We start from the raw sequence: 57,671 nt of genomic DNA on the forward strand, positions 1-57,671 counted from the left end.
ACCACCGCGGCCAGCAGGTGGTGGTGAGAGCCCTGGTAGCCCAGTGCCTTGGCCGCCAGCAACAGCAGGGCCGGGCGCATGCGCTTGCCGCCGGCGCCCACGATATAGTCGCCGATGGTGCGGATCATGACCACATCGGAATTCAAGCGCGCGCGGATGACCGCGTCGACGGCTTTCATATCGTTTGCAATGGGAGCAATCAGCTCGGCGAGATTCAAATTCTTGTCCGGATGTATAAGTCTGCAAAGCAAGACAAGGATTATACGTGTTCGCTGCTGCGGCGCGTGGGTGCGGCCTGCGGGACATGGCCTCCCACAGGGCCCTGCCCAAGGGAGGCTGCCGCGCGACGGCCGGGGAATACGCAGGCGGATCGCGTAGGCCGGGCCGCGCAGGCCAGCCTACGTGGCCCGGCCTACGCGGCCCGGCCTACGCGGCTCGACGGATTTGTTAAGCTAGCTGTTTTCGACGCTGCAAGCCCCACCCGCAGGCCCGGTATCCGGGGCCGGGCGCACGGACGCACGGCCCGACGGCAAGACCGGCGGCGCCCGCATGCCGCCGGCGCTGCAGCCGCCCCTCTCTGGAGAATTTTTCGTGAGTGCCACGGATCTGAGCACCTTGATTGAACGCGCCGAACGAGTGCTGGCGCAGCTGGAGGCATGGCTGCCTCCGGCCCCGCCGGCAACCGACTGGACGGCGCACGCCTACCGCTGGCGCAAGCGCGGCAACCGCGGCTGGCTCGACGCGGTACGCAACATCATGCCGATCCACAAGGACGACCTGCAGCACATCGAGCGCCAGAAAGGCATCATCGACCGCAACACGCGCCATTTCCTGCAGAAGAAGCCGGCCAACAACGTATTGATGACGGGCGCACGCGGCACCGGCAAAAGCTCGCTGGTCAAGGCCATGCTGGATGCCTACGGCGACCAGGGCCTGCGGCTCATCGAGGTCGACAAGAGCGACATGGGCGACCTGGGCGATATCGTGGACATGGTGGCGCAGCGCCCGGAACGCTACATCATTTTCTGCGACGACCTGTCCTTCGAAGAGGGCGAGGCCGGCTACAAGGCGCTGAAGTCGCTGCTGGACGGCTCGATCAGCGCCTCGGGCGAGAACGTGCTGATCTACGCCACGTCGAACCGGCGCCACCTGATGCCCGAATACATGAGCGAGAACCTGGACGCCAAGCACCAGGCCGACGGCGAGATCCATCCGGGCGAAACGGTGGAGGAAAAGATTTCGCTGTCCGAGCGTTTCGGCCTGTGGCTGTCGTTCTATCCGTTCAAGCAGGACGATTATCTGGACATTGTGAACTACTGGCTCAAGGAACTGGGCTGCACGCAGCCCGACATCGAGGCCTCGCGCACCGAGGCGCTGCAGTGGGCGCTGGAGCGCGGCTCGCGCTCGGGCCGGGTGGCGCGCCAGTTCGCCCGCGACTGGTCGGCACGGCATGTCTGAAGAAAATTCGGGCAAGCCGCCCCAGCCCGATACGCCCGCCAAGCCCTTGATCCACGTAGCGGCGGGCATGATCCTGCGCGCCGACGGGGCGCTGCTGCTGGCCGAGCGCCCCGCCGACAAGCCCTGGCCGGGCTGGTGGGAGCTGCCCGGCGGCAAGATCGAGCCGGGCGAGACCGTGCTGCAGGCGCTGGCGCGCGAGCTGGACGAAGAGCTGGGCATCCAGGTCACCCAGGCCACACCATGGGTCACCCACGTGCACGAGTACCCCAAGAACATCGTCAGCCTGGCCTTCTGCCGCGTCACGGGCTGGAACGGCACGCCCACCGGGCGCGAAGGCCAGACGCTGGCCTGGGTCGATCCGCATGCGCCCATCACTGTCGGCAAGCTGCTGCCGGCCACCGAGCCGCCGCTGCGCTGGCTGCGCCTGCCCGATCGCTACCTGATCACCGCCATAGGCGGGCCGGCACAACTCGCCGGCTATCTCGCGCGGCTGGACACGGCACTGCGGCGCGGCATCAGGCTAGTGCAGTTCCGCGAACCGGCGTGGCAGCAACAAGGCGATGAGCAAGGCCTGGCGGCGGCCTTCCAGGAAGTGCTGCGGCACTGCCACGAACATGGCGCCCGCTGCCTGGTGAACAGCGTGCACCCGCAAGACTGGTGGGATCAGGCCGACGGCGTGCATCTGCGCGCCGCCGACGCGACGAAGCTCGCCGCGCGGCCCGGCGGGCTATTGGGCATGTCAGCCCACGACGCGGCCGACCTGGCGCTGGCGCGCGAGCTGGGGGCCGATTTCGCGGTGCTCGGCCACGTGCTGGACACGCCCTCGCACCCCGGCGAGCCGGGCATGGGCTGGGAACGCTATGCCGGGCTGGCCGGCGGCGCCGGCCTGCCGGTGCTGGCCATAGGCGGCCAGTCGGAAGCCACGCTGGACGAGGCGCGCCGCCATGGCGCGCACGGCATAGCCGGCATCCGTCATTTGCTGGCGGGTTGAAGCACGGCGGGAACCGGCTGGCCTGCGGCAGGGGCGGCTTGGCCCGCAACCGAAGCGGGCTGACCCGCAGTGGAGGCCGGCTGGCCCTCGGCCGGCGGGGCCTGCCAGCCGCCGCCCAGGGCCGCGGTCAGCTGCACGCTGGCCACCAGGCGCTGGGCCTGCAGCGACAGCGCGGCCCTTTCGGTGCTAAGCGCGGTGGTTTCCACCTGCGCCACGCTCAGGTAGTCGATCAGGCCCGCGGCATACTGGTTCTCGGTCAGCCGCAGCGAATTACGCGAGGCGGCCAGCGCGCGATCCTGGGTCTGCTGTTCGCGCGCCATGACGCGCAGCTGCACCAGATAGTTCTCGACTTCCTGTAGTGCGCCCAGGACGGTGGATCGATAGGCGGCCGCCTGCGCATCGTAGGCGGCGCGCGCCTGCTCGATATTGGCCTGGCGCGCACCACCGTCGAACAGGGTCATGGCCAGCGCCGGCCCCAGCGACCAGAAGCGCGTCGGCGCGGCCAGCCAGAAGGCCCAGCGGCCGGAGCTCAGGCCGCCCTCGGCGCTCAGGGTCAGGTCGGGGAACCAGGCGGCCTCGGCCACCCCGATCTGGGCATTGGCTTCGGCGGTGCGCCGCTCGGCGGCGGCCACATCGGGGCGGCGCTCGAGCAATTGGGAGGGCAGGCCCACGGGGATTTCCGGCAGCTTGCCTATGCCGGAGCTTGCCGCCAGCGCGAAGGCCGACGGCGGCTGGCCGGTAAGCACCGCCAGGGCATGCTCGTACTGCGCCCGCTGCCATTCCAGGGCCAGCGCGTCGGTGTGGGCGTTCTCGAGCTGGGCGCGGGCCGATTCCACGTCGGCCTGGCCCGCAACCCCGGACTGATAGCGATTCTGGGTAATGTCGAGCGAACGCTGATAGGCTTGCAGCGTCTTCGCATACAGCCGCTGCTCGGCGTCCAGCGCGCGCAGGTTGAAATAGGTCTGCGCCAGCGTCGACTCGAGACTGAGGCGGGTCGAGGCCATGTCGGCGGCGCTGGCCTGGGCACCGGCGCGGCTGGACTCGACCGAGCGCCGCACCTTGCCCCACAGATCGGGTTCCCAGCTGACGCTGCCAGTCAGCGAGGACTGGGTGCCATGGCTGGAGGCGGAGTCCGAGCCGCCGCTGCTGCCCGAGTGGCTGGCCGACACATTGGCGCCGACGGTGGGGAAGAAGCCCGCGCGCGCCGCCTTGAGCAGCGCCTGGGCCTGGCGATACTGCGCCTCGGCCTGGGCCAGGTCGGCGTTGTGCACCAGCAGCGCCTGCATCAGCCCGTCGAGCACGGGGTCTTGATAGTCGCGCCACCAGTCGGCGCGCAGCGCCGTGTCGGCCGGCTGCGCCGGCTTCCAGCCCTGTGCTTCTTTATAGGCATTGCCCAGGGGCACATCGGGACGATGGTAGTCAGGCCCCACCGCGCAGGCGCTTAGCGCCAGCGCCAGCGCGGCCGGCAGTGCACATCGTAAGAATTGTCTTGGCAACATCAGCATGTTCATGGGTTTGCAGCTCCGCGCTTGCGCCTCGCCCACAGGCGGAAGCGATCGAGGTACAGATAGACCACAGGAGTCGTGTACAGAGTAAGAATCTGGCTCAGAAACAGCCCGCCCACGATGGTCAGCCCCAGCGGGCGGCGCAGCTCGACCCCGGCGCCGGAAGCCAGCACCAGCGGCAGCGCGCCGAACAGCGCAGAAACCGTAGTCATCATGATCGGGCGAAACCGCACCAGGCAAGCCTGGTAGATGGCGTCGCGCGAGGACAGATTGTCTTCGCGCTCAGCCTGCAGCGCGAAGTCGACCATCATAATAGCGTTCTTCTTGACGATGCCAATCAGCAGGAACACGCCGATCAGGGCGATCAGCGTGAATTGCTCGCCCAGCAGCATCAGGGCCAGCAAGGCGCCTATGCCCGCGGACGGCAGCGTGGAAAGAATGGTCAGGGGGTGCACATAGCTTTCATACAGTATGCCGAGCACTATGTACATGGTGACCAGCGCAGCCAGGATCAGCCAGGGCTGCTGCGCCAAGGACTGCTGCAGGGCCTGGGCATTGCCCTGGAAGCCCGCCTGGATCTCGCGCGTGGGCAGGCCGGTGCGCGCCACGGCGCGCTCGATAGCCTGCAAGGCCTGTTCCAGCGACACGCCGGGCGCCAAGCTGAAGGACACCGTGTCGGCGGCGAACAGGCCCTGGTGCTGCACCGACAGCGGCGCGTTGCCGACCTCGAAGTGGGCGAAGGCGGACAGCGGCACGCGCTGGCCGCTGGACGTTACCACCTGCACCAGGCGCAGCGATTCGGGATCCTTCGCATAGCGCTGATCCACGCCCATGACCACATGGTACTGGTTCAGCCGCCCGTAGATCACCGAGATCTGCCGCTGGCTGAAGGAGTCGTTCAGCGTCGAGGCGATCAGGCCCATGTCCACGCCGAGCCGGGTCGCGGCGGTGCGATCGATCACCAGATTGACCTGCGTGCCCTTGTCCTGCACGTCGGTGTCGACGTCGACCAGTTCGGGCAGCCCGACCATGGCCTGCTGCACCTTGGGCAGCCAGGTCTTGAGCAGCGCCAGGTCGCTGGCCATCAGCGTGTAGTCGTACGAGGCGGTGCTGCTCTCGCGCCCGCCCATGCGTATGTCCTGTTGCGGCACCAGCGTCAGGCGCGCCCCGGGCTCGTTCTGGAATTTGCTGCGCAGCCGGTTGGCCACGTCCAGCGCGCTGACCTTGCGTTCGGACACCGGCTTGAGCTGGATCAGCAGGAAACTGGAATTGCTGCCGCCACGCCCGCCGGCAAAGCCGGTGACACTCTCGATGGCCGGATCCTGCAGCAGGATTTTGCGAAAACCTTCCAGCTTGGGCATCATGGCAGTGAACGAGGTGCCCTGGTCGGCCCGGAAAAAACCCATCAGCTGGCCGGTGTCCTGCTGCGGGAAGAAACCCTTGGGCACGACCTTGTACAGATAGACGTTCAGGCCCACGGTAATGGCCAGCAGCAGCAGCATGAAGCGCCCGTGCGCCAGCGACCACGACAGCGAGCGCTTGTACCCTTCCCACAGCGCCGCCCCCAGGCTCTGGAAACGGCGCGCCAGCCAGCCCGGCGGGCGTGGCTCGCGTTCCTGGCGGCGCAGGATGCGCGCGCACATCATGGGCGTCAGGGTCAGCGACACGAACAGCGACACCATGATGGAAGCCGACAGCGTCACCGCAAATTCGCGGAACAGCCGCCCGACCATGCCGCTCATCAGCAGTATGGGTATGAACACCGCCACCAGCGAAACGCTCATGGCCAGCACGGTGAAACCGACTTCGCGCAGGCCGCGGATCGCCGCGCGCAGCGGCGGCACACCGCGCTCCATGTGGCGGATGATGTTCTCCAGTACCACAATGGCGTCGTCGACCACGAAGCCCGCCGCCACGATCAGCGCCATCAGCGAGATCGTATTGAGCGTGAAATTGAACAGCAGCATCAGGCTGAAGGTGGTGATCAGCGACACCGGCACCACCACGCTGGGTATCAGCGCCGCCCGCGCATTGCGCAGGAACAGCAGCACTACCAGCACCACCAGCACCACGGCGATCACCAGGGTCAGCTCGGCCTCGTGCAGCGAGGCGCGGATGCTGGGGGTGCGGTCTTGCGCCACGGTCAGCGTGACGGCGGCCGGCAGCATCGCCTGGAAGCGCGGCAGTTCGGCGCGTATCGCATCCACGGTGGCGATGATGTTGGCGTCGGCCTGGCGCCGCACGATCAGCAGAATGGCCTTGCGATCGTTGAAGAAGCCCGCGTTGAAGATGTCTTCGACCGAATCGCTGACCGTGGCTACGTCCTTCAGGCGTATGGGCGCGCCGTTGCGCCAGCCCACGATCAGCGGCCGGTATTGCGCCGACGTGTTCATCTGGTCGCCGGGGCTGATCTGCCAGTGATAGCGGCCGTTCTCGACCATGCCCGTGGGACGCACCACGTTGGCGTTGACCAGCGCCGTGCGCACCGTGTCCAGCGCCAGGCCGGCGGCATTCAGGGCCTGCGGATCCAGGTCTATGCGTATCGCCGGCAGCGAGCTGCCGCCGACGTCGACCTCGCCCACGCCCTGCACCTGGGCGAGCTTCTGCGCCAGTACGGTGGAGGCCAGGTCGTAGAGCTTGCCCTGCTCGACCGTGGGCGAAGTCAGCGCCAGCACCATGATGGGCGCCGAAGCCGGATTGACCTTGTGATAAGTGGGATTGCTGCGCAGGCTCGAGGGCAGCAGGGTGCGCGCCGCGTTGATGGCGGCCTGCACGTCGCGCGCCGCGCTGTTGATGTCGCGGCTCAGGTCGAACTGCAGCGAGATGCGCGTCGAGCCCTCGCTGCTGCGGGAATTCATGTCGGTGACGCCGGCGATCGAACCCAGGGCCTGCTCCAGCGGCGTGGCGACGCTGGAGGCCATGGTTTCGGGGCTGGCCCCGGGCATGCTGGCCGACACCGAGATCATCGGGTAGTCGACCTGCGGCAGCGGCGACACCGGCAGCAGGCCGAAGGCCAGCGCCCCCGTCAGCACCAGCGCCATGCTCAGCAGCGTGGTCGCCACCGGCCGCATGATGAACAGTGCCAGGAACCTCATGGCCGCGCCTCGCGCCGGATCATCGCAGTGCCTCGCGCCGAATCATGGCAGCGCCTCGCCCTGGGCTTCCTCGGTGGCGGGTTCAGAGCGCAGGCGGCGGCCCAGGCGGTCGAACCACAGGTAGATCACCGGTACGGTGAACAGCGTCAGCAGCTGGCTGCACAGCAGGCCGCCCACCATCACCAGCCCCAGCGGCTGGCGCAATTCAGAGCCGGCGCCGGTGGCCAGCATCAGGGGGATGGCACTGAACAGCGCCGCCAGCGTGGTCATGAGTATGGGCCGGAAGCGCAGCCGGGCGGCCTCTTGTATGGCCTGGCGCGGCGGCAGCCCGCGGTGATGCTCGGCATCCAGCGCGAAGTCGACCATCATGATGGCGTTCTTCTTGACGATGCCGATCAGCAAAATAATGCCGATAATGCCTATCATGTCGAGCTCGGTATGGCTGATCAGCAGCGCCAGCAGCGCGCCGATCGCCGCCGAGGGCAACGTCGACAGAATCGTGACCGGGTGCACGTAGCTTTCGTACAGAATGCCCAGCACGATGTACATGGCCACCACCGCGGCCAGCAGCAACCACAGCGTACTGGACAGCGAAGCCTGGAACGCCGCCGCCGCCCCCTGGAAACGGGTCTCGATGGAATTCGGCATGGCCAGCCCGGCCTCGGCCTGCTGGATGGCATCGACCGCATCGGACAGCGCCACGCCGCGCGGCAGGTTGAAGGACACCGTGACGGCCGGGAACTGATCCAGGCGCTCGACCGACAAATGGGTGTTGGACTGCACCAGCCGCGCCAGGCTGGTCAGCGGCACGGGCGGATTGCCCGAGGTCGTGGGCACATAGATGCGCGACAGAGAAGTCGGGTCTTGGCGGAATTGCGGGGCCACTTCCAGCACCACGCGGTATTGCGCCGACTGCGTGAAAATGGTGGAAACCAGGCGCTGCCCGAAGGCGTCGTACAGGGCCTCGTCGATCGCCGACACGGTAACGCCCAGGCGCGCCGCCGCATCGCGGTCTATGACCAGCGTGGTCTGCAGGCCGCCGTTCTGCAGGTCGTCGGCCACGTCTTCCAGCTGCGGCAGGCCCTGCAGCTTGCTGACCACCTTGGGCACCCACTCGCTGAGCACCGCGCCGTCGGGGTCGGACAGCGTCATCTGATATTGCGTGCGGCTGACGCGGTCGTCGATGGTCAGATCCTGCACGGGCTGCATGTAGACCCTGATGCCGGGCACGCGCGCCAGCGTCTGGTTCAGGCGCCGTATGACTTCGGCGGCATTGTCGCTGCGCTCGCTGGTGGGCTTGAGCGCGATCTGCATGCGGCCGGTGTTGAGCGTGGAATTAGTGCCGTCTATGCCTATGAAGGACGTGACCGCGGCCACCGCAGGATCCTGCATGATCAGATCGACCGCCTGCTGCTGGCGCGCGCCCATGGCTTTGAAAGATATGGTCTGCGCCGACTGGCTGATCGCCTGGATCATGCCGGTGTCCTGCTGCGGGAAGAAGCCCTTGGGCACCACCAGGTACAGCAGCCCGGTGACCGCCAGCGTGGCCACCGCCACCAGCAGTGTAATGCGCTGGTGCGACAGCACGAAGGACAGGCCGCGGTCATAGGCTTCGATCAGCCTGTCGATATATGCGCCGGCCTTCTGCTGGAAGCGGCTGAATTTCATCTCGGATTCGGGCTTGAGCAGGCGCGCGCACATCATGGGCGTGAGCGTCAGCGAGATCAGCAGCGAGATCATGATGGCCACCGCGAGCGTGATGGCGAACTCGCGGAACAGCCGGCCGATGACGTCGGCCATGAACAACAGCGGGATCAGCACCGCGATCAGCGACAGCGTCAGCGACACCAGCGTGAAGCCGATCTGCTGCGCGCCCTTCAATGCCGCCTTCAGGGCGGTTTCGCCGGCCTCGATGTGGCGCGCGATGTTCTCGATCATGACGATCGCGTCGTCGACCACGAAGCCGGTGGCGATCGTCAGCGCCATCAGCGTCAGGTTGTTGATGCTGAAGCCGGCCAGGTACATGATGCCGAAGGTGCCCACCAGCGACAAGGGCACGACCACGCTGGGCACGAAAGTGGCCGTCCAGCTGCGCAGGAACACATAGGTCACCAGCACCACCAGCACGATGGCCAATATCATTTCGAACAGCACGTGGTTGACCGAATCGCGTATGGTCTGGGTGCGGTCGGTGGCCACCGACACATTCACGCCGGCGGGCAGCGCCTGCTTGAGCGTGGGCAGCAGGGCCTTGACGTGATCCACTACCTGGATCACGTTGGCGCCGGGCTGGCGCTGGATGTTCAGCAGCACCGCCGGCGTCTTGCCTATCCAGGCGGCCTGGCGGATGTCCTCGGCGTCTTGCTTCGCGGTGGCCACGTCGCGCAGACGCAGCGGCGCGCCGTTCTGATAGGACACGATCAGGTTGTCGTAGTCCTGCACCGACTGCAGCTGGTCATTGGCATTGATGGTGGTGGAACGCTGCGGCCCGTCGAGATTGCCCTTGGGCTGGTTGGTGGAGGCATTGGTAATGGCGGTGCGTATGTCGGTGAGCGTCAGGTTGTGCGCCGCCAGCGCCTGCGGATTGACCTGCACTCGCACCGCCGGCCGCTGCCCGCCCGCGACGCTGACCAGGCCCACGCCCGATATCTGCGACAGTTTCTGCGCCATGCGGATGTCGATCAGGTCGCGCACCTGGTACAGCGGCATGGTGGGCGAGGTGATGGCCAGGCTCATGACCGGCGTGTCGGCCGGATTCACCTTGTTGTAGGTGGGCGGCGTGGGCAGGTCGTTGGGCAGCAGGTTCGAAGCCGCGTTGATGGCGGCCTGGACTTCCTGTTCCGCCACGTCCAGCGGCAGCCCCAGATCGAACTGCAGGGTGATCATGGACGAGCCGCCGGAACTGGTGGAAGTCATTTGCGACAGCCCGGGCATCTGGCCGAACTGGCGCTCCAGCGGCGAAGTGACCAGGGCCGTCATTACGTCCGGGCTGGCCCCCGGGTACAGGGTCACCACCTGGATGGTCGGGTAATCGACCTCGGGCAGCGCCGACACCGGCAGCAGCCTGTAGGCCAGCAGGCCGGCGATGAGTACGGCGCACATGGTCAGCGTGGTGGCGACCGGCCGCAGGATGAAAAGGCGCGATAGGTTCACTGCGACAACCCGCCCGCGCTAGTGGCGCCGCCCACGCTTGGCGGACGGATTCGGCTTCTGGTGCATGTCGGCCATGGTGGGAGCAGACTGGGTGCCGGTCATGACCTCGACCTTGGAGCCCTCGCCGAGGCGATCCAGGCCTTCGGTGACGACCTGCTGGCCGACGGTCAGGCCCGACTTGACGGCGACATTGGCGCCGTCCTGGGTACCGGTGGCGACCTGCTGCACATGCACCGTGTTGTCGGGCTTGAGCACGTACACGAAGGTGCCGATCGAGCCCTGCTGGACGGCCAGCGTAGGGATGACCACGGCCTGGTCGTCGCTGCTGACCAGCAGCCGCACATTGACGAACTGATTGGGGAACAGGGTGTCGTCCGCATTATCGAAGCGGGCCTTGAACTTGACCGTGCCGGTGGCGACGTCGATCTGGTTGTCCACCGACATCAGTTCGCCGGCGGCGAGCTTGGTGGTGTCGTCGCGGTCGTAGAGGGTGACCGACAGCTTGCGGCCCTGACGCATCTGGGCCAGCACCTCGGGCAGCTGTGTCTGGGGCAGCGTGAAGACCACGGCAATGGGCTGCGTCTGGGTGATGACCACCAGCCCCGGCGCCGAAGACGCCGTGATCAGGTTGCCCTGATCGACCTGGCGCAGGCCCAGGCGCCCGGGGATGGGCGCGGTGATGCGGGTGAAGTCGAGCTGCAGCTTGGCATTGTCGACGGCGGCCTGGTCACTGGCCTGCGTACCCAGATACTGTTGAACCAGCGCGGCCTGGGTATCGACTTGCTGTTTGGCGATGGAATTCTGCTTGTATAGCTGCTGATAGCGCTGCAGGTCGCGGCGCGCGTTCTGCAACTGCGCCTGATCCTGTTTTTGCTGGCCGATGGCCTGGTCGAGCTGGGCCTGGAAGGTACGCGGGTCGATCTGCGCCAGAAGCTCGCCCTGCTTCACCTTCTGTCCATCGGTGAAATAGATTTTCTGCAGTTCCCCCGACACGCGGCTCATGACCGTGACGGTGTTGAAAGCCGTGACCGTGCCGATGGCGTTGAGCACGAAATTGATGCGCCCGGTATGCACCTGGGCAACCCGCACGGGAATGGCGGCGGACATGCCGGGGCCGAAGCGGCCCGCGGGATTCTTGCCCTGGCGGCCCAAAGCCCAGTAGGCGCCGGCCAGCACGATCAGAACAAGGACGGCAAGCCAGACCCAGGCTCGGGTACGTGACGATCGGGCGGCCTCGGGGCGAGGTTCCGGCATGCGTAGGCTCCATCAGGAAATACGAAAACGCGTGTATTTTCGCTGATTTCCCGCACCGCCGACTGTAAAGATTGGAAATCTGTAATTGACCGCAACACTTACCGGCGGGCGGTTCGCCCCGTCGCCGCGGACGGATTCGCGCTCGAAATGACAATTGCGCCGCCCGTATTTCCGTATCGTCCGCCCTGCATACGGCTGCGCGCCGTGTGCGCCGGATGCGCTCGCCCGCGGCGGCGAGACCGTATCGACGGATCCGTATCAGACGTTGCAGCGGGCCAGCTTGAACGGGATGTCGCGCGTGACGGCCTGGGGCTTGAGGTCGTAGTCGGGGCTGGCAAAGCGCACCCAGATCACATATTTGTTGGCGCTCATTTCGGGGAACACGCCCAAGGCCGGGTCGACCCAGGCACGCAGCAGCTGGAAGGTCTTGCCGCCGAGCATTTCCTGGTAGGCGCCCTGGCGCGCCTCGACGTCGACCACGTCTCCGGCATCGCGCAGCAGGCGCAAGCTTAGGGACAGGCTGCGAAACAGCGGCATGAAGGGGTTGATCCATTGCTGCAGGTCGCGCATGCGGTCGTCGTACGGCTTGAGCTGCCAGGCGAAGTACGAAGGCATGTCGACCTGCGAAGAGCCGCCCGGCACCGCCACCCTGCCGCGCAGGCTGGCCAGCCACTCGTTGTCGCGCAGCACCTGCCCGATGCGGCCCTGCGCACCCAGATCGCCGCTGACCGCCTGGATTTCGCCGAGCATGTTTTCCAGGGCTTCCGGGTTGACTCCGGGATGCTGACGCAAGGCGGCCAGCGTGACGCGCTGGCGCTCGAGGTCTTGCAGGATGGAGCCGCGCAAATCGGTGCGGTCGCAGATATCGAGCACGTCGAACAGCGTGGCGACGGCCACCTGCTGATAGCGCGGGTCTTCGCCCTCGGCAAAGAAAAACAGCCGGTTGAACAGGTGCTCGACCCGCAGGAGAGCCCTGACTCGTTCATTGCAAGGATATTCGTATAAGACCACGCGAATCTGTACCTTACTCAAACAGCCGGCATCACGGGAAGCATGGGGCGGAAGAATCGTCGGCGGCATGCGCCGCTGCGACCGGTTTCATCGCCGGGGCCGGGCCTTGCAGAACAGCGGCCGCACAAGCGCAATGACGATGAAAACAACACTCGCAAGCGTTCAAACCGCAATTCGACAGCTTCTGCCGCACGGGCCCCCAGGCCGGCTAACCCCGTTGTTGCGCCCAAAGACACCAGCGCTCGTGCACCACGCGGGCACGCCGAGCCAAGTCTTCGAGCGTTGTCTGCGCATCGTTCAGCACCACATCATCTGCGAGTGCCAGTCTCTCCTCACGCGAAGCTTGCACTGACATGATACGCGCAATAGTGTCCGCCGTCAGCCCGCTGCGGGCCTGCACGCGAGCCACTTGCGTGGCCGGATCGCAGTCGACCACGCAGATGCGGTCGACGCGCCCGCGCCAGCGGCCCGACTCGACCAACAGCGGTACAACCAGCACAAGATAACATCCCCGGGCCTGCTGCGCGCGCTCTTGTGTAACGGCTCCTATCAAGGGATGAACAATCGCTTCGAGACGACCGCGCGCGCCCGGGTCGGAAAACGCCAGCTCGCGCATCCGGGCGCGATCGAGCGAACCATCGGCGGCGACCATGTCCGCGCCGAAAGCCGCGCGTATGGGCGCCATGGCGCGCCCGCCCGGAGCGGTGAGCTGGTGGGCGATCTCATCGGTATCGACGATGGCCGCCCCCCACTCGCGAAAAAACTCGGCGACGCGGCTCTTGCCAGAGCCGATGCCGCCGGTCAGTCCAATTTTGTACATGCTGTACCGGGCCGATTCATGCAAAGCCCCAATGTACCTCAGGACCGAGCAGCAAGGCGACGGCGCCGGCGCCCGCCAGGAAGGGGCCGAAGGGATAGCTGGCCTGCCCGCGAAAATCGCGCCGCCACAGGCATGCCCAGGCCAGGCCAGCCACGCAGGCCGCCAGCAGCAGGCCCGGCAGCGGGCCCGGCCCGAGCCAGGCGCCCAGTGCGGCGAGCAGCTTCAGGTCGCCGCGCCCCATGCCTACGCGCCCGCAGCACCGGGCATAGACCCACGCCAGCAGCCACGGCAGGCCATAGCCGCAGACCGCCCCGGCCACGGCATCGTGCAGCGGCACCGGGCCCACGTCGCCGCCCGCCCAGGCTCGCAACAAGCCCAGCCAAAGCAAAGGCCCGGTCAAGGCGTCGGGCAGCAGGCCCAGAGCCGCATCGACCAGTGACAGGGCCAGCAGCAAGGCCAGGGCGCACAGTACAGCGGCCGCATAAGGGCCAGGCCCGTGGCGGCAGGCGAGCATCGCGGCAAGCGCCCCGAGCCCCAGCGCCGCTGCCGCGAGGTGCCGCCCCGATGCCTTGGGCGGCGGCGCGCCGGCTTCAGCGCAGAACCAAACGATGCTGCGCCGTGCGAGCGCCACGGCGGCGCAAGCGGCCGCCGCTCCGCAGACACAGCCCAGGAGCAGGGCCGGCACGGCGCAGGCGGCTACCGCGCCGTGCAAGGTGCGCCCCCAAGCCTATGATTAATGCGTAGAATGCTCATAGCTTCGTCTCGACCGATTCCACGGAACCCTTTTCATGTCCGCACAAGCAATCTACACAAGGCGCGCCGGCCGTAATGCCTGCGGCGCCGTGCTGCTGGCCGTGCTGCTGGCCGGCTGTGCCTCGCAGCGGCCCCCCGGCTACTATGACAACGCCCGCGACAACACGCAGCACGATGCCATGGCGCAAGCCCAAGGCCCGGGCCTTACGCAATCGCAATCACCCTCGCAGCTGCACCTGGGCTTCGGCCCGAACCAGAAAAAGCCCGACACACAAGCGGAAGCCGCCGCCACGGCCCAGCAGCCCGATTTCGTGCGCCCGCTGGCCGAGCCCAAGACCTTCCTGGGCACCATACCTTGCCTGGTCAATGGCAATGCCTGCTCGGCCAATCGGGTGACCCTGACCCTGGCCCCCAGCGGCCAATGGCGCTTGCGCACCCTGGTGCTGGACGGCCCCGACGCACGACGCAGCACTGCGCAGCAAGGCTGCTGGCAAGTGATAGGTAGTACGCCGCTGCGCATATTGCTGCAACTGGACAAGGGCGGCACCAAGGCCAGCCTGACGTTCATCAACGACAACCTGCTGCGCGTCGACAGCCTCGACAACATCAAGCCCAACCTTGAATACCGCCTGACGCGGCAAGCCGACATAGACGGCATCGACGAGCTGAACAAGGCGCCGCACCCGAGCTGCAGCCGCTGAACGCACGCGCAACGCCGCCGCAAGGCGCCGGGCCGGGGATACCCCGCGCCGCCCGGACAACAGGGACAGCACCTCGGGGCGCTTGCGGCGGCCCGTCAGAACCCAAGAATCTTTGTGGATCTTGGGTTTGCAGAGCCATGGCCGCCCACGCAGTTACGCCGCCGACAGCACGCAGCGCGCCAGTTCGACCGCGTTGCGCACCTGCATTTTCTGGAAGATGCGGGCGCGATGCGCCTCGATGGTGCGCTGGGAGACCCCCAGTTCCGCAGCGATGATCTTGTTGGGTTTGCCCAGCGCCACGTATTCCATGACATCGCGTTCGCGCGGCGTCAGTACGGCAAACCGGGGATCTTGGCTTGGGTCTGGGTCGGGGTCGGGGCTCATGCGGGTCTCCTGTCTGTGGGGGTACAGGAATTCTGTCACGACGCCCCGCCAAAGTCGCCTGTCAATTCTTACAGAAAACTGAAGAAATATCCGGCCGCCCGCGCCACTGCGCCGTCATCCGCGGCGCCTGCGGCGCGCAACGGGCAGATGCGGCGCGCCGCGCCGCGAAGGAACACGGCGGCGACAGCCCGCATAGCGAGGTCAGATCTCTAGGTTGTCGATCAGGCGCGTGTTGCCCAGCTTGGCGGCGGCCAGCACCACCAGGGGTTCGCCGGCCTGCATCTCTTCGCGGGTGGGCGGATAGAGATCGCGGCGGCGCCGCAGCGCGACGTAGTCCACCTTCCAGCCGTGCCCGGCCAGTGCCGCAACGGCCCGGTCTTCGAGAGCCTGCCGGTCGAAGTGGCCGGCCAAGACCTGGTCGCGCAGCTCGTGCAGCACCGCATACAGGAACGGCGCCTCGTTGCGCTCCGCGGGCTGCAGGTAGACGTTGCGCGAAGACAAGGCCAGCCCGTCGGTGTCGCGCACGGTCTCGTGCGCCAGAACCTCGACTGGCAGCTGGAACTGCCGGCACATATTGCGCACTATCATGAGCTGCTGATAGTCTTTCTTGCCGAACACTGCCACCCGCGGCTGCACACAGGAAAACAGCTTCATGACCACGGTGCTGACGCCGGTGAAGAAACCCGGCCGGAAATGGCCTTCGAGTATGTCGCCCAGGTCGTTGGGAGGCTGCACCGTGTAGCTTTGCGGCTCGGGGTACATCTCGCGCTCGTCGGGCGCGAACAGCACATAGACGTCGCGCTCGCGTTCGAGCTTCTCGATGTCGGCGGCCAGGGTGCGCGGATAGCGGTCGAAATCTTCGTTGGGGCCGAACTGCAGGCGATTGACGAAAATACTGGCGACCACCGGGTCGCCGTGCTGGCGCGCCAGCTTCATCAAGGACAAGTGCGCCTTGTGCAGATTGCCCATGGTAGGCACGAACGCCACGCGCAACTGGCCGCGCAGCTGATCCCGCAGTTCTTCAATCGTATGCACTACCTTCAAGGGGTTCTCCGTCCTGGGTGGGGGTGAGCGGCTTTACGCCTGGGCGCTGGTATAGGAAAGGCGCACGTAGATGGGGGCGTAGGGCTCGGCCTGGGTGATGTCCAGCAGCGATTCGCGCGCCAGTTCCAGCAGCGCCAGGAAGTGTACGACAATGACGGCCGCCGCATCGCCCTGCGAGGCCCGCTCCATGAACAATTCGGTGAATTCCATGAAGCGCACGTCGCTCAGGCGGCGCAGTATCTGGCTCATGTGGTCGCGCACCGACAGCTGTTCGCGGGTGACCTGGTGGCGTGCATTCAGGCGCGCGCGGCGCATGATGTCGGCCCAGGCGCGGCGCAGGTCTTCGGCATCGACTTCGGGCAGCATGCGCTCGACGCGCAAATCCATCAGCGCGTGGCTGCGCTGGAAATCGCGTCCGGCGCGCGGCAGCGCGTCCAGCTTCTGCGCGGCCAGCTTCATCTGCTCGTATTCGAGCAGCCGGCGCACCAGCTCGGCGCGCGGGTCGTCGGGCTCTTCGCCGGTGTCGGTCTTTTTCAGCGGCAGCAGCATGCGCGACTTGATCTCGATGAGCAGCGCGGCCATCAGCAGGTATTCGGCGGCCAGTTCCAGGTTCTGGCTGCGGATCTGCTCGACGTACGAGAGATATTGCCGCGTGACCTCGGCCATGGGAATGTCGAGGACATTGAAGTTCTGCTTGCGGATCAGGTACAGCAGCAAATCCAGCGGGCCCTCGAAGGCTTCGAGGAAGATCTCGAGCGCATCGGGCGGAATGTACAGGTCTTGCGGCATGGCGAACAGCGGCTCGCCATACAGGCGGGCCAGCGCCACGCTGTCCACGACGTCGGGTGTACTATCCACCGCTGGTTCTACCAAGGCGTCGATCTCGCCGGCCGCAATCGGGGCCTGGGGGCTCGGCGGCATGGATCAATCGGTCTGGTACACGTACGGTTGCTGCGGCACGCGCGCCGCCCGGAAGCCGTCCTGGAGTTCCGGGTCGAGCTGCTTGTCCCACAGCTTCGCCCGGCCCTCGCGCTGGCGCAGCTCGGTATCGGGATGACGCTTCTTGTAGTCGGTCAGAAATTGCGTGATTTCCGAGGTGTAATTCTTGGCCATGATGCTCACGAGGTGTAACGGTCGAGTTTCAAGTTTACTTCAGACAAACAAAGTTAGAATGCGGTAATGGATTCCAGCACAAGCCCTGAACCCGCCCCAACCTATTCAGAACGCGAACGTAGAGCCATCCGCATGATCCCCTTCATAGTGGGATGTGCGCTGTTCATGCAAATGCTGGACTCCACCGTGGTGGCCACCGCGCTGCCGGTGATGGCGGACTCGCTGAAATCCACCCCGGTGAAAATGAACGTGGCGATCACCAGCTATCTGCTGGCCACCGCCGTGTTCGTGCCCATTAGCGGCTGGGCGGCCGACCGCTTTGGCGGCAAGCGCGTGTTCATCGCGGCTATTTTACTGTTTACGCTCAGTTCGGTGGGCTGTGCCATGTCGCACAATCTGACCGAGCTGGTCATGGCCCGGGTGGTGCAGGGCATGGCAGGCGCCATGATGGTGCCGGTCGGGCGCATCATCCTGCTGCGCAAGGTGCCCAAGACGGAATTGCTCAAGGCCATGTCGTTCCTGTCGCTGCCGGCGCTGCTGGGCCCGGTGATAGGGCCGCCGCTGGGCGGATTCCTGGTGACCTACGCCTCGTGGCACTGGATATTCCTGATCAACGTGCCCGTGGGTGCCCTGGGCATCGCGCTGGTGCTGCGCTACGTGCGCGAAGACTACCCGGTGGCCAAGCCGCGCCTGGACTGGCTGGGCTTCATACTCAGCGGCATCTGCCTGGCGGCCCTGGTATCGGGCTTCGAGGCCATAGGCCACAGCTCGCTGCCTGTGGAACACCTGCTTCTGCTGGTGGGCGCCGGCCTGGCCTGCGGCATCTTGTACGTCTGGCACGCCCGCCATGCCGAATACCCCATCATCGACCTCAGCCTGCTGCGCACGCCCACCTTCGCCATCGCCACGCTGGGCGGCAACCTGTGCCGCTTCGCGGTGGGCGCCACGCCCTTCCTGCTGGCGCTGCTGCTGCAGGTGGGCTTCGGCCTGACACCCTTCTCCGCCGGCCTGATCACCTTTACCAGCGCGGCCGGGGCGATGCTCATGAAGCTGGTGGCCACCCCCATCATCCAGCGCTTCGGCTTCAAGCGGGTACTGATCTTCGATGCGATCGTCGCCGGCCTCTTCGTCGCCATGTGCGGCCTGTTCCGCGCCGACACGCCGGTGTGGATCATGGTCGTCATCCTGCTGATCGGCGGCTTCTTCCGCTCGCTGCTGTTCACCGCGGTCAACACCCTGACCTACGCCGACATCAGCTCGGAATACATGAGCCGCGCCAGCAGTTTCTCGGCCATGGCCCAGCAGCTGGGCATCAGCCTGGGGGTAGGCTTTGCCGCGGTAACCCTGAACCTCAGCATGCTGGCGCGTGGCGCCGAGCATCTGGGCCTGCCCGATCTGGTGCTGGGCTTCGCCACGATCGGCCTACTGACCGCGCTGTCCACCGTGTCGTTCCGCCGCCTCGCCCCCGAAGCCGGCAACCACCTGCACCAGAACAAGAAGGTATCCCCGCGCCGCTGGCCGCGGCGCCGGCGCACGGCATAACGGCCCGGCCCCGACAAGGCAGCGGTGTTGTCGAGCTGCTTTTGCAGCCCGAGGTGTGGCCACAAAAAAGCCTGTCCATCAAGGCGCAAAGCGCAGCCGTGGCGGTGCCACGGCGAGCATGAGCAACGCCGAAGGGCGGGCTTTTTTGTGGCCGCCCTTCGGGCTGATGGGCAAATAGGCGCCATGCGTCGTTGTAGGCCCGTTGCGTGGAGCGGCCTCGCCCGCGCCTAGCCCGGCGCCCATTTGCCCACCAGTGCGGCTCCCTTTTAGTGTGAACAGGCTCTAACGAGGATGGCAGTTGCGGCCACCCCCGAGGATGGAAGAGGCTTCTTTCACATTAATCCAGCAGCATCACCAGCTTGCAATCGGGCCGGGTCGCCAGCCGGAAGGTGATCTGGCGATAGCCGGCTATGCCGCCAGAGCTGTGGCGGAACTGGCGCAGGCCTCCCTCGCGCTCGACCACCGTCTGGCGCGTCCACCAATGCGTGAACACCGGGCTGGCCTGGCGCAGCTCGTCCACCAGCGCACGCACGTCGGGCTCGTCGGCGTGCGCGCCGGCATCGGCCCGGAATTCGGCCACGACCCTGCGCGCACGCTGCTCCCAGTCGACCACCAGGTCGCGCGCGGCGGGATCCTGGAAAATGTAGCGCAGCAGATTGGGCCGCGCGTCGCGATCGGGCCAGCCTTCGAACAACTGCAGCAAGGGCTCGTTGCGCGCCAGCACGTTCCAGCAGCGATCCAGGATATAGGCCGGCGCCACGATGCTGTGCACGCAATCGGCCAGGTCGGCCGGCAGCTCGGCCTCGGGCTCACGGCCATGCTCGGGGTCGGCGCACTCGGCCAGCTCGAACAGGTACTGGCGCTCGGCGCGCACCAGCTGCAGCACCGTGGCCAGGCGCGCCCATACCGCCGGCGAAGCGGCAATGTCGCGGCCCTGCTCGAGCCAGGTGTACCAGGTGACGCTGATGCCGCACAGCTGCGCCACCTCTTCGCGCCGCAGCCCCGGGGTGCGGCGCCGCATGCCCGCCGGCAGGCCCACCGAGGCCGGCGTCACTCGCGCCCGCACACTGCGCAGGAATTCCCCGAGCGCACGGCGCCGGGTGGAACCCGCCTGGCTGTCGGTGTCGGCCATGTCGGTGGCCATGCGGTACCCCTTTTAGTGTGGGCAGGCCCTAGCGCAGCACGCTCGCCAGGGTGCGGCGCACGTCTTCTTCCGTGCGGCCGCTGCGCCGGATGTAATCCTGCAGCTGATCGGGGCCTATATTACCCACGTTGAAGTACTGCGAACGCGGGTGGCTGAGATAGAAGCCCGAAACGCTGGATGCCGGGTACATGGCGTAGCTGTCGGTCAGCGTCATGGAGATGTCGTCGCATTCCAGGTACTTGAACAGCTCTTTCTTGACGATGTGTTCCGGGCAGGCCGGGTAGCCGGGAGCGGGCCGTATGCCCTGGTATTTCTCGGCGATGATGGCCTCGTTGTCGAGACTCTCGTCGGCGGCGTAGCCCCACAGGTCGCGGCGCACCCGGGCGTGCAGGCATTCGGCGAAGCCCTCGGCCAGGCGGTCGGCGATGGCCTTGAGCATGATGCTGGAATAATCGTCGTTGGCGGCCAGGAAGGCTTCGTCGTGCTTCTCGATGCCCAGGCCGCCCGTAACCGCGAACAGGCCGATGTAGTCGGTGACGCCGGAGTCGCGCGGCGCGATGTAATCGGCCAGGCACTTGTTGTCCACGCCCTCGCGCTTGGCCGTCTGCTGGCGAAGATTGCGCCAGGTGAACAGCACCTCGGAACGCGATTCGTCGCGGTATACCTCGATGTCTTCGTCATTGACCGTGTTGGCCGGATAGAACGCCACCACGCCATTGGCGGTGAGCCAGCGCCCGTCGATGATGCGCTTGAGCATGGCCTGGCCTTCTTCGAACACCTTGACGGCCTGCTCGCCCACTACCGGATCCTTGAGTACGGCGGGATACTGCCCGAACAGGCTCCAGGTCTGGAAGAACGGCGTCCAGTCCAGGAAGTGCACGATCTCGGACAAATCGTAGTTCTTGAAGGCGCGGCGGCCGATGAATTTCGGGCGCGGCGGCATATAGGTCGACCAGTCTATGGCGGGCCGGTCGGCGCGCGCCTGTTCCAGGCTGACCAGCGGCGTGGCCTTGCGGTTGGCGTGGCGGGTGCGCACGGTTTCGTATTCGGCCGCCACCTCGGCCACATAGGCCTCGGCCTGGTCGGACATCAGATTGGTGGCCACGCCCACCGAACGGCTGGCATCGGGCACGTAGATGACCGGGCCCTCGTAATTGGGTGCGATCTTCACCGCCGTATGCACCCGGCTGGTGGTGGCCCCGCCCACCAGCAGCGGCAGCTTGCGGCTGCGGAAATATTCGTCGCGCTGCATTTCCGAGGCGACGTAGGCCATTTCTTCCAGGCTGGGAGTGATCAGCCCCGACAGGCCGACCATGTCGCAGTTTTCTTCCTTGGCCTTGGCCAGGATGGTGGCACAGGGCACCATCACGCCCATGTTGATGACTTCGAAGTTATTGCATTGCAGAACCACGGTGACGATGTTCTTGCCGATGTCGTGCACGTCGCCCTTGACCGTGGCGATGACGATCTTGCCCTTGGAGCGCACGTCGCCGCCGGCCGCGGCGATCTGGCGCTTTTCTTCTTCGATGAAGGGGATCAGGTGCGCCACGGCCTGCTTCATCACGCGCGCCGACTTGACCACCTGCGGCAGGAACATCTTGCCGGCGCCGAACAGGTCGCCCACCACATTCATGCCGTCCATGAGCGGCCCTTCGATGACTTCGATGGGCCGGCCGCCCCTCGCGTCGATCTTCTGGCGCACTTCTTCGGTGTCCTCGACGATGAAGGTGGTGATGCCATGCACCAGCGCGTGCGACAGCCGGCCTTCCACCGGCTGCTCGCGCCAGCGCAGGTCTTCTTCCTTGCGCGCTCCCTCGCCCTTGAAGGTCTCGGCCAGCTCGACCAGCCTTTCGGTGGAGCTGCGCTCGTCGTCCGGGCCGCTGCGGCCGCGCGGCTCGGCGCGATCCAGCACCACGTCTTCCACGAAGTCCAGCAGCTTCTTGTCGATGTCTTCGTACACGCCGAGCTGGCCGGCATTGACGATGCCCATCGTCATGCCCTCGCGGATCGCGTAGTACAGGAACACCGTGTGGATGGCCTCGCGCATCAGCTCGTTGCCGCGGAACGAGAAGCTGACGTTGGACACGCCCCCCGACACGCGCGCGTGCGGCAGGTTGTGGGTGATCCAGCGCGTGGCCTCGATGAAGTCCACCGCGTAATGGTTGTGCTCTTCGATGCCGGTGGCAATGGCGAACACATTGGGATCGAAAATGATGTCTTCGGGCGGGAAGCCCACCTCGTCGACCAGCAGCCGGTAGGCACGGGCGCAGATTTCCTTGCGCCGCTCGAGGCTGTCGGCCTGGCCCTGCTCGTCGAAGGCCATGACCACTGTCGCGGCGCCGTACTTGCGGCACAGCCGGGCCTGGTGCAGGAAGGGCTCTATCCCTTCCTTCATCGAGATGGAATTGACCACCGCCTTGCCCTGCACGCAGCGCAGGCCCTGCTCGATGACCGTCCACTTGGAACTGTCTATCATGATGGGCACGCGCGCAATGTCCGGCTCGGAGGCCAGCATGTTCAGGAAGCGCCGCATGCACACGGCCGAGTCCAGCATGGCCTCGTCCATATTCACGTCGATGATCTGCGCGCCGTTCTCGACCTGCTGGCGCGCCACGGCCAGGGCCTCGTCGTATTTGCCCTCGCGGATCAGGCGCAGGAACATCTTGCTGCCGGTGACGTTGGTGCGCTCGCCGACGTTGACGAACAGGCTGTCCTCGTCGATGTTCAGCGCCTCGAGCCCGGACAAGCGCGTCTTGACGGGGATCTCGGGCACCTGGCGCACCGGCAGGCCGCCCACCTTGCGGGCGATCTCGCGAATGTGCTCGGGCGTGGTGCCGCAGCAGCCGCCGGCCACGTTCACCAGCCCGGCCTGGGCGAATTCCTGCAGCAATCCGGACGTGTCGTCGGGGCTTTCGTCGAAGCCCGTGTCGGACATGGGATTGGGCAGGCCGGCGTTGGGGTAGACACAGATATAGGTGTCGCAGATCTTGGACAGTTCGGCGATGTACGGACGCATCAGCGCCGCACCCAGGGCGCAGTTCAAGCCCACCGTAATGGGCCGCGCATGGCGCACCGAATTCCAGAAGGCCTCTACCGTCTGGCCGGAAAGAATCCGGCCCGAGGCGTCGGTAACCGTGCCGGAGATCATCACCGGCAGGCGCACGCCGCGTTCATCGAAGACGGTCTCGATGGCGAAGATGGCCGCCTTGGCGTTGAGCGTGTCGAAGATGGTTTCTATGAGCAGCAGATCGACCCCGCCGTCGATCAGGCCGTTGAGCTGCTCGGTATAGGCATCGCGCAGCTCTTCGAAAGTAACGTTGCGCGCGCCCGGGTCATTGACGTCGGGCGAGATGGAGGCGGTCTTGGGCTGGGGCCCCAGCGCGCCGGCCACGAAGCGCGGCTTGTCCGGCGTGCTGTATTCGTCACAGGCGGCGCGCGCCAGCTTGGCCGAGGCCAGGTTCAGTTCGTAGCCGATGTCGGCCAGCCCATAATCGCTTTGCGCGACGGCGGTCGCGCCGAAAGTATTGGTTTCGATGACGTCGGCGCCGGCCTCGAGGTATTGCTTGTGGATTTCCAGGACGATCTCGGGCCGCACCAGGGACAGCAGCTCGTTGTCGCCCTTCAGATCTTTGGGGTGCTGCGCGAAACGCTCGCCGCGGAACGCCTCTTCGCCCAGCTTGTACTGCTGGATCATGGTGCCCATGGCGCCGTCCAGGATCAGGATGCGCGAACCCAGCAGGCGCGCGAATTCGCCGCCGCGAGTATAGGAAGAGACCGGATAAGGCAAGGAAGGATAGGACACGTCGTACCTGGAACGTTACGGAAAACCGGGTTGGGCCGAACGGCGGCGCCATGGCGTACGCCGCGGGCCGCGCCGCAAGGCGCCCGCCGTAGCACATGAGCCGGGGGTCGGTACCCTATTGTAGCCACTTCCCACCTATGAACCGCGGCCCGGGGGCCCGCCCGCCCCGCAAGGGGCGCGGCCCTGGCAGGCAAAGGGGCTCCAGGCCAGGCGTGGCGCAAATCCCCCGTGGCCGCCTCACGCCACGAGCCCACTGCGACGCGCGGCACCCGTTTGCCCGCCATGTAAAATCCCGTTTCTGAAAGAGGTGCTTTCAGCGCGTACTCCACAAGATTCCCCGTCCGCCGCGGACGGGAAACGCGCTGCGAAAGTCAAATGGGAAACAGGATGCGCCGGCCACTGCCGGCCCGCACCAACTGTGCTGCCCCCGCAACGGTAGTCATGCCCAGGCATGCCAGCCCGACACCGGCCTCGATCACACCGGGTTCATGCCCGCCCACCGCCGGCGCGGGGCATGATGCATTCTATTAATGGCGTGCGGGGACGCGCGCCGTGACCAGGCCTCACAATGAAAACCTCTGCTACGCGGTGCTCGCTCGCCGTACTCGCCTGTTTCGGCCCGCTGGCCGCCAGCGCCCAGACATCCTCCGACGCGACTTCCCAGGTACCCCAGCTCGACCAGATCGTGGTCACCGCCAGCCGCTCGGCGCAGCTGGAAAATAATGTGCTGGGAGACGTGAGCGTCATCGACCACCAGACGCTGCAGCAGGCCGGCCAGGACAGCCTGGCCGATATTCTCGGGCGCCAGCACGGCATCGAATTTTCCAGCAACGGCGGCCCGCAGACGACAACCAGCGTGTTCATGCGCGGCGCCAATGCCAACCAGACCCTGGTGCTGCTGGATGGCGTGCCGATCAACGGCGCCACCAGCGGACTGAGCGCGCTGAATGCCATTCCGCCGGCCAGCATCGACCACGTCGAGATCGTGCGCGGCTCGGCCAGCAGCCTGTATGGCGCGGACGCCATCGGCGGCGTGATCAACATCATCACCAGGCCGGATACCGACCAGCCCTTCTCGGCCTACGCCAATGCGGGCGTGGGCACCTATGCCACCAGCAAATACAGCGCCGGCATGTCGGGCAAGGCCGACGGCTGGACCTACAGCCTGGGCAGTTCGTATGCGCAAAGCGGCGGCTACAACGCCACCAACGACAAAGAGCCGTATGGCTACAACCCGGACACCGACAGCTACTACTCGCGCAACATCAACGGCTCGCTGGCCTATGAATGGCGGCCGGGGCAGAAAATCGCCGTGCAGATGTACAGCAGCCGCATCAACGGCGGCATCGACTACGATCGCTACAACCCCTACAACGAGCGCAGCATCCAGACCCTGGACTTGTACAGCCTGAGCAGCGAGAACCAGATCACCTCGCGCTGGAAGAGCACCCTGCGCTATACCTACACGCTGGACAAGAACCGCACGATCGCCGCCACCAGCGACACCACCTTCCGCACCCGCCAGAACCAGTACAGCTGGCAGAACGAACTGCAGCTCGCTCCCCACCAGAAGCTGGTGCTGGCCTACGAGCACCTGGATCAGTCAGTGGCGGGGGACATTCCCACCTATGTGGGCTTCAGCCCCGGGCCCATCGTCGACTATGACCAGACGCGGCGCCACAACGACGCCTTCACCGGGGTCTATACCGGCCAGTTCGGCCGCCACCACCTGCAGGCCAGCCTGCGCAACGACCATGACTCGCAGTTCGGCAACGCCGCCACCTGGGGCCTGAGCTACGGCTACGACCTGGTTCCGGGGCTGCGCGCCTATGCCGCGGCCAATACGGGCTTCAAGACCCCGACCTTCAACGACCTGTATTACCCCGGCTATTCGAACCCCGACCTGAAGCCGGAAAAATCGCGCAACGTGGAGCTGGGACTGCGCTACACGGGCGAAACCACCCGCCTTGGCGCCGTGGTCTACCAGAACAAGGTGCGCGACCTGATCAACTACGACACGGTCACGTACCTGCCCAACAATATCGGCCACGCCACCTTGCGCGGCGCCACGCTGACGGCCGAGCAGCGCCTGGGCAACACCACGCTGCGCGCCAGCGCCGACTTCCAGGATCCACGCGACGACGATACCGGCAATCAGCTCGATCGCCGCGCACGCCAGATCTACCGGGCCAGTGTCGAGCAGCGCCTAGGCACATGGAAGCTGGGCGGCGAATACACGTATGTGGGCGAGCGCTACGACCAGTCCCACACAGTCACCCTGGGCGGGTACAGTCTGGTCAACCTGACCGCGGCCTACGATTTCAATCGCCACTTCGGCGTACAGGTGCGCTGGAACAACGTGCTGGACAAGACCTATGCCCAGGCCTACGGGTACAACACGCCCGGATCGAATGTCTTCGTCAACCTGTCCTGGCGCATGTAGCGCGCGCGCATCGCGGGGCGGGGCCGGTGCTGCGGCCGCCGCGGCCGCTGCTCCCGCGCGCCGTGGGCAGAGCGCCGGGCCGATACGCCAGCTGCAGGGGCTCGTGGCGGCCCTGGCGCTGGGGGCGGCTGCCTGGGCGCCTGCGGCGGCCTGTCGCGCCACTGCCACTGCCACTGCCACCGCCACTGTCACTGCTACCTCCACAGCTACCACCATTGCCGGCGCATCTTGCGCCACGGTGCCCAAAGAAGCCGCTTGCGCCCGCCCCGCCGCTGCTTCCGGCGACCCCGCCCACTCCGCCGCTGCCGCCATCGCCGCGCAGGATCAAGGCCGCCAGCCTGCCACTCGAGTGGTCACACTGGCGCCGAGCCTGACGGAACTGGCCTATGCGGCGGGCGGCGGCAGCCGCCTGGTGGGTACCGTCACCAGCAGCGACTATCCGCTCGCGGCGCGGCGCCTGCCGCGGGTCGGCGACGGGATCAACATCAGCCTGGAGCGCCTGTTGTCCCTGAGGCCCGACCTGGTGCTGGCCTGGCAGCCCTCCGCGGCCACGCGCGCGCTGGCGCCCGCGCTCGGCGCCCTGCATATCCCCCTGGAATATATGGCGCCGCGCAGCCTGGACGACATCGCCCGCGACGTGTCGCGCGTGGGCAGGCTGCTGGGCACCGCGCCCCAGGCCGACGCGGCAGCCGCGGCGCTGGCAGGGCGCATTGCCCGCCTGCGCGCGCAATACGGCACGCGGCGCACGATCCGGGTGTTCATCGAGATCGGCACCGACCCTCTGTACACCATAGGGCGCGATGCGCTGCTGAACGACGCCTTGCGCACCTGCGGCGGCGTCAACATCTATGCCCAGTCCGCCCTGGCCGCCCCGCAGGTCGTTGCGGAAAGCGTGCTGCTGGCGCGCCCCGAGGCGATCATCACCGCCGCGGGTGGGCGCCGCCGGCAGGCACGCCAGGCCTACTGGTCGGCGCTGCGCTTGCCGGCCGCGCAAGCCGGCCGCGTCTATGCCATAGACCCGGACGCGCTGTTCCGGCCCGGCCCGCGCCTGATCCAGGCCACGGCAGACCTGTGCCGCGACCTGGATCAGGTACGCGCCGGGCAGCCGGCCACGCCCGCACGATCCGCGCCAGAGCCGGTTCCAGACCGGGCGCCGCGCCGCCACCCCTGAGCCGCAGCCAGGGCTGCAAGCGCCAGGCCGCATACCCCGCGCCGTAGCCCCGGCCGGGAGGCCGTAAAATCACGCGATGCAATCATCACGGTCGTGAATCCGGAATACACAGCATGATCCCCAATACGCTTACCATCGCCGGCGTCGATCCTTCGGGCGGCGCCGGAATACTGGCCGACGTGAAGACCATGAGCGCGTTGGGCGCCTATGGCATGGCCGTCATCGCCGCCCTCACGGCCCAGAATACGCAAGCGGTCACCGGCATCTCGCCGGTGCCGCCCGATTTCGTCGCGCAGCAGATCGACACCCTGTTCGCCGACGTGCGCGTGGACGCGGTCAAGATCGGCATGCTGGGCCAGCAGGCAGTGACCCGCCGCGTGGCCGAGCGCATGGCGCACTGGCGCCCGGCGCACCTGGTGCTGGATCCGGTAATGGTCGCCAAGAGCGGCGACCATCTGCTGGAGCGCAGCGCCGTGCGCGAGCTGCGCGACAGCCTGCTGCCCCTGGCCACCGTGGTCACGCCCAACCTGCCCGAGGCCGGCGTGCTGCTGGAGTGCAGCCCGGCCCAGAATCTGAAGGAAATGCGCCGCATGGCGGAGCGGCTGCGCCGCCTGTTGAGCGACGACGGCCAGCGCTGGGTATTCCTCAAGGGCGGCCATCTGCCGGGCAACGACACGGTGGACGTGCTGCACGACGGCGACCGCCTGATCGAACTGCCCGGGCGGCGCATCGACACGCCCAATACCCACGGCACCGGCTGCACCCTGTCGGCCGCGCTGGCCGCCCTGCTGCCGCAAAGCGCCGACGTGCCCGAGGCGGCGCGCCGCGCCAAGGCCTACCTGGAAGCGGCGATCGCCGCGTCCGGCACGCTGCAAGTGGGTTCCGGGCACGGGCCGGTACAACATTTCCACCAGTGGTGGCGGCCGGCCGCCTGAGGCGTGCAGGCTTCCGGGGCAAAAATTGCAACGAATCAGTACAATACCCTATTGTTTTCAGCACCCAGCCAGCCATGAACATAAGCTCCCCTCCCGAGATCGAACACGCCCGCTTCAATATGGTCGAGCAGCAGATACGGCCGTGGGACGTGCTCGACGAACGTGTGCTGCAGGCACTGTTCTCGGTGCCGCGCGAGCGCTACGTGCCGCCCGCCATGCAGGCCCTGGCCTTCTCCGACCTGGAAATCCCGCTGGAGGTCAATTCGGTCAACACGCGCGAAACCATGCTCAGCCCCAAGGTCGAGGCGCGCCTGGCCCAGGAATTGCAGCTCAAGCCCAGCGACTGCGTGCTGGAAATCGGCACGGGCTCGGGCTACCAGGCGGCGCTGCTGGGCCAGCTGGCCCAGCAGATCACCAGCATCGAGATCAACAGCCGCCTGTCGGCGTTCGCGCAGCAGAACCTGCAGCGCAACCACGTCAGCAATGTCAAGGTGGAAACGGGTGACGCCCACGCCGGCTGGGGCACCACCGAATACGACGCAATCCTGGTCACCGGCTCGGTGCCGACCGTGCCCGACGCCCTCAAGTATCAGCTGCGCATCGGCGGGCGCATGGTGGTGGTAGTGGGCCAGCAGCCCGTCATGACGGCCTGCCGCATCACCCGCACCAGCGCCGCCAGCTTCGACACCACCTGCCTGTTCGACACCGTCATCAAGCCCCTGCGCGGCGTCTCGGTCTCGAAGTTCAAGTTCTAGGCTGCAGTCCTCGGGAAAGCTGGCCGTGCGGCGCAATGCCGCCTGCCCGCAACAGGGCCGGCTTCATGCCTTCAGGCGGGTGAACTGGCTGCGAGGCAGCAAACGCCTGAAATCCGCGTCGAAACTGACCACATGCTCACCCTGGTGAATGGCCGCAGCGGCCAGCCAGGCGTCCGGCACAGCGTTGGCAGAAAGATTCTTTTCCGTGCACAGTTGACGCAGGCACGCCCATTCTCCGCCCAGTTCGGCCTGCTCCACGCCAGGAGCCTCCAATAGCGCGTCCATGAATTGCAGTGCCTCGGACATGGGCGTAGGTTGCACAAATATCTTCGGATGCGTCACCAGCCTGAGGAAGCTTGCTATCACCATGGGCTGCAGACTCAATGGCATTCCCCGGCCGGCATCGGCAACGGCCTGCTCCAGCCACAAGCGCGCGGGCGCATGATGAGGATGGTCGCTGCGCGACGCGGCAACCAGGATATTGACGTCAGGAGTCACGATCAGCCGCGTCCAGCAGCGCTTTGTTGCTCAGGCCGTCGAGCCCCGGCATCAGGCCGCCTTTGCCCTGGTGGATCGGCAGGCGCACGGGCCTGGCCGGCAGCCGCCGCCTGCGCAGACGCAACTGCAGCCCTTCCTCGATCAGGCGAGTCAGTGTAGTGCGCTGTTGCGCGGCCAGCGCCTTGGCCTCGGTGAGCAAAGAGTCATTCAGGTCGAGAGTGGTTTTCATGATCGGCCATATGGATACAGATTTCTGTATTCATATTAGGCCTACAGCTCTTCAGGTGCAAGCGGACATTTCACGAGCTATAAAACCGGCCATTTCTATTTGCTCCCGACAGCGGACATTCTTGTCCAAAGGGCGTGCCCTGCGAGGGCGCCCCTCTGGGGACGAACAGGCCTAGCCGCGGATCTTGCGCACCAGCGCGGTGGTGGAGCGCTCGTATTCGAAGGGTATGGCCACCGCGCGGCCGCCCCAGCTTTGCACGCTGGCCGTCTCGGGCAGGCTCTGCATGTCGTAGTCGCCGCCCTTGACGATGACGTCGGGCCGCAGCTGTTCGATCAGGGCCTGGGGCGTGTCTTCGTCGAAGCTGGTCACCACGGTCACGCAAGCCAGCGCCGCCAGCAGCGCGGCGCGATCCGGCAGGCTGTTCAGCGGGCGCTCGGGGCCCTTGCCCAGGCGCCGGGCCGATGCGTCGGTATTGACCGCCACCACCAGCGTGGCGCCCAGCTGCGCGGCGGCGTCCAGGTAGGTGGCATGGCCGCGATGCAGGATGTCGAAGACGCCATTGGTGAAGATCAGCGGCCGCGGCAGGCTGCCGTTGCGCACCGCGGCCACGCAGGCCTCGCGGCTAAGCACTTTGGATTCGAAACGCGCCGGCATGGTGTGGGGATACTTATGTCTCGGAATGAAAAACGGCAGGAGGCAAACGCCCGGGTATCGATGCGGAACACGGGCCGGGCCCGCGCCTGGGGCCTGCCTCAGGCCAGCGCCGGCGCTTCGCGCAGCAGGCTCTTGCGATAGCGGTTCAGATCCTGCACGGTATCGAAGGTGCTGTCCATCAGCAACGACAGATTGTGCAGTATGCGCGAACTGACCTTGTTTTCCCACACGTTGTCGAAGCAGATCTGGTTGTCCAGCCAGTTCTCGAGCCAGCCCGGCGTGGGCAGCCGGCACTGCACGGTGTCATCGGGATACAGGCTCTTGTTGACGTGCAGATTGGTCGGATGCAGCGCCTGGGGAGTGCGGTGCGCCGAGGCCATCAGCACGCCGATCTTGGAAAAAGCCAGCCGCGCCTGCCGCGCCCAATCGCTGCCGCGGCTTACCAGCGCACGCTTCATGTAGCGCAGGTAGGCACCCGCGTGGCGCGCCTCGTCCTGCGAAATAATGCGGTAGATGGCCTTGATGACGGGCTCGGTATGCCATTCCGAGGCGCGCCGGTACCAATGATTCAGCCGTACCTCGCCGCAGAAGTGCAGCATCAGGGTTTCCAGCGCCGGCGCCGGGTCGAAGTCGAAGCGCACCTTGTGCAATTCTTCTTCGGAAGGCACCAGTTCGGGGCGGAAGCGCCGCAGGTATTCGATCAGAGCCAGGGAATGCTTCTGTTCCTCGAAGAACCAGATCGACATGAAGGCGCAGAAATCGCTGTCGCCGCGGTTGTCGCGCAGGAACATTTCGGTGGCGGGCAGCGCCGCCCATTCCGTAATGGCATTCATCTTGATGGTGTAGGCCTGCTCGTCCGACAGCTTGGCGGCGTCGAAATCGTCCCAGGGAATATCGGTGTCCATATTCCAGCGCACCGCTTCCATCGATTTGAACAATTCAGGATATAGCATGGGATCCCCCCTTTAATTCAGCCGTGGCGGCCCGCCGGCCCGGCGTACTGCAGTTGTCGTTCCATCGGACGGCGCTGCATCGGGCCGCTACCGTCGGGCGGGCGCCCCGCTGGGCAGCGCTGCGTCGGCCGGCGCTCCCGGCGCCTCGATTAGAACCGAGTTATTGGTCAATATGATGTCCGCCCATACCGCAAGAGGGCTTATTTATACAGATTCACAGGCGAAAAGACGGCCGTGCCGTCCCCTCCGCCCTGCGGCTTGCAGCTTCCGCGGCTTCCTTCCATGGCTGCGCGGCCCGGCCCCGGACAAGCCCGCCCCTGAGCCGCAAGCGTGCATCAGTGGCGTGTCAGTGCCCAGATGGCCACCCCCACCGCCGCGGCCAGCACCGCCGCCAGCGTGGTCAGCAGGCGATTGGTGTGTTCCTGAGCGCGCCGCATGCGCTGCAGCTCGTCGTGCATCTGCGGCTCTATATAGGGACGCATCAAATTGGCATGCACCAGGCGCGGCAGCTGCGGCAGCATCTGCACCCATTGCCCCGCCTCTTGCTCGACGCGCTGGCGCAGACCCGACAAGCCGACCCGCTGGCGCATCCATTTTTCCAGATAGGGCTTGGCGGTCTTCCAGAGATCGAGGTCGGGGTCGAGATCGCGCCCCATGCCCTCGACGTTCAGCAGCGTCTTCTGCAACAGCACCAGCTGCGGCTGGATCTCGACGTTGAAACGGCGCGAGGTCTGGAACAGCCGCAATAATACCTGCCCGAGCGATATTTCGGCCAGCGGCCGGTCGAAATAAGGTTCGCAGACCGCCCGCACCGCCCCCTCGAGCTCTTCCTCGCGGGTCTGCGGCGGCACCCAGCCCGACTCGATGTGCAGCTGCGCCACACGCCGGTAGTCGCGCCGGAAGAAGGCCAGGAAATTCTGCGCCAGATAGTTCTTGTCGAACTCGGACAACGAGCCGACGATGCCGAAATCCAGGGCAATATAGCGTCCGAGCGTCTCGGGCTGATCCGACACATAAATATTGCCCGGATGCATGTCGGCATGGAAGAAGCCGTCGGTGAAGACCTGCATGAAGAAGATCTCTACGCCGGTGCGCGCCAGCAGACGGATATCGACACCGGCCGCATGCAGGCGATCCATCTGGCTGACCGGTATGCCGTACATGCGCTCCATGGTGAAGACCGTAGTGGCGCAATATTCCCAGATGACCTCGGGCACCATCAGCAGGTTCTCGCGCCCCGTGCCCGGCCCGAAATTGCGCCGCAGCTGGCTGCAGTTGGACGCCTCGCGGATCAGGTCGAGCTCGTCGTGCAGGTATTTGTCGAATTCGGCCACCACCTCGCGCGGCTTGAGGCGTCGGCCGTCGGGCACCAGGCGCTCGACCAGCCCCGCCAGCGCGCGCAGCAGCGTCAGATCTTTCTCGATTACAGCCAGCATGCCCGGGCGCAGCACCTTGACCGCCACCTTGCGGCCATCGTGCAGCTCGGCGAAATGCACCTGGGCGATAGAGGCCGAGGCCACCGGATCGGTCTCGAAATGCGCGAACAACACATGCGGCGAAGCCCCCAGCGCCGCCTCTATGCTGGCTGCGGCCTGCTCGGAAGGAAACGGCGGCACCTTGTCCTGCAGGCGCGCCAGCTCGGTGGCCACGTCGTGCGGAATCAGGTCGCGGCGGGTGGACAGCACCTGGCCGAACTTGACGAAGATAGGCCCGAGGGATTCCAGCGCCAGGCGCAGGCGCACGCCGCGCGGCGTGCGCGGCGGCCGGCCGAAGCGCACGATGCGCAACAGCCCGTGAGCCAGCGGATGCTTGATGCTGGAGAGCAGCAGCTCGTCGAGCCGATAACGCAGCCCCACGAAGATGATGCGTACCAGGCGCAACAGCGTCAGCATGGCCTAGAGCCTGTCTGTGCTAAAAGAAGTGCCGCACTGGCGGGCACGCGACTCGAGCCCGGCGGCACGCCGTTCCAGCCCGTCGAGCGTGGCCTGCATGCGCGCCAGGTCATCGCGCCATTGCTCGTATTCGGGGCGCCCGAGCAGGCTGCGGCTTTCTTCGGTCAGATATTCGCCCACATTGCCGGCCAGGCGCTCGCCGGCCCGGCGCACGCCACGACGCAATATGCGCGCGCCGCCCAGCAGGCGCAGCGCGGCCACGTCGCCCACCAGGTTCGCCAGCTCGGCTTCGACGTCCCAGCGCAGGTCGCGCGCCAGCTCGGAAACCAGCTGCGCCAGCCCGGCATCGCCCTGCACATGCAGCAGCGCCGCGATCTCGTCGGGCTGGCCGCTGCGCAGGGCCGCGGCCAGCCGCCCCAGGCGATCCGCCGCAACGGTAAGCGTGACGTCCGGCACGACAGCCGGATCGGACGCCGTCACATAGCCATCGGCCTGTATCGACAGGCTTGCCGCATAGCGGCCCGCGATAAAGCGCACCGTCTTGCCGGAGTGGCGAGCCAGGCGATCCCGCGCCCATTCTTCGCGCCGCAGCAACTGCTTGAGCGCACGCGCAGCGACCACGGCGGGGGCCAGAAATGAGGGAATCGGGAACATACGGAACTGGCCGCGAACGCGGCGGAAGTATTCGGAAATAAATGGGCGAAGCTTAGAGTTTAACGGTTTTGCGGCGCAAGAGGGCGCGGGCCTGCGTGCGCAAACAGGGCCCCGCATCGGCGGAGCAAGCACCCGAGGGCGGCCGCGCAAAAAAACCCGGACGCAAGCCCGGGTTTGGAAAAGCCCCAGGAGAGAACGATCCTGGAGCGTGCTCAATCGATATGCCTTAGCTGGCGTATTCCAGGGGAATTTGCTGGATGCCGGCCAGCAGCCAGCCGCTTTCGCCGCCCTTGTACAGGTTCCAGACCTCTTCGAAGCGGAATGCCTCGGCGTCGGTCGACTCGCGCAGCATGCCCGAGTAGCGCACGCTGGCCAGATGGCCGCCGGACACAGACTCGATACCGAGCAGTTCGGCGTTGAGCAGCACCACTTCGGTGCTGGTGGTGCCGCTGCGCGCCAGGATCTGCGGCTTGAGTTCGGCGACCAGGTCGTCGGTGAGGTACTCGCGCAGCTTGTTGACGTCGCCGCTGTCCCAGATGGCCTGGATTTCTATGAAGCGCGCCTTGGCCTGGCTGAGGAATGCCGCGGTGTCGAAGTCGCCGGGTATGAACCAGCTGGAATCGGCCGGCGCCGACGGTGCCGAAGCGCCCGCGCCAGTGCCGGCCGCGGCGGCCGGCGCCGCGGCTTGGCGCTGCAGCGTAGAAGAAGGAGGAGGAGCCGAGCCCGCGGCGCCCTGCCTGGACAGCGTGGCGGCCGGCTGCATGCCGCGCAGGCGGCGCACGATATACATGATGCCGAACAGCACGATGCCGATGAGCACCAGGCTGGAAATCATTTCAAGAAAGGCGCCGGACAGCCCCAGGTGCGACAGCAGCGCGGCAATGCCCAGGCCCGCGGCTATGCCGGCGATGGGGCCCAGCCAGCGCGACATGCCGCTTTTTGCGGCTGCGCCGGCTGCGGCGCCGGTAGCGCCCGCCGCTGCGGGCGCGGCCGCCCTGGGCGTGGTCGTGCTGGCCGCCGGAGGCGTGACGGCCTGGCGCTTCTGGGTGATGTTGGCCGACTGGCGGCCAAAGCTGCTGCCGCCGCCCATGCGGCGGGCCTCGGCCTCGGAAGAGACGGAAAGCATTGCCAACGCCGATACGATCAGCATAGCGAAGGCAAATAGCCTGGAAATCCGGAGGGACATGAAAATGCTCCTGTGGCGCCGGGTTGGCCGGCTAGAGTATTGATACGCTTGCGGCAAAGCATAGCATAAAACTTACATTAAGCTGAACAATCAAAAAGGCCCCGGCCTCGCGGCCGTAGCTTCTCTGCCACTATTCTCTGCCACTAGTACTTATTACGGAGAAGCCGGGGGCTGTTACCGAGGAGTCGGGGGACTATTACTGAGAAGTCGAGGACGCCTATGGCGGGGTGCCTCTGGCGCCGAGTCGAGCCAAGGCTGCGCCGGCTCCGCCTCAAAAACGGCGCCCGTAGCCTAGTGCCGGTCAGCCCAGGTTGACACCCTCGTGCAGGGCCACCAGGCCGGCCGCAAGATTGAAGTAGCGTACCTGCGACAGGCCAGCGGTCTCGAGCATGCCGGCCAGGGTGGCCTGATCGGGATGCATGCGTATGGATTCGGCCAGATAGCGGTAGCTGGCCTCGTCGCCGGCCACCTTTTTGCCCAGCCACGGCAGGATATTGAAGGAATACCAGTCGTAGGCCGGTGCCAGGGGCTTGGCGATGCGCGAGAATTCCAGCACCAGCAGCTTGCCGCCGGGCCTGAGCACGCGGCGCATCTCGGCCAGGGCCTGTTCTTTGTGGGTCATGTTGCGCAGGCCGAAGGCCACGCTGACGCGGTCGAAGTACCCCGTGGGGAACGGCAGCCGTTCGGCGTCGCAGACCGCCACGGGCACCAGCAGGCCGCGGTCGAGCAGGCGGTCGCGCCCCACGCGCAGCATCGAATCGTTGATGTCGGTGAGCCACACCTCGCCGCTGGGGCCGGCGCGCTTGGCGAAGGCCCGGGCCAGGTCGCCGGTGCCGCCGGCGATGTCCAGCACTTTCATGCCGGGGCGCACGTCGGCGCGGCCTATGGTGAAGGCCTTCCAGAGCCGGTGCATGCCGCCGGACATGAGGTCGTTCATGAGATCGTAGCGGCTGGCCACGGAATGGAAAACCTGCGCCACCTTGGCCGCCTTGTCGGCTTCCCTGACGGTTTCGTAACCGAAATGGGTGGTCGTCTCGGGCGGCGTTTGCGCGGGGTCTGGGCGGGTGTTCGACATACCGGTTATGGTAACTCATCCGTAACGCATCAATGTTCACAAACCTGCAACATTGGCGTCATATGATGGCGCTCGTCGTAAGCGAGGCAAGCGCGGCTTGCTATATTATTTCAGGTGCCATGAATTCCACGATACTGGTCGTAGAAGACGAACCCGCCATCCAGGAGCTGATCGCCGTGAACCTGGGCTTCGCGGGCCACAAGGTTCTGCGCGCGCTCGACGCCGAGCAGGCGCAAACACTGATACAGGCGGAACTGCCCGACCTGATCCTGCTGGACTGGATGCTGCCGGGCGCCTCGGGCATCGCCCTGGCTCGCAAACTGCGCGGCGACGAACGCACCCGCGCGGTGCCCATCATCATGCTGACCGCCAAGGGCGCGGAACAGGACAAGCTCGAAGGCCTGGAAGCCGGCGCCGACGACTACATCACCAAACCCTTCTCGCCCAAAGAGCTGCTGGCGCGCATCAAGGCGGTGCTGCGCCGGCGCGCGCCGCAGCTCACCGACGACGTGGTGCGCCTGGGCACGCTGTCGCTGGATCCGGCCACGCACCGCGTCATGGGCGGCGACCGGGTGCTGGCCATCGGCCCCACCGAATTCCGCCTGCTGCATTTCTTCATGACGCACACTGAACGTGTGTTCTCGCGCGGCCAGCTGCTGGATCAGGTCTGGGGCGACCACGTCTTCGTCGAGGAGCGCACGGTCGACGTGCACATCCGGCGCCTGCGCAAGGCCCTGGAGCCCAGCGGCCACGACCGCCATATCGAGACCGTGCGCGGCACGGGCTACCGCTGCACCGTGTATGGCGCCGCCCCCGAATAAACCCGTGCACCGGCACCTCGCGGCCGGCGAGCTGGCCAGGCGCTGGTGGCCGGTGGCCGCCTGGGCGGCGTTCAGCTGTGCCGTGGGCGCCTGGGCCCGGCCGCTGCTGGGCTGGCAGGTGTTTGGCTGCGGCCTGCTGCTGGCGGCGCTGGCCGGCGGCCTGCGCCTGGCGCGGGTGGCCCGCTGGGCGCAAAATACCGAGGCCCCCCTGCCCGTGTCCATAGGCCCCTGGGACGACGCGCTTGCGCCGGTCTATCGCAAGCTGCGCAAGAACGCGCTCGAGGCCAACCACATGCAGCAACAGCTCGATCAGCTCATGCTGGCCGCGCAGGCCCTGCCCGACGGCGCCATTGCGCTGAACGACGCCATGCAGCTCATCTGGAGCAACCGCACCGCCTGCGAGCACCTGGGCCTGGATCCCGAACGGGACAAGAATGCCAGCATTTTCCATATACTGCGCTCGCCCGATTTTGCCGCCTATGCCCGGCAGGAAAGCTGGCCTACCCCGCTGCTGCTGCACCACCAGAGCGGCGGCCACGACAAGGCGCTGCAGGTACAGATGGCGCCCTACGGGGTGGGCCAGTTCCTGGTCGTGACCCGCGACGTGACCCAGGTCGAGAAGCTCGAGACCACGCGCAAGGACTTCGTGGCCAATGTGTCTCACGAACTGCGTACGCCGCTGACCGTGCTGTCCGGCTTCCTGGAAACCCTGCGCGAAATGCCCGAAGGCGCGATCAGCGACGAGCAGGAAGCCCATTATCTGCAGCTCATGTACGAGCAGGCGCGGCGCATGGAGGCCATCGTCAGCGATCTGCTGACGCTCTCCACGCTGGAGTCTTCACCGGCCGCGGAAGGCACGCCGGTGCGGGTCGCCCTGCTGGTGCACAACGCGCTGCAGCAGGCCAAGGCGCTGTCCAACGGCGAACACGTCTTCGTCGAGAAGGTCGACGACGGCTTGGGCTTGCGCGGCACGGAAACCGAGCTGGCCTCGGCCATTTCCAATCTGTTGACCAACGCCGTGCGCTACACGCCCAAGGGCGGCACCATTACCGCCAGCTGGTACGCCACCGAGGACGGCCGCGCCTGCTACAGCGTGCAGGACACCGGCATAGGCATCGCGCAGGAAGACATTCCGCGCTTGACGGAACGTTTCTATCGCGTGGATCGGGGCCGCTCGCGCGGCACCGGCGGCACCGGCCTGGGCCTGGCTATTACCAAGCACGTCGCCATGCGGCACCAGGCGGAGTTCTCGATCCGCAGCCGCCACGGCGAGGGCAGCCTGTTCTCGCTGCACTTCCCCGCCGCGCGCGTGCTGCGCCGGCTGCCCGAGACGGCCGCGTAGCGCTCGGCAAACATGCTAAAACTGCAGTATGCGCCCGCGGCGCGGGCGGCCCGCCCCGGCAGCCCAGGTTCCGCCGGCGCGGACAATGCGTGACCATTCCACACTGCGCCCAATTGCGCCAGGAGCGAATCGAAATGGCCTCGGCCAGCCTATCCGACACGCCGCCGCGGGACTGGAAGATCGTTCCGCAGGGAGACCGCTGCCTGATACTGCGGTTCGGCTCCGGCATCGACCCGGCCGTCAGCCGGCGCTGCATCGCCGCCGCCGCGGCGCTGCGCGCGGCAGGGCTGGAAGGGGTGCGCGACATCGTGCCCACCTACAACAGCGTGGCGGTGCATCATCACCCCGGCGCCGACGCACGGCAGGCCCGGGCTCTGGAGCGGGCAATCGACCAGCGGCTGCAGCAGGTTTTCGGCGGCGGATTCGAGCCGCCCGCGGCCAGGCAGGTAGACATCGCGGTCTGCTACGGCGGCGCATACGGCCCCGACCTGCCGCAGGTGGCCGAGCATTGCGGCCTGAACGAGGCCGAGGTCGTGCGCCTGCACAGCGCCGCCACGGTACAAGTGCTGATGCTGGGCTTTGCCGCCGGCGCACCGTATCTGGGCCTGATCGACCCGCGCCTGGACATTCCGCGGCGCAGCTCGCCCCGCGTTTCGCTGCCGGCGGGCTCGGTGGCCATCGCCAACCGGCAGACCATGATCTATCCCGAATCCTCGCCGGGCGGCTGGCACATCATAGGCGCCAGCAGCGTCACGCTGTTCGACCCGCACGCCGAGCCGCCCACGCTGCTGGCACCCGGCGACAGCGTGCGCTTCGTGCCGGTGTCGGAACAGGAATTCCTTGCGGCCCAGGAGCGGCGGCGATGAACAGCATGGTGTCCCCCGCCCGCCCTCGCCTTCGCGTCCGCCTACTCTGCTACGCCCGGTCGTGCCTGCGCACCCGGCCCATGCCAATCTTCCACGGCCGCTCCGAGAACACGCGCCGCGGCAAGCCGAGGGCCGCCTCATGTCCCTGACCGTGCTCGCCCCGGGGCTGCTTTCGAGCTTCCAGGATCTGGGCCGCTACGGCCAGCAGCACCTGGGCGTGCCGGTGGGCGGCGCCATGGACGAGCGCGCCCACCGGCTCGCCAATCTGCTGGCCGGCAACACCGAAAGCGAAGCCACACTGGAAATCACCCTGCTCGGCCCGCGGTTGCGCATCGACGCGCCCTGCTGCCTGGCGGTGTGCGGCGCCGATCTGCAGGCAACGCTGGACGGACGCCCCGTACCCGTCAACCGCCCCATCATCGCGCGCAGCGGCGAGGTGCTGAAATTCGGCGCCCGCAAATCGGGCGCGCGCGCCTATCTGGCGGTGCACGGCGGTTTCGCGCTGGAGCCCGTGCTGGGCAGCTGCAGCACCAATCTGCGCGGACGCTATGGCGGCTATCAAGGCCGCGCCCTGGCAGTGGGCGACATCGTTCGCCTGAACCGCGGCCTGGCGGGAGCGGCGCTGGATGAGCTGGCCCAGGAACTCTGGAACCTGCGCATCTACCTGCCGGCCAGCCTGGGGGCCCCCGCCCGGCCGCGGCTGCGCGCGCTGCGCGGCGAGCACGCCCAGCTGTTCAAGGCCGCAGCCCTGCGCAATCTTTACTCGGCGCCCTACCGCATCAGCCCGCAGTCCGAGCGCATGGGGTATCGGCTGCAGGGCCCGAAGCTCGAGCTGCAGCGGCCGCAACAATTGCTCTCCGAGGCCACCTGCTTCGGCACGGTGCAGGTGCCTGCCGAGGGACAGCCCATCGTACTCATGGCCGATCGGCAGACCACCGGCGGCTATCCCAAGATCGCCCATGTGGCCAGTGTCGATCTGCCGCAGCTCGCCCAATGCCTGCCGGGCGACAGTGTGGGCTTCGAGGAAATCGACATAGCCGCCGCGCAGCGCCTGGACGCGCAGCGCGTAGCGGCCTTCGCGCGCCTGAGCCAGGCGCTGGCGCCGCTGCGCGCATTGCTGGAATCCGCCCATGGCGGTGCCGCAGCCGATGCAAGAGCCCCTGCCGCAGCCGATGCCGGAACTGGAGGCGCTGGCGGCAACGCCGGCGCCACTGAGCCTTCCAGCACGGAAGCAGGCCCAGACCATGTATAGAACTAGAGCAAGCTTGGCTCAAGTGTTTACCGGGTTTTCGTGGCGCTTGCCTGATGCAATGCTTCGAAGCATGTAAGTACCTGAACTGAAAATGCCCTAGCATGTATAAAGCTAGCAAGTGAGGCCCGTATGAACAAACTCGACTTGAATTGCGACATGGGTGAAAGCTATGGCGCGTGGAAGATGGGCGACGATCTCGCCGTACTGCCCTACGTGAGTTCGGCCAACATCGCCTGTGGCTTTCACGGCGGCGACCCCGCCACCATGCGCAAGACCGTGGCCGCCGCCATCGAACACGGCGTGGCCGTGGGCGCCCACCCCAGCCTGCCCGATCTGCTGGGCTTCGGGCGCCGTGAAATCCGCCTGAGCCCGCAGGAAGCCTACGACTGCGTGGTGGTACAGATCGGCGCGCTGGCGGCCGTGGCGGCCAGCCAGGGCGGCACGCTGCATCACGTCAAGGCGCACGGCGCGCTCTACAACATGGCGGCGCGCGACGCGGCCCTGGCCGACGCCATATGCCGCGCGATGCGCGACGTGAACCCCGAACTGATCGTCTACGGCCTGGCCGGCAGCGAACTGATCCGCGCCGGCGAAGCCCTGGGCCTGCGCGTGGCGCAAGAAGTGTTCGGCGACCGCAGCTATGAATCCGACGGCAGCCTGACCCCGCGCTCGCTGCCCGGCGCCATGATCGAAGACGCCGACGCCTCGCTGCGCCAAGTGCTGTCCATGGTGCAGCGCGGCCGCGTGGCCACACGCCAGGGCACCGAAGTCGAAGTACGCGCCGACACCCTGTGCCTGCACGGCGACCAGCCGGGCGCGGCGCAGTTCGCGAAAAAGATCCGGGCCGATCTGGAAGCCAAGGGGGTGGTTATCGCCACGGTGTAGGCCGCGGCGCCGCGCGCGGCGCGAACTCGCCCCGAGGATCGCCGGCAGGCTGCAAGCCGGGCCACCAGCGCCTGCAGCCGATTGCACCGCGCGGGCGGCATGGCAATAGAGCAAAAACCCTACACCAGCACCCGCTCTATGCCACCGGCGTTGGCATCGCGCACATACGATTCCATCCAGGTTTCACCCAGGATGTGGCGCGCCATTTCTATGACGATGTAGTCGGCATCCATGCCGGTGTCGCCCTGATAGCGGATCAGGCCCTGCAGGCACGACGGGCAGGACGTGAGGATCTTGACCTCGCCGCTGAAGCCGTCAGCGCGCACCGCGGCCTGGTTCTTCGCCAGTTCTTCCTGCTTGCGGAAACGCACCTGGGTGGAAATGTCGGGGCGGCTGACCGCCAGCGTGCCGGATTCGCCGCAGCAGCGGTCGGCCTTGATGGTGGCGTCGCCCACCAGCGACTTGACGGTCTTCATGGGATCCTGCAGCTTCATGGGCGTGTGGCAGGGGTCGTGGTACATGTAGCGCACCCCCTGTATGCCCTCGAGCCGCTGGTCTTTTTCCAGCAGGTATTCGTGGATGTCGATCAGGCGGCAGCCCGGGAAGATCTTGTCGAATTCGTAGCTGGACAATTGGTCGTAGCAGGTGCCGCAACTGACCACCACCGTCTTGATGTCGAGATAATTCAGCGTGTTCGCCATGCGGTGGAACAGCACGCGATTGTCGGTGATCATCTTCTCGGCTTTGTCGTACATGCCGTTGCCGCGCTGCGGGTAGCCGCAGCACAGGTAGCCCGGCGGCAGCACGGTCTGCACGCCCACGTGCCAGAGCATGGCCTGCGTGGCCAGCCCGACCTGCGAGAACAGGCGCTCGGAGCCGCAGCCCGGGAAGTAGAACACCGCCTCGGTTTCTGGCGTGGTGGAAGCCGGGTTGCGGATGATGGGCACGTAGGCCGGATCTTCGATGTCGAGCAGCTTGCGCGCGGTCTGCTTGGGTAGGCCGCCCGGCATCTTCTTGTTGACGAAGTGGATCACCTGCTCGCGCACCGGCGCCTTGCCCACCGTGGCCGGCGGCTTCTGGGTCTGCTTGCGCGAGGCCGCCGCCAGGACGTCGTGGGCGACGCGCTGCGCCTTGTAGCCCACTTCTATCATGGCCTTGCGCGTGGCCTTGATGACGCGCGGATCCTTGGCATTGAGGAAGAACATCGACGCCGCGGTGCCGGGGTTGAAGGACTTCTTGCCCATGCGGCGCAGCAGCGCGCGCATGTCCATGGACACGTCGCCGAAGTCGATGTCGACCGGACAGGGGTTGTAGCACTTGTGGCAGACCGTGCAGTGGTCGGCAACGTCTTCGAATTCTTCCCAATGCTTGAGGCTGACGCCGCGGCGCGTCTGCTCTTCGTACAGGAAGGCTTCGATCAGCAGCGAGGTGGCCAGGATCTTGTTGCGCGGCGAGTACAGCAGGTTGGCGCGCGGCACGTGGGTGGCGCACACCGGCTTGCATTTGCCGCAGCGCAGGCAGTCCTTGATGGCGTGGGAGATCGCGCCGATCTCGCTTTGCTGCATGATCAGCGATTCGTAGCCCATGAGGTTGAAGCTGGGCGTCCAGGCGTGGGTCAGATCGGCGCCCGGCATGAGCTTACCGCCGTTGAAGCGGCCGGCCGGGTCGATGCGCCGCTTGTAGTCCTGGAAGGGCTGCAGCTCGTCCTGGGTGAGGAATTCGTACTTGGTCAGGCCGATGCCGTGCTCGCCCGAGATGACGCCGTCGAGGTCGCGGGCGATCTGCATGATGCGCGCCACCGTCTCGGTGGCCTCGCGCAGCATTTCGTAGTTGTCGGAGTTGACCGGGATATTGGTATGCACGTTGCCGTCGCCGGCATGCATGTGCAGCGCGACGAACACGCGCCCCTTGAGCACGCGGTCGTGGATGGCCTGGATCTCGGCCAGCACCGCGGCGCAGTCGGCCCCCGAAAACAGGCTCTCCATGGGCGCGCGCACCTCGGCCTTCCAGGACACGCGTATGGTGCGATCTTGCACCACGTCGAACACCCGCGCCTGCGGCTGTCTGGCCACGCGCTCGCGCAAGGCCTCGTCCAGCGCCTCGAGCCCCAAGTCGCGCAGCGTGGGCAACGCCTGCTGCAGCGGCATGTCAAGGTTGTCCAGCAGCCAGTTCCAGCGCGCGCGGGCGGCGCGCAGCACGGCCACGGCCTCGCGGGTGCGCTCGGCCAGCACCTCGGCGCGCGTGTGCTCGGCGTCTTCGATGTCTTCGGTCTTGCCCACGGGCAGTTCGCCGCCCAGAAATTCCTCGAGCCGGTCGAGCAGGCGCAGCTTGTTGTGCGTGGACAGCTCTATATTGATGCGCTCGATCGCGTCGGTGTATTCGCCCATGCGATTGAGCGGAATGACCACGTCTTCGTTGATCTTGAAGGCGTTGGTGTGGCGCGCGATGGCGGCGGTGCGCGAGCGGTCGAGCCAGAATTTCTTGCGCGCCTCGGCGCTGACGGCCACGAAGCCCTCGCCATGGCGCGTATTGGCCAGGCGCACCACCTCGCTGGCGGCCACGGCCACGGCATCGGGGTCGTCGCCCACGATGTCGCCGAACAGCACCATCTTCGGAAAACCGCCACGCTTGCTCTTGGTGGCGTAGCCGACCGCGCGCAGGTAGCGCTCGTCCAGGTGCTCGAGGCCGGCAAGAATGGCGCCGCGCGCCCGGCCTTCGCCGTCCAGGTAGGTTTTGATCTCGACGATCGACGGAATGGCGTCGCGCGCCTGGCCGAAGAATTCCAGGCAGACGGTGCGCGTGTGCGCCGGCATGCGATGCAGCACCCAGCGCGCCGAGGTGATCAGGCCGTCGCAGCCTTCTTTCTGCACGCCCGGCAGGCCGGCCAGGAATTTGTCGGTCACGTCCTTGCCCAGGCCCGCCTTGCGGAAGCGCGAGCCGTCGATGGCCAGCACCTCGCTGCGCAGCAGGCGCGCGCCCGGAGCATGGCTGCCGTCGAACCACTTGAGCTCGAAGCGCGCCTGCGCCACGTCGTGGATCTTGCCCATGTTGTGTTCGAGCCGCGTGACCTCGAGCCAGTTGCCTTCCGGGTCGACCATGCGCCACCAGGCCAGGTTGTCCAGCGCCGTGCCCCACAGCACCGCCTTCTTGCCGCCGGCGTTCATGGCGACGTTGCCGCCCACACAGGAGGCATCGGCCGAGGTCGGGTCGACCGCGAATACGAAGCCCGCCGCTTCCGCGGCTTCGGCCACGCGCCGGGTGACTACGCCGGCACCAGTGAGCACCGTGGCCACGGGCTCGTCCACGCCCGGCAGGCTGCCGGACTCGACCGCGCCCAGCGCATCGAGTTTTTCGGTGTTGATGACCACCGAGCGCCAGGTCAGCGGAATGGCGCCGCCCGTGTAGCCAGTGCCGCCGCCGCGCGGGATGATGGTCATGTCCAGTTCGATACAGGCGCGCACCAGCGGCGCCATCTCGGCCTCGGAGTCGGGCGTCAGCACCACGAAGGGGTATTCCACGCGCCAATCGGTGGCGTCGGTAACGTGCGAGACGCGCGACAGCGCGTCGAACTTGATGTTGTCGCGCGCCGTGGCGCGCCCCAGGCGGCGCATGACCCGCTTGCGTAGTTCGCGGGTCTGCTCGAACTCGCCGGCGAAGGCGCCGACCGCACCGCGCGCGGCCTGCAGCAGATGCGCCACCTTGTCGTCGCGCGCCGGGTCGGACAAGTCGCGGCGCCGGTCGATCTCGGCCAGGCGGTGGTTCATGGCGTCGACCAGCAAGCGCAGGCGCTTGGGGTTGTCCAGCAGGTCGTCCTGCAGATAGGGGTTGCGGCGCACCACCCAGATGTCGCCCAGCACCTCGAACAACATGCGGGCCGAGCGCCCGGTGCGCCGTTCGCCGCGCAGGTCGGAAAGCCATTGCCAGGAGTCCGCGCCCAGCAGCCTCGAGACGATTTCGCGGTCGGAGAAAGAGGTGTAGTTGTAGGGGATTTCGCGTAGTCGCGTGGCGGCGACGGGGGCCTGGGCGGCAAGCAGCTGACTGGCTAGGGGCGCATTCATGGCGTAGTGAAAAGAGGGAAAGCCATTAAAGAAACAGTGTAATACGAGTTTGCCATTGGCAAGGACGGCGCATGGGAGGCGCCGGCGCCTCCCGCTTCATGCGGGCGGGAAGAACCACAGCAGTCCGGCGGTTACCAGCGCATAGCGCAGGAACTTGCCCACCGCCATGTACAACACGCAGCGCCAGAAAGGCAGGCGCAGCCAGCCTGCCACCGCGCACAGCAGGTCGCCCACGGCCGGCAGCCACGAGAACAGCAAGATGGAAGGCCCGAACCGATGCGACCAGCGGCTGATGTGCGCATGCCAGCGCCCGCCGGCCAGCGCGGCGGGCTCGGCAGGGCCCCCGGGCGCGTGGCCATGCTTCTGGCGCCAATGCTCGTAGGCGCGTTCCGCGCCCTCGCCCATGAAATAAGTGATTATCCCGCCCAGGGTGTTGCCGAGCGCGGCCACGCTGATGGCAAGCCAGTACATATCGGGCGCCAGCTTGACGTAGCCGAACACCGCCGGCTCGGAACCCAGCGGCAGCAGCGTCGCCGAGAGCAGGCTGACGACGAAGATGGCCGTCAGCCCCACCTTGGGCAGGGCCAGCGTGGCCAGCAGCCACTGCAGGGGGGATTCGAGCAAGTATTCCATGGAGCGCTAGTTTAGCCGCAGCCGCTTGCCCCCAGGGGCCAGCCCTTACGCCGTTCGCGCGGGCCTGTTCTTGCCGATGCCCGCCAGGCCCGGGCAGACAGGCGCCTGCCGCTTACGGGGCGGGCTGCAAGAGTCCCGGGGCAGCGCTGTGGTAATCTGTTCGATCGGTTTTTCCGCGGGCCGCCGGCGTTCGGCGCTTGCCGATTGCATCGCCGGCCGCCCGCCTTCCCGACTATCTTTCCACATCGGCTCACTACCCTACCCCGCACCGTTCTTTCCGCCCGCATCATGCCCACCGACTACATCAAGCGCATCCTCACCTCCAAAGTCTACGACGTTGCCGTCGAATCCCCGCTGGAACTGGCTCCCCAGCTTTCGGCGCGTATCGGCAACAAGGTGTACCTGAAGCGCGAAGATACCCAGGCGGTGTTCAGTTTCAAGCTGCGCGGCGCGTACAACAAGATGGCGCACCTGAGCCCGGCCGAACTCAAGCGCGGCGTCATCGCCGCCTCGGCCGGCAATCACGCCCAGGGGGTCGCGCTGTCGGCGCGGCGCCTGGGCTGCCGCGCCGTCATCGTCATGCCCACCACCACCCCGCAAGTGAAGATCGCCGCCGTGCGCGGCTTCGGCGGCGAGGTGGTGCTGGCCGGCGACAGCTTCTCGGACGCCTATCTGCATGCCAAAGAGCTGGAAAAGAAGGAAAAGCTCACCTTCGTGCACCCCTTCGACGATCCGGACGTGATCGCCGGCCAGGGCACGGTAGGCATGGAGATCCTGCGCCAGCACTCCGGCCCGATCGACGCCATCTTCGTCGCCATAGGCGGAGGCGGCCTGATCTCGGGCGTGGCCGCCTATATCAAGCAGCTGCGGCCCGAGATCCAGATCATCGGCGTGCAGACCACGGATTCCGACGCCATGATGCGCAGTGTCAAGGCGGGGCGCCGCATCGAGCTGCCCGACGTGGGCCTGTTCTCGGACGGCACGGCGGTCAAGCTGGTGGGCGCCGAGACGTTCCGCCTGACCCGCAAGTACGTGGACGACTTCATAGCGGTGGACACCGACGCCATCTGCGCCGGCATCAAGGACGTCTTCCAGGACACCCGCAGCGTGCTGGAGCCGGCCGGCGCCCTGGCCCTGGCCGGCGCCAAGCGCTATGCCGCCCAGAACAAGTGGAAGAACAAGACCCTGGTGGCCATCACCTGCGGCGCCAACATGAACTTCGACCGGCTGCGCTTCGTGGCCGAACGCGCCGAAGTGGGCGAAGCGCGCGAAGCCATCTTCGCTGTCACCCTGCCCGAGAAGCGCGGCAGCTTCCGCGGCCTGTGCGAGGCGGTGGGCAAACGCCGCAGCGTCACGGAATTCAACTACCGCATCTCCGATTCAGAGCGCGCCCACGTCTTCGTCGGCCTGCAGATCTCATCCCTGGAAGAAGCCGACAAGATTGCCGCGGGCTTTCGCCGCAAGGGTTTTCCCACGCTCGACCTGACCCACGACGAAATGGCCAAGGCGCACCTGCGCTACATGGTGGGCGGGCGCTCGACCCTGGCCGACAACGAAGTGCTGTACCGCTTCGAATTCCCGGAACGGCCCGGCGCGCTGATGCGCTTCCTGAACGCCATGAATCCGGACTGGAACATCAGCCTGTTCCACTACCGCAACCAGGGCGACGACTACGGCCGCATCCTGGTCGGCATCCAGGTGCCGCCGGCCGACAAGGCGCACTTCAAGAACTTCCTGGAAACCGTGGGCTACCCGTACTGGAACGAAACGGAAAACCCGGCCTACCGGCTGTTCCTGTAGGACTACGCGAGCCCTGCAGCGCTGCCACACCAGTCCGAGGTGAATGAGGCTGGACACGGCACAGTCCCCTGCGGACTGTGCCCTGACTGGCGAATCCGAGCGGTATGCAGGCCGCCGCCTCAGGCGGCGCCCGGCTCCGGCACCCGTTCACCCTTGGGCTCGCCCTCGTTGAAGCGGCATACGGTGTATAGCGGCAGGCCGGTGGCCTTGACGGCCTGGGCGCCGCCCAATTCGGGCAGCTCGATGATGGCGGCGGCCTCGACCACGTTGGCGCCCAGGCGCTGCAGCAGCTTGGCGGCGGCCAGCATGGTGCCGCCGGTGGCGATCAGGTCGTCGATCAGCAGCACGCGCTGGCCCGGCCGTACAGCATCGGTATGCATCTCGACCGCGGCATTGCCGTATTCCAGCGTGTATTCCTCGGCCACCGTGCGAAACGGCAGCTTGCCCTTCTTGCGCACCGGCACGAAACCCAGGTTCAGCTCGTAGGCCAGCACCGAGCCCAGGATGAAGCCGCGCGCATCGACGCCGGCCACCAGATCCAGCCGCTGGCCGATATAGCGATAGACGAACAGGTCGATCAGCACCCGGAAAGAGCGCGGGTTCTGCAATACGGGGGTGATGTCGCGGAACGTGACGCCTGGCTTGGGCCAGTCCGGCACGCTGCGGATCGCTGCGCATATATAGCTGGCGGGATCGGTATTCATGACTAGTGGGCAGGCCTGGGGGGATGCCGCGGCGCGCGCGGGCGGGGGAAGACGACAAGCTCGACTATAACCTCCGCCGCGTACGTCTGGCGAATCGGGGGAGTATCCAACCGGGGAATAGTCAATTCGCCGGCCCCGCCGCCGTGAGCCGCCGTGAGCCGCCTGCCGCCAGCGTCAGCCGCTGCATCGTGCGGAATCTCTCAACATTCTGTCCACGGGCGCCTCGGGCCTGCGCCATCCGGACGAGGCATCCTGCTCAGCAGGAATGCAGGCGCCCACCCTCGAGGCGCAGGACGCGATCGACGGCGCCGGCGGGCAGGCGCGCATGCGTAGCCAATACCACCGTCCTGCCGGCGGCCGCCCGCCCCAGATCGCCGAAGAAAGCCTGCTGAGCCTGCTCGTCCAGGCCGGCAGTGGGCTCGTCCAGCAGCCACACAGCGGCCGGCGCGAGTATGGCCCGCGCCAGGCACAGGCGCCGCGCCTGCCCTACGGACAGCAGCCGGCCCGCCTCGCCCACCCAGGTATCCAGGCCATGATCGAGCGAGCGTACGAAATCTGCCAGCCGCGCCTGCTGCAGCGCCTGCCAAAGCCGCGCCTCATCGGCCTGCGGGTCGCCCAGCAGCAGATTGCTGCGCAGCGTGCCCATGAATACCGGACTGTGCTGCGACAGCAGCGTGCAGCGGGCATGCAGCTCGCGCTGCGCCGCCAGGCGTATGGGCACGCCGCCATAACTGATTGCACCCGCGGAGGGATCATGGATGCGCATCAGCAGCGCCAGCAGCGTGGACTTGCCGCAGCCGCTTTCGCCCACGATGCCGACGCGCTCGCCGGGCCCGACCCGCAAGTCCAGGCCGGCCAGCACCGGGCGCGCCGCGCCCGGATAGGAATATTCCAGGCCGGAAGCCTGCAGCGCGCCGTGCGGCGGCAGCGCGCGCACTTCGGGTTCATCCGCCACGGCGGGCGGTTCGTGCAATAGCGCGCTTACCCTTGCACCCGCGGCGGCGGCCGTTCCCAGCCGCGCGGCGCCACGCATCAAGGGCCCCAGCACCTCGAACAGGGCCAGCAGGCCCAGCACCAGGCCGGCCCATACCGCGCCGTCCAGCGCCCCGGCGCGAAACGCATCCAGGCCCAGCCACAGCAGGCCGGCCAGGCAGCCGCCCATAATGAGCTGCTGCGCGAACTGCCCGGCCGAGCCGGCCGCGGCCACAGAATCGCGGGCGTTTGCCAGGCTGCGCACCGCGTCGCCGAAGCGCGCGTCCGCCCTCGGCTCGGCGGCGAAGGCCGCCAGATCCGCATGCGCCTGCACCGCCTCGTGCACGAAGGCGCGCGCGGCGGACGCGGCCTCTTGCGCACGCCGGCCCGACGCGCCGGCCGCGCGTGCCAGGCAATAAGGAACGACGCAGGCTGCCACCAGCATGGCCGCCAGCACCAGCCAGCCCGCCGGCGGCAGCCACGCCCCCGTGATCAGGCTGAACCCACCGCCCAGCGCCAGCGCCGTCAGGGCCGGAACGATCACCAGCAGATACAGGGTGTCCAGCGCATCGATGTCGCCGGCCAGGCGGGCCACCAGATCGCCGTCGCGGTAGCCGGCCAACTGGGCCGGGCTCAGGCGCATGATGGCGCCGAACACGGCGGTGCGCATGTCGGCCAGCAGATCGAGCGTGGCGCCGTGCCCCGTGACGCGCTCGGCATAGCGCAGCGCGATGCGCGCCATGGCCAGGCCGCGCACCAGCGCCGAAGGCGCAAACAGGTCGAACGCCAGCTTGGCGCCGGCGAGGAATGCCGCGGTGAGGAACCAGCCGGCCACCGACAGCAGCCCCACGCCCGCGGCCACGGTGCAGCAGGCCAGCAGCAGCGCGGCCAGCAGGCTGCGGCGGCGCCGCGCCAGCCAGGGCAGCATCAAGGCCAGCAAGCCGGGGATGCCCGGGGCAGGCCGGCTAGGGCAATTTTGGCTTAAATGTTTACGGACTTTCCGCGGCACTTTTCCAAGAAGCAATACCTCGAAGGGTGTAAAGGCCCGAACCAAAAACGCTCTAGCCCGGCACGCCCCGGCGGCGGCTGCACGAGGCTGGGCTTGGGCCTGGGCCTGGGCTTGAGCTTGGGCCTGGGCTTGGGCTTGGGCAGCACCGCCATGGAGATCCGTGCCCGCGGCGGGTGCGGCGGGCTCGGAGCATGGGTTCAATGCCTCGCCGGTCATGCCTGGCCACCGCCCTGCGGCAAAACCAGCGAGCCATCCAGCCGGGCCGAGACCTCGGGGTCGTGGGTGGCGACGATCAGCGTGCGCCCGGCGGCGAACCGCAGCACATTGTCCATTACCCGATCGCGGCTGTGCGGGTCGAGGCTGGCGGTGGGCTCGTCCAGCAATATCAGGCCGGGCCGCGTCAGGAACAGGCGCGCCAGCGCGAGCCGCTGCAACTGGCCGCCCGACAGCCCGTAGCCCTGCAGGCCCAGTTGTGTATCCATGCCCTGCGGCAACGCGCGCACGAACTCGCCGGCGCAGGCCGCATCCAGCGCGCCCAGCAAGTCTTCGGCCGTAGCCGCGGGATCGGCCACGCGCAGGTTGTCGGCCACACTGCCCGGCAGCACGAAGGGCCGCTGGCCGATCAAAGTCACGGCCCGGCGCAGTTCGTCAGCCGGCCATATGTCCAGCCCGCGGCCATCCAGGAGTATCGCGCCCGTATCCAGCGGACGCAGGCCCGCCAGGGCCTCCAGCAGCGTAGTCTTGCCCGCGCCACTATGGCCCATCAGCGCCAGGCTGGCCCCGGGCGCCAAAGACCAGGACAGGTCGCACAGCACCGGCTGCGCGCGGCCCGGCACCTGCAGGCACGCGCCGCGCACCTCGACGGCCAGTGGCCGTGGCGCCGCTTGCTCGTTCCCGCTCGGCGATTCCGCACTGGAGCCGCCCGCGGCATACGGAGCGCCCGTTGTGCCGGCGGCAGCTCGCAGTGAGGCCCCGGTGGATAATGCTTCTGGCTGGAATGCCTCGGGCCGCGGCGCCTGTTCGCACGTGACGCGCGCCGCTTCGTGCTCGGGCAAGGACTGAGCAGCGCTGGCAGCGGGCCCGGCCGCCGGCGCCCGCCGCCGGCGCGGATCGGGCAGCGCCCCGAACACGGCGGCCAGGCAGTCCACGGCGGCCCGCGCCGCGGCGCGGTCGTGGTAATTGGCGGCAAATTGGCGCAAGGGGTTGTAGATCTCGGGCGCCATCAACAGGCAGAACAGGCCCAGCGGCAGGCCCAGTGCCTCACTGCGCAGGTGCAGATAGCCCAGATAACCCAGGCCGACATACAGCGCCACCCCGGCCACCCCCAGCGCGGCGAAGAACTCCAGCACGGCCGAAGACAGGAAGGCAATGCGCAGTACCGCCATGGTCTTGCGGCTGAGGTCGGCGCTGGCCGCGCCCACCGCGGCGGTCTCGGACTCGGCCCGGCCCAGCAGTTTCAGGGTCTGGGCGCCGCGCACCCGGTCGGCAAAAAAGCCCGACAAGCGCGCCATGGCGAGCTGGTGGCGGCGGCTGGCGGCCTCGGCGCCCCAGCCCACCAGCGCCATGAACACGGGGATCAGCGGCGCGCTCAGCAGTGCGATGAGCGCCACGATCCAGTCCACCGGCAGCAGCACCAGGCCGAAGGCCAGCGGCAGGAAGACGGCGGCGATCGCCCCCGGCAGATAGCGCGAGAAATAGCCGTCGAGCGCTTCGACCTGCTCGATCACCAGACTGGACAACTCGCCCGACGCCTTCTGGCGCGTCCATTGCGGCCCGCGCGACAGCATCGCGGCAAACAGCTTGCGGCGCAGCCAGGACTTGATGGTTTCGGCGGCGCGGCTGGCGGCGCGCTCGCCCGACCAGGCTATGGCCGCGCGCAGCGCAACCATGCCGCCGATGGCCGCGATCCAGGGCCCGGCGGCCGCCGGGCCGGAGCCGGCCACGGAACCTCCCAGCACCCGCGCCAGCCACCAGGCCTGCGGCAGCAGCAGCAAGCCGGCGAGCAGGGGCGCGGCCACGGCCCAGGCCATGGCTGCACGCGGCAGCCGCGCCAGGGCCGCCAGCCAGCGCGCCGCCGGGCGCGCGCCCGCCGCGGCCTGCGTGCCGCCGTCCGGTTCCGCCATCACACCGCCCCTGCGCTTACCCGGCGCGATCGGTGAATGCGCCCGGATTGCGCGGATTATGGGACTCGCCCTCGCGCAGCTCGAACCACATCGCGTTCAGGATGGAAAAAAAGCAGGCCAGTCCGAGGCCGAGTATCCACGAGAAATACCACATGGCGGTGTCCTTATGTCCTTAAGCTTTCCTGCAAGAATCCGGGCCGAAGCGCCGATCGGTTCGCTCGATATCGCCTTCGCCCGGTTCGGTATCGACGCCGTCCGTTCGGCACCGGCATTGTTCAATAGGCATGCGGCGCGTCACCCAGCGCGGCCTGCGTGACCTTGCCGCGCATCACCCGGTACACCCAGGCGGTGTACAGCGACACGATGGGCAGCAGCACACCCGTCACCAGCAACATGATCCACAGCGTCATGCGGCTGGACGAAGCATCCCAGACGGTCAGGCTGGCATTGGGCGTCAGCAGCGAGGGCATCAGGAACGGAAACATCGAGAAGCCGACGGTCAGCACGATGCCCGCCACGCTCAGCGCCGAGGAGATGAAGGCCAGCGCCGCGCTGCGCGCGGCCAGCAGCAGCGCGGCCAGCAGCGCGCCGCCCAGGCCCAGCGCCGGGGCTATCCACATGGCCGGCCAGCGCGCATAGTTGTGCATCCAGGCTCCGGCAACAACGGCCACGGTCTTGGACAGCGGATTCGACAACTGATCGGGGTCGATCGCGCTGGTGACGGTATAGCCCGGCAGGCCGTGCGCCACCCACCAGCCGCCCAGCGCGAACAGCACCAGGCTGGCCAGCGCGAAGCAGATGCCTACGCTGCGGGCGCGGGCCGCCACGGCGGCATCGGTCTTCCACAGCAGCAGGGCGCTGCCGTGCATGGCCAGCATGCATACGCTCAGCAGCCCGCACAGCAGCGGAAACGGCGTGAACAGGCCGAAGAAATTGCCTTCGTACAGCGGGCGCATGGTCTGCGCGTCGAAGCCGAAAGGCACGCCGACGATCAGATTGCCCACCGCCACGCCGAACACCAGCGCGGCCACCAGGCCCGAGCCGCACAGCACCGCGTCCCAGGCCGAGCGCCAGCGCGGCGCCTCGAGCTTGCTGCGGTACTTGAAGCCCACCGGCCGCAGGATCAGGGCGATCAGCAGCAGCATCATGGCCAGGTAGAAGCCCGAGAAGGCCGAGGCGTAGACCAGCGGCCAGGCGGCGAACGCCGCACCGCCGCCGGTGATCAGCCACACCTGGTTGCCCTCCCAGACCGGGCCCACCACATTGATGACCACGCGGCGCTCCATGTCGCTGCGCGCCACCAGCGGCAGCACCGTGGCCACGCCCAGATCGAAGCCGTCCATGACGGCGAAGCCCACCAGCAGCGCGCCCAGCAGCGCCCACCACACCACGCGCAGGGTCGAATAATCGAGCGGAATGAGTTGTTCCATGATGACTCTCCTTTCCTGGCCGCGGCGCTATTCGGCAGCCTGGGGCCGGTGCACGTCGAAAGAGGTGCCGATCAAGGGCGGCTCGGGGTGCCGGGCGCCCGTCTCGCCTTCGGGGCCGCTGCGTATGGCGTGCAGCATCACCTTGGCGCCCACCACGGCCAGCACCGTGTACAGCACCAGGAATATGCCCAGGCTGGTGGCCAGGTCGGCCACCGACAGCCCGGACGCCGCATAGTAGGTGGGCAGCACACCCTCTATCACCCAGGGCTGGCGGCCGAATTCGGCGACGAACCAGCCGCACTCGATCGCGATCCAGGGCAGCGGCAGGCTCCACAGGGCGATCTTCAGGAAGCGCGGGTATTTGCGCAGGCGGCCCGTCGAGGCCAGCCAGAAGGCCGTGGCGAAGAACAAGATGAAATAAAAGCCCAGGCCCACCATGACACGGAAGGTCCAGAACAAGGGCGCCACCTGCGGCACCGTGTCGGCCGCCGCGCGCGCGATGTCCTGCCCGGTGGCCTTGCTGATGTCGGATACGTAGCGCTTGAGCAGCAGGCCGTAGCCCAGGTCGCGCCAATTGGCGTCGAACACCTTGCGCGCCGCCTGGTCGGCGGGATCGGCGCGCACCTTCTGCAAGGCCTCGTAGGCGACGATGCCGTCGCGCACGCGGACTTCGGCACGCTTGACCAGCTCGTCTATGCCCAGCAGCGGCGTGGTCAGCGAGCGCGTGCCTATGATGCCCATGACGTACGGGATGCGGATGTCGAGGTAATTGCGCTGCTTGGCCTGGTCTGGGATGGCGAACAAATTGAAGCTAGCCGGCGCCGGCTCGGTGTGCCACATGGCCTCCATGGCCGCGATCTTCATCTTCTGGTGCTCGGTGGTCAGGTAGCCGCTTTCGTCGCCCAGCACCACCACCGACAGGGCCGAAGCCAGGCCGAAACTGGCCGCGACCACCATCGAGCGCTTGGCCAGATCCACGTGCCGCCCGCGCAGTATGTACCAGGCGCTGATCCCCATGATGAAGATGGCCCCCATGACGTAGCCGGCGCTGACGGTGTGCACGAATTTCGCCTGGGCCACCGGGTTGAAGATGACCGCACCGAAATCGGTCATTTCCATGCGCATGGTGAGCGGATTGAAGACCGCGCCCACCGGGTTCTGCATCCAGCCATTGGCGATAAGTATCCACAGCGCCGACAGATTGGTGCCCAGGGCCACCAGCCAGGTCACGGCCAGGTGGCCGACCTTGGACAGGCGATCCCAGCCGAAGAAGAACAGGCCGACGAAGGTGGCTTCCAGGAAGAAGGCCATCAGGCCCTCGATGGCCAGCGGCGCGCCGAAGATGTCGCCCACATAGTGGCTGTAATAGGCCCAGTTCATGCCGAACTGGAATTCCATCACCACGCCCGTGGCCACGCCCAAGGCGAAGTTGATGCCGAACAGCGTGCCCCAGAACTGGGTCATGCGGCGCCATATGTCGCGCCCGCTCATGACGTAGACGCTTTCCATGATGGCCAGCAGGAACGACAGGCCCAGGGTCAGCGGTACGAACAGGAAGTGATACATGACCGTGGCCGCGAACTGGAAGCGCGACAGGTCGACGACGTCTAGATTTGGCATGGCGATGCTCCGGCGCGGCTCATTTGCGCAATTTCCCGGCGAAACCCAGGACCTTCTGGACTTTGCTGCCCAGGCGCATCAGGCTTTCGAGCGTCTCGGGCGGCAGGCGCTGCACCTCGTCGAACCAAGCCGTGCTCAGTTCGATGAGTTCCAGCATTTCGGTGATGCGCTGCTGGGCATAGGCCTCGTCGGCATTGGACGGCTGCTCGAGCAGCAGGCCGCGCAGCAGCGTAAGAGTGGGGTCGATCTCGCGCTTGCGCTTTTCTTCGACCAGCACGCGGAAGATTTCCCAGACATCTTTGAGCGATTCGAAGTATTCACGCCGGTCGCCGATCTGGTGCACCATGTGCACCAGCCGCCAGGACTGCAGTTCGTGGATGCCGACGCTGACATTGGAGCGCGAGAAACCCAGGGTTTCCGAGATCTCGTCGGCATTGAGCGGGCGCGGCGACAGGAACACCAGCGCGTAGATCTGGCCGACCGTGCGGTTCACGCCCCAGCGGCTGCCCATTTCTCCGAAATGCAGGACAAAGCGTTCGGCTTGAGGTCCGAGTATCATTTTTCTAATTTCGGTAATTTCTGAAATCACAATAATTTCAGAATATACTCCAGGGCATAGCCGGCCGCAAGCGCGGCCCGGTGCAAGACGGGGAAACGGCGCCACACCGTGGCGCCATGCCTGCGAGCGCCGCTACGTTTAAAATCCATCCATGAACGACATACAGGCTCCGGCCGACATCCTCGCCTCGGCGCACCGTACGCTGGGCATCGAAATCGCGGCGCTGCAGGCGCTCGACCAGCGCCTCGACGGCGACTTCGGCCGCGCCGTGACGCTGATCATGCAATGCGCCGGCCGCGTGGTGGTCACAGGGCTGGGCAAATCGGGCCATATCGCCCGCAAGATCGCCGCCACGCTGGCTTCCACCGGCACTCCGGCCCTGTTCATGCACGGCGCCGAAGCCGTGCACGGCGACCTGGGCATGCTCACCGCGCAAGACCTGGTGCTGGCGCTGTCGCACTCGGGGGCGGGGCAGGAACTGCTGACCATACTTTCGGTGGCCAAGCGCATGGGTGTGCCCATCATCGCCATGACCGGCAACCCGCAATCGGAGCTGGCGCGCAACGCCGATCTGCACCTGAACACCCACGTCACGCAAGAGGCCTGCCCGCTGAACCTGGCGCCCACGGCCAGCACCACGGCCATGCTGGCCCTGGGCGATGCCGTCGCGGTGGCATGCCTGGAGGCGCGCGGCTTCAGCGCCGAAGACTTCGCGCTGTCGCATCCGGGCGGCACCCTGGGCCGGCGCCTGCTTACCCGGGTGCGCGACATCATGCGCCAGGGCGCGGCGCTGCCCGTGGTGGCGGCCGGCACCTCGATCACCGACGCCCTCACGGAAATGTCCGCCAAGGGCATGGGCATGGCCATAGTCGTCGACGCGCAGCGCCACCCGGTGGGCATATTCACCGATGGCGACCTGCGCCGGCTGATCGAGCGCCACGGCGACATCCGGCCCCTGACGGTGGAAAACGGCATGAGTGCGCACCCGCGCAGCGTGGGGCCGGCCACCCTGGCCATCGAAGCGGCCACGCTGATGGACGCCGGGCGCCTGAACCAAATGCTCGTAATCGACCGCGACGGGCTATTATTGGGTGCCCTGCACATGCACGACCTGCTCGCCGCCAAGGTCATCTAGATCCACCAGCCATGAACATGCCCAACGTCCCCCACCCCGCCGAAGCCCTGGTACTGGCCAAAGTCGCGCCGGCCGTCATCGAGCGCGCGCGCCACATCCGCCTGATGGCCTTCGACGTCGACGGCGTGCTGACCGACGGCCGCCTCTGGTACGGCGAGCAGGGCGAAGCCCTGAAGTGCTTTCACGTGCTCGACGGCCACGGCCTGTCGCTGCTGCGTGAAAGCGGCGTATACATTGCCCTGATCAC

The 57,671-nt window shown here is 67.0% G+C and carries 47 protein-coding genes (2 of these 47 cut by a window edge); 16 read left to right on the forward strand and 31 right to left on the reverse strand.

From position 1 onward, the window contains the following. Positions 1-218: the 5' end (the start) of a polyprenyl synthetase family protein gene (locus CEY11_RS12400; protein WP_088603725.1), read on the reverse strand. Its footprint begins 748 nt before the window's first position; 218 of the gene's 966 nt are visible here — the first part of the coding sequence; its start codon is at positions 216-218; its stop codon lies beyond the left edge, outside the window. 373 nt (positions 219-591) lie between these two features. Here CEY11_RS12400 and CEY11_RS12405 point away from each other — a divergent pair, with 373 nt between their 5' ends. After that, positions 592-1,458 (forward strand): ATP-binding protein, encoded by an 867-nt coding sequence (locus CEY11_RS12405; protein ID WP_088604015.1) that lies wholly within the window; start codon positions 592-594, stop codon positions 1,456-1,458. Then, complete coding sequence (locus CEY11_RS12410) at positions 1,451-2,449, forward strand: Nudix family hydrolase (protein WP_088603726.1); 999 nt, start codon at positions 1,451-1,453, stop codon at positions 2,447-2,449. The genes CEY11_RS12405 and CEY11_RS12410 overlap by 8 nt, the downstream gene beginning before the upstream one ends. On the opposite strand, the gene CEY11_RS12415 is transcribed toward CEY11_RS12410, so the two are convergent. The 7 genes from CEY11_RS12415 to CEY11_RS12445 all read right to left on the reverse strand — a co-directional run bounded on the left by CEY11_RS12415 (position 2,431) and on the right by CEY11_RS12445 (position 13,972). Next, positions 2,431-3,954 carry an efflux transporter outer membrane subunit gene (locus tag CEY11_RS12415; protein WP_233154870.1) on the reverse strand — a complete coding sequence of 508 codons (1,524 nt, stop codon included), beginning with the start codon at positions 3,952-3,954 and terminating at the stop codon, positions 2,431-2,433. The two genes, CEY11_RS12410 and CEY11_RS12415, sit on opposite strands and share 19 nt — an antisense overlap. Before the next feature lie 2 nt (positions 3,955-3,956). Continuing rightward, on the reverse strand, positions 3,957-7,049 hold the full coding sequence (locus CEY11_RS12420) for a multidrug efflux RND transporter permease subunit (protein WP_088603728.1): 3,093 nt from the start codon (positions 7,047-7,049) through the stop codon (positions 3,957-3,959). A gap of 42 nt (positions 7,050-7,091) precedes the next feature. After that, entirely contained in the window at positions 7,092-10,202 is a 3,111-nt protein-coding gene (locus CEY11_RS12425; protein WP_088603729.1) for a multidrug efflux RND transporter permease subunit, read from the reverse strand. Positions 10,203-10,220: 18 nt separating this feature from the next. Further along, on the reverse strand, positions 10,221-11,456 hold the full coding sequence (locus CEY11_RS12430; RefSeq protein WP_088603730.1) for an MdtA/MuxA family multidrug efflux RND transporter periplasmic adaptor subunit: 1,236 nt from the start codon (positions 11,454-11,456) through the stop codon (positions 10,221-10,223). A 258-nt stretch (positions 11,457-11,714) separates the two neighbouring features. Beyond that, positions 11,715-12,467 (reverse strand): cell division protein ZapD, encoded by a 753-nt coding sequence (gene zapD, locus CEY11_RS12435; protein WP_233154859.1) that lies wholly within the window; start codon positions 12,465-12,467, stop codon positions 11,715-11,717. Between the two features lie 208 nt (positions 12,468-12,675). Continuing rightward, a complete protein-coding gene (gene coaE, locus CEY11_RS12440) occupies positions 12,676-13,287 on the reverse strand; it encodes a dephospho-CoA kinase (RefSeq protein WP_088603732.1) in 612 nt (203 codons plus the stop codon). Positions 13,288-13,303: 16 nt separating this feature from the next. Next, positions 13,304-13,972: a prepilin peptidase gene (locus CEY11_RS12445; protein ID WP_143322809.1), complete on the reverse strand. Its 669-nt coding sequence runs from the start codon at positions 13,970-13,972 to the stop codon at positions 13,304-13,306. A 103-nt stretch (positions 13,973-14,075) separates the two neighbouring features. On the opposite strand from CEY11_RS12445, the gene CEY11_RS12450 reads away from it, so the two are divergent. Next, positions 14,076-14,741, forward strand: a complete 666-nt coding sequence (locus CEY11_RS12450; RefSeq protein WP_088603734.1) for a hypothetical protein — start codon at positions 14,076-14,078, stop codon at positions 14,739-14,741. A gap of 153 nt (positions 14,742-14,894) precedes the next feature. Here CEY11_RS12450 and CEY11_RS12455 read toward each other — a convergent pair whose 3' ends face one another. The 4 genes from CEY11_RS12455 to CEY11_RS12470 form a co-directional block, all read right to left on the reverse strand. Further along, positions 14,895-15,125 carry a response regulator transcription factor gene (locus tag CEY11_RS12455; protein ID WP_088603735.1) on the reverse strand — a complete coding sequence of 77 codons (231 nt, stop codon included), beginning with the start codon at positions 15,123-15,125 and terminating at the stop codon, positions 14,895-14,897. Between the two features lie 201 nt (positions 15,126-15,326). Continuing rightward, positions 15,327-16,169: a pantoate--beta-alanine ligase gene (gene panC, locus CEY11_RS12460; protein ID WP_088603736.1), complete on the reverse strand. Its 843-nt coding sequence runs from the start codon at positions 16,167-16,169 to the stop codon at positions 15,327-15,329. A gap of 33 nt (positions 16,170-16,202) precedes the next feature. Beyond that, positions 16,203-17,090 (reverse strand): segregation and condensation protein A, encoded by an 888-nt coding sequence (locus tag CEY11_RS12465; RefSeq protein WP_088603737.1) that lies wholly within the window; start codon positions 17,088-17,090, stop codon positions 16,203-16,205. 3 nt (positions 17,091-17,093) lie between these two features. Beyond that, complete coding sequence (locus CEY11_RS12470) at positions 17,094-17,282, reverse strand: DUF3460 family protein (protein ID WP_088603738.1); 189 nt, start codon at positions 17,280-17,282, stop codon at positions 17,094-17,096. A 132-nt stretch (positions 17,283-17,414) separates the two neighbouring features. On the opposite strand from CEY11_RS12470, the gene CEY11_RS12475 reads away from it, so the two are divergent. Then, positions 17,415-18,824, forward strand: a complete 1,410-nt coding sequence (locus CEY11_RS12475; protein ID WP_088603739.1) for a DHA2 family efflux MFS transporter permease subunit — start codon at positions 17,415-17,417, stop codon at positions 18,822-18,824. A 337-nt stretch (positions 18,825-19,161) separates the two neighbouring features. Here CEY11_RS12475 and CEY11_RS12480 read toward each other — a convergent pair whose 3' ends face one another. After that, positions 19,162-19,968, reverse strand: a complete 807-nt coding sequence (locus tag CEY11_RS12480) for a helix-turn-helix transcriptional regulator (protein ID WP_088603740.1) — start codon at positions 19,966-19,968, stop codon at positions 19,162-19,164. A 28-nt stretch (positions 19,969-19,996) separates the two neighbouring features. Continuing rightward, positions 19,997-23,770, reverse strand: a complete 3,774-nt coding sequence (metH, locus tag CEY11_RS12485; RefSeq protein ID WP_088603741.1) for a methionine synthase — start codon at positions 23,768-23,770, stop codon at positions 19,997-19,999. A gap of 568 nt (positions 23,771-24,338) precedes the next feature. Here metH and CEY11_RS12490 point away from each other — a divergent pair. From CEY11_RS12490 to CEY11_RS12505, 4 genes are all read left to right on the forward strand, one after another. Then, on the forward strand, positions 24,339-26,213 hold the full coding sequence (locus tag CEY11_RS12490) for a TonB-dependent receptor domain-containing protein (RefSeq protein WP_088603742.1): 1,875 nt from the start codon (positions 24,339-24,341) through the stop codon (positions 26,211-26,213). Then, the gene (locus tag CEY11_RS12495; protein WP_143322811.1) at positions 26,182-27,384 is read left to right on the forward strand and encodes a cobalamin-binding protein; all 1,203 of its coding nucleotides are present in this window, start codon (positions 26,182-26,184) and stop codon (positions 27,382-27,384) included. The genes CEY11_RS12490 and CEY11_RS12495 overlap by 32 nt, the downstream gene beginning before the upstream one ends. Before the next feature lie 113 nt (positions 27,385-27,497). Next, positions 27,498-28,319, forward strand: coding sequence for a bifunctional hydroxymethylpyrimidine kinase/phosphomethylpyrimidine kinase (gene thiD / locus CEY11_RS12500; RefSeq protein WP_088603744.1), 822 nt, complete (start codon positions 27,498-27,500; stop codon positions 28,317-28,319). Between the two features lie 74 nt (positions 28,320-28,393). After that, on the forward strand, positions 28,394-29,074 hold the full coding sequence (locus tag CEY11_RS12505; protein ID WP_088603745.1) for a protein-L-isoaspartate O-methyltransferase family protein: 681 nt from the start codon (positions 28,394-28,396) through the stop codon (positions 29,072-29,074). 63 nt (positions 29,075-29,137) lie between these two features. Here the strand turns inward: CEY11_RS12505 and CEY11_RS12510 are convergent, their stop codons facing one another. The 8 genes from CEY11_RS12510 to ubiE all read right to left on the reverse strand — a co-directional run bounded on the left by CEY11_RS12510 (position 29,138) and on the right by ubiE (position 36,215). After that, positions 29,138-29,572 (reverse strand): TA system VapC family ribonuclease toxin, encoded by a 435-nt coding sequence (locus CEY11_RS12510; protein ID WP_088603746.1) that lies wholly within the window; start codon positions 29,570-29,572, stop codon positions 29,138-29,140. Beyond that, complete coding sequence (locus tag CEY11_RS12515) at positions 29,562-29,801, reverse strand: DUF2191 domain-containing protein (RefSeq protein WP_088603747.1); 240 nt, start codon at positions 29,799-29,801, stop codon at positions 29,562-29,564. The genes CEY11_RS12510 and CEY11_RS12515 overlap by 11 nt, the downstream gene beginning before the upstream one ends. Before the next feature lie 171 nt (positions 29,802-29,972). Beyond that, positions 29,973-30,455 (reverse strand): adenylyltransferase/cytidyltransferase family protein, encoded by a 483-nt coding sequence (locus tag CEY11_RS12520; RefSeq protein WP_088603748.1) that lies wholly within the window; start codon positions 30,453-30,455, stop codon positions 29,973-29,975. Between the two features lie 98 nt (positions 30,456-30,553). After that, positions 30,554-31,408: a ferritin-like domain-containing protein gene (locus tag CEY11_RS12525; RefSeq protein ID WP_088603749.1), complete on the reverse strand. Its 855-nt coding sequence runs from the start codon at positions 31,406-31,408 to the stop codon at positions 30,554-30,556. Positions 31,409-31,743: 335 nt separating this feature from the next. Further along, positions 31,744-33,300 carry a ubiquinone biosynthesis regulatory protein kinase UbiB gene (gene ubiB, locus CEY11_RS12530; protein WP_088603750.1) on the reverse strand — a complete coding sequence of 519 codons (1,557 nt, stop codon included), beginning with the start codon at positions 33,298-33,300 and terminating at the stop codon, positions 31,744-31,746. Between the two features lie 3 nt (positions 33,301-33,303). Next, complete coding sequence (locus tag CEY11_RS12535) at positions 33,304-33,954, reverse strand: ubiquinone biosynthesis accessory factor UbiJ (protein ID WP_088603751.1); 651 nt, start codon at positions 33,952-33,954, stop codon at positions 33,304-33,306. 226 nt (positions 33,955-34,180) lie between these two features. Continuing rightward, positions 34,181-35,140, reverse strand: coding sequence for a Tim44 domain-containing protein (locus CEY11_RS12540; protein ID WP_088603752.1), 960 nt, complete (start codon positions 35,138-35,140; stop codon positions 34,181-34,183). Between the two features lie 301 nt (positions 35,141-35,441). Next, on the reverse strand, positions 35,442-36,215 hold the full coding sequence (gene ubiE / locus CEY11_RS12545; RefSeq protein WP_088603753.1) for a bifunctional demethylmenaquinone methyltransferase/2-methoxy-6-polyprenyl-1,4-benzoquinol methylase UbiE: 774 nt from the start codon (positions 36,213-36,215) through the stop codon (positions 35,442-35,444). Between the two features lie 119 nt (positions 36,216-36,334). On the opposite strand from ubiE, the gene phoB reads away from it, so the two are divergent. The 5 genes from phoB (at position 36,335) to CEY11_RS12570 (ending at position 41,381) form a co-directional block, all read left to right on the forward strand. Further along, positions 36,335-37,036 (forward strand): phosphate regulon transcriptional regulator PhoB, encoded by a 702-nt coding sequence (gene phoB / locus CEY11_RS12550; RefSeq protein ID WP_088604016.1) that lies wholly within the window; start codon positions 36,335-36,337, stop codon positions 37,034-37,036. A gap of 4 nt (positions 37,037-37,040) precedes the next feature. Beyond that, positions 37,041-38,378 (forward strand): phosphate regulon sensor histidine kinase PhoR, encoded by a 1,338-nt coding sequence (gene phoR, locus CEY11_RS12555; protein WP_233154860.1) that lies wholly within the window; start codon positions 37,041-37,043, stop codon positions 38,376-38,378. Between the two features lie 134 nt (positions 38,379-38,512). Next, positions 38,513-39,244 (forward strand): 5-oxoprolinase subunit PxpB, encoded by a 732-nt coding sequence (gene pxpB / locus CEY11_RS12560; RefSeq protein WP_088603755.1) that lies wholly within the window; start codon positions 38,513-38,515, stop codon positions 39,242-39,244. Positions 39,245-39,383: 139 nt separating this feature from the next. After that, positions 39,384-40,496, forward strand: coding sequence for a 5-oxoprolinase subunit C family protein (locus tag CEY11_RS12565; protein ID WP_088603756.1), 1,113 nt, complete (start codon positions 39,384-39,386; stop codon positions 40,494-40,496). Between the two features lie 129 nt (positions 40,497-40,625). Next, on the forward strand, positions 40,626-41,381 hold the full coding sequence (locus CEY11_RS12570; RefSeq protein ID WP_088603757.1) for a LamB/YcsF family protein: 756 nt from the start codon (positions 40,626-40,628) through the stop codon (positions 41,379-41,381). A gap of 119 nt (positions 41,382-41,500) precedes the next feature. Here the strand turns inward: CEY11_RS12570 and CEY11_RS12575 are convergent, their stop codons facing one another. Next, the gene (locus tag CEY11_RS12575; protein ID WP_088603758.1) at positions 41,501-45,439 is read right to left on the reverse strand and encodes a DUF3683 domain-containing protein; all 3,939 of its coding nucleotides are present in this window, start codon (positions 45,437-45,439) and stop codon (positions 41,501-41,503) included. A 96-nt stretch (positions 45,440-45,535) separates the two neighbouring features. Beyond that, entirely contained in the window at positions 45,536-46,072 is a 537-nt protein-coding gene (locus tag CEY11_RS12580; protein WP_088603759.1) for a YqaA family protein, read from the reverse strand. A 288-nt stretch (positions 46,073-46,360) separates the two neighbouring features. Between CEY11_RS12580 and ilvA the strand changes: the two genes are divergently transcribed. Further along, positions 46,361-47,872, forward strand: a complete 1,512-nt coding sequence (gene ilvA / locus CEY11_RS12585) for a threonine ammonia-lyase, biosynthetic (RefSeq protein ID WP_088603760.1) — start codon at positions 46,361-46,363, stop codon at positions 47,870-47,872. A 119-nt stretch (positions 47,873-47,991) separates the two neighbouring features. Here ilvA and CEY11_RS12590 read toward each other — a convergent pair whose 3' ends face one another. The 7 genes from CEY11_RS12590 to CEY11_RS12620 all read right to left on the reverse strand — a co-directional run bounded on the left by CEY11_RS12590 (position 47,992) and on the right by CEY11_RS12620 (position 56,289). Next, on the reverse strand, positions 47,992-48,576 hold the full coding sequence (locus CEY11_RS12590; RefSeq protein WP_088603761.1) for an adenine phosphoribosyltransferase: 585 nt from the start codon (positions 48,574-48,576) through the stop codon (positions 47,992-47,994). A gap of 256 nt (positions 48,577-48,832) precedes the next feature. Then, complete coding sequence (gene cydC, locus CEY11_RS12595) at positions 48,833-50,488, reverse strand: thiol reductant ABC exporter subunit CydC (RefSeq protein WP_456297774.1); 1,656 nt, start codon at positions 50,486-50,488, stop codon at positions 48,833-48,835. Positions 50,489-50,769: 281 nt separating this feature from the next. Then, a complete protein-coding gene (cydD, locus tag CEY11_RS12600; protein ID WP_088603762.1) occupies positions 50,770-52,680 on the reverse strand; it encodes a thiol reductant ABC exporter subunit CydD in 1,911 nt (636 codons plus the stop codon). 16 nt (positions 52,681-52,696) lie between these two features. Further along, positions 52,697-52,834 carry a cytochrome bd-I oxidase subunit CydX gene (gene cydX, locus CEY11_RS12605; protein WP_088603763.1) on the reverse strand — a complete coding sequence of 46 codons (138 nt, stop codon included), beginning with the start codon at positions 52,832-52,834 and terminating at the stop codon, positions 52,697-52,699. Between the two features lie 121 nt (positions 52,835-52,955). Further along, positions 52,956-54,110, reverse strand: coding sequence for a cytochrome d ubiquinol oxidase subunit II (cydB, locus tag CEY11_RS12610; protein ID WP_088603764.1), 1,155 nt, complete (start codon positions 54,108-54,110; stop codon positions 52,956-52,958). A gap of 27 nt (positions 54,111-54,137) precedes the next feature. Next, positions 54,138-55,730, reverse strand: a complete 1,593-nt coding sequence (locus tag CEY11_RS12615; protein ID WP_088603765.1) for a cytochrome ubiquinol oxidase subunit I — start codon at positions 55,728-55,730, stop codon at positions 54,138-54,140. A 19-nt stretch (positions 55,731-55,749) separates the two neighbouring features. After that, positions 55,750-56,289, reverse strand: coding sequence for a GbsR/MarR family transcriptional regulator (locus CEY11_RS12620; protein WP_088604018.1), 540 nt, complete (start codon positions 56,287-56,289; stop codon positions 55,750-55,752). Positions 56,290-56,440: 151 nt separating this feature from the next. On the opposite strand from CEY11_RS12620, the gene CEY11_RS12625 reads away from it, so the two are divergent. Both CEY11_RS12625 and CEY11_RS12630 read left to right on the forward strand, forming a co-directional pair. After that, positions 56,441-57,424, forward strand: coding sequence for a KpsF/GutQ family sugar-phosphate isomerase (locus tag CEY11_RS12625; RefSeq protein ID WP_088603766.1), 984 nt, complete (start codon positions 56,441-56,443; stop codon positions 57,422-57,424). Positions 57,425-57,435: 11 nt separating this feature from the next. After that, positions 57,436-57,671, forward strand: partial view of a KdsC family phosphatase gene (locus CEY11_RS12630; protein ID WP_088603767.1) — the start only. 367 nt of this gene lie beyond the right edge of the window; the window shows 236 of its 603 coding nt (coding positions 1-236); its start codon is at positions 57,436-57,438; the stop codon falls past the right edge of the window.

It is taken from the genome of Candidimonas nitroreducens, assembly GCF_002209565.1.
Taxonomy (GTDB): domain Bacteria; phylum Pseudomonadota; class Gammaproteobacteria; order Burkholderiales; family Burkholderiaceae_B; genus Candidimonas; species Candidimonas nitroreducens.

What these genes read in the sequence shown, in the direction of transcription:
- CEY11_RS12570 (WP_088603757.1), top strand. Translation starts at nt 40,626, where the DNA reads ATGAACAAACTCGACTTGAATTGCGACATGGGTGAAAGCTATGGCGCG.
- CEY11_RS12495 (WP_143322811.1), top strand. Translation starts at nt 26,182, where the DNA reads ATGTCTTCGTCAACCTGTCCTGGCGCATGTAGCGCGCGCGCATCGCGG.
- phoB (WP_088604016.1), top strand. Translation starts at nt 36,335, where the DNA reads ATGAATTCCACGATACTGGTCGTAGAAGACGAACCCGCCATCCAGGAG.
- CEY11_RS12620 (WP_088604018.1), bottom strand. Translation starts at nt 56,289, where the DNA reads ATGATACTCGGACCTCAAGCCGAACGCTTTGTCCTGCATTTCGGAGAA.
- CEY11_RS12565 (WP_088603756.1), top strand. Translation starts at nt 39,384, where the DNA reads ATGTCCCTGACCGTGCTCGCCCCGGGGCTGCTTTCGAGCTTCCAGGAT.
- cydX (WP_088603763.1), bottom strand. Translation starts at nt 52,834, where the DNA reads ATGTGGTATTTCTCGTGGATACTCGGCCTCGGACTGGCCTGCTTTTTT.
- ubiE (WP_088603753.1), bottom strand. Translation starts at nt 36,215, where the DNA reads ATGTCGAACACCCGCCCAGACCCCGCGCAAACGCCGCCCGAGACGACC.
- CEY11_RS12520 (WP_088603748.1), bottom strand. Translation starts at nt 30,455, where the DNA reads ATGCCGGCGCGTTTCGAATCCAAAGTGCTTAGCCGCGAGGCCTGCGTG.
- CEY11_RS12490 (WP_088603742.1), top strand. Translation starts at nt 24,339, where the DNA reads ATGAAAACCTCTGCTACGCGGTGCTCGCTCGCCGTACTCGCCTGTTTC.
- CEY11_RS12575 (WP_088603758.1), bottom strand. Translation starts at nt 45,439, where the DNA reads ATGAATGCGCCCCTAGCCAGTCAGCTGCTTGCCGCCCAGGCCCCCGTC.
- CEY11_RS12540 (WP_088603752.1), bottom strand. Translation starts at nt 35,140, where the DNA reads ATGTCCCTCCGGATTTCCAGGCTATTTGCCTTCGCTATGCTGATCGTA.
- CEY11_RS12580 (WP_088603759.1), bottom strand. Translation starts at nt 46,072, where the DNA reads ATGGAATACTTGCTCGAATCCCCCCTGCAGTGGCTGCTGGCCACGCTG.
- CEY11_RS12415 (WP_233154870.1), bottom strand. Translation starts at nt 3,954, where the DNA reads ATGCTGATGTTGCCAAGACAATTCTTACGATGTGCACTGCCGGCCGCG.
- ubiB (WP_088603750.1), bottom strand. Translation starts at nt 33,300, where the DNA reads ATGCTGACGCTGTTGCGCCTGGTACGCATCATCTTCGTGGGGCTGCGT.
- CEY11_RS12515 (WP_088603747.1), bottom strand. Translation starts at nt 29,801, where the DNA reads ATGAAAACCACTCTCGACCTGAATGACTCTTTGCTCACCGAGGCCAAG.
- coaE (WP_088603732.1), bottom strand. Translation starts at nt 13,287, where the DNA reads ATGTACAAAATTGGACTGACCGGCGGCATCGGCTCTGGCAAGAGCCGC.
- CEY11_RS12525 (WP_088603749.1), bottom strand. Translation starts at nt 31,408, where the DNA reads ATGCTATATCCTGAATTGTTCAAATCGATGGAAGCGGTGCGCTGGAAT.
- cydB (WP_088603764.1), bottom strand. Translation starts at nt 54,110, where the DNA reads ATGGAACAACTCATTCCGCTCGATTATTCGACCCTGCGCGTGGTGTGG.
- CEY11_RS12475 (WP_088603739.1), top strand. Translation starts at nt 17,415, where the DNA reads ATGATCCCCTTCATAGTGGGATGTGCGCTGTTCATGCAAATGCTGGAC.
- pxpB (WP_088603755.1), top strand. Translation starts at nt 38,513, where the DNA reads ATGGCCTCGGCCAGCCTATCCGACACGCCGCCGCGGGACTGGAAGATC.
- ilvA (WP_088603760.1), top strand. Translation starts at nt 46,361, where the DNA reads ATGCCCACCGACTACATCAAGCGCATCCTCACCTCCAAAGTCTACGAC.
- CEY11_RS12590 (WP_088603761.1), bottom strand. Translation starts at nt 48,576, where the DNA reads ATGAATACCGATCCCGCCAGCTATATATGCGCAGCGATCCGCAGCGTG.
- CEY11_RS12480 (WP_088603740.1), bottom strand. Translation starts at nt 19,968, where the DNA reads ATGGCCACCGACATGGCCGACACCGACAGCCAGGCGGGTTCCACCCGG.
- CEY11_RS12465 (WP_088603737.1), bottom strand. Translation starts at nt 17,090, where the DNA reads ATGCCGCCGAGCCCCCAGGCCCCGATTGCGGCCGGCGAGATCGACGCC.
- CEY11_RS12535 (WP_088603751.1), bottom strand. Translation starts at nt 33,954, where the DNA reads ATGTTCCCGATTCCCTCATTTCTGGCCCCCGCCGTGGTCGCTGCGCGT.
- CEY11_RS12615 (WP_088603765.1), bottom strand. Translation starts at nt 55,730, where the DNA reads ATGCCAAATCTAGACGTCGTCGACCTGTCGCGCTTCCAGTTCGCGGCC.
- CEY11_RS12470 (WP_088603738.1), bottom strand. Translation starts at nt 17,282, where the DNA reads ATGGCCAAGAATTACACCTCGGAAATCACGCAATTTCTGACCGACTAC.
- CEY11_RS12420 (WP_088603728.1), bottom strand. Translation starts at nt 7,049, where the DNA reads ATGAGGTTCCTGGCACTGTTCATCATGCGGCCGGTGGCGACCACGCTG.
- CEY11_RS12430 (WP_088603730.1), bottom strand. Translation starts at nt 11,456, where the DNA reads ATGCCGGAACCTCGCCCCGAGGCCGCCCGATCGTCACGTACCCGAGCC.
- CEY11_RS12625 (WP_088603766.1), top strand. Translation starts at nt 56,441, where the DNA reads ATGAACGACATACAGGCTCCGGCCGACATCCTCGCCTCGGCGCACCGT.
- CEY11_RS12505 (WP_088603745.1), top strand. Translation starts at nt 28,394, where the DNA reads ATGAACATAAGCTCCCCTCCCGAGATCGAACACGCCCGCTTCAATATG.
- CEY11_RS12410 (WP_088603726.1), top strand. Translation starts at nt 1,451, where the DNA reads ATGTCTGAAGAAAATTCGGGCAAGCCGCCCCAGCCCGATACGCCCGCC.
- CEY11_RS12455 (WP_088603735.1), bottom strand. Translation starts at nt 15,125, where the DNA reads ATGAGCCCCGACCCCGACCCAGACCCAAGCCAAGATCCCCGGTTTGCC.
- CEY11_RS12450 (WP_088603734.1), top strand. Translation starts at nt 14,076, where the DNA reads ATGTCCGCACAAGCAATCTACACAAGGCGCGCCGGCCGTAATGCCTGC.
- cydD (WP_088603762.1), bottom strand. Translation starts at nt 52,680, where the DNA reads ATGGCGGAACCGGACGGCGGCACGCAGGCCGCGGCGGGCGCGCGCCCG.
- thiD (WP_088603744.1), top strand. Translation starts at nt 27,498, where the DNA reads ATGATCCCCAATACGCTTACCATCGCCGGCGTCGATCCTTCGGGCGGC.